The organism is Sphingopyxis sp., from assembly GCF_025869345.1.
Taxonomy (GTDB): domain Bacteria; phylum Pseudomonadota; class Alphaproteobacteria; order Sphingomonadales; family Sphingomonadaceae; genus Sphingopyxis.
Map to the genome: position 1 here is coordinate 1 of NZ_JAOZVW010000085.1, position 42669 is coordinate 42669.

The following is a 42669-nucleotide window of genomic DNA, read 5'->3' on the forward strand; positions in this document are numbered from 1 at the left end:
GGTTGGTCACGTCGTTGGCGCCGATCACGAAGGCGACGTCGGCCTGCGCGAACTCGCCGTTGATATCCTCCAGCTCGAACACCTCGTCATAGGGGACGTTCGCCTCGGCGAGCAGCACGTTCATATGGCCGGGCATGCGGCCCGCGACCGGGTGGATCGCATATTTGACGTTGACGCCTTCCTTCTTGAGCACGTCGGCCATTTCGCGCAGCGCGTGCTGCGCCTGCGCGACCGCCATGCCGTATCCGGGGACGATGATGACATTCTCCGCCTGGCTCATCAGGAAAGCGGCATCGTCGGCGCTGCCCGGTTTCCACGGGCGCTGTTCCTTGCTTCCGCCGGCCGCCGCGCTGGAATCGGCGCCGAAGCCGCCGGCGATCACACTGATGAAGCTGCGGTTCATCGCGCGGCACATGATGTAGGACAGGATCGCGCCCGACGAGCCGACGAGCGCGCCGGTGATGATCATCGCGGTATTATGCAGCGTGAAGCCCATCGCCGCCGCAGCCCAGCCCGAATAGCTGTTGAGCATCGACACGACCACCGGCATGTCGGCGCCGCCGATCGGAATGATCAGCAGGAAGCCGATCGCGAAGCTGAGCGCCGTGACCGTCCAGAACACCCACGGCGACTGGTCCTGCGTGAAATAGGCGACGAGCCCGATGATCGCGGCGAGCGTCGCGAGATTGATGACGTGGCGCCCCGGCAGCATGATCGGCGAACCCGACATATTGCCGTTGAGCTTGAGGAAGGCGATGACGCTCCCCGAAAAGGTGATCGCACCGATCGCGATGCCGAGCCCCATTTCGATGCGGCTGACGGTGAAAATCTGCCCCGCCGCGTCGGCGATACCAAAGGCGCCGGGGTTGAGATAGGCCGCCGCCGCCACCGCGACCGCGGCCAGGCCGACGAGGCTATGGAAGGCCGCGACGAGTTGCGGCATCGCGGTCATCGCGATGCGCCGCGCCGTGACGAGGCCGATGACGGCGCCGATGCCGATCGCGCCGAGCACTTCGGCGATCGCGACCGTATCGAGCGCGCCGCCGGCGCCGCGCGGAACATGGGTGAGCAGCGTGGTGACGACCGCGATCGTCATGCCGATCATGCCGAAACGATTGCCGCGCCGCGACGACGCCGGGCTCGACAGCCCGCGCAGCGCGAGGATGAAGAGGATGCCCGAGGCCAGATAGGCCAGTGCCACCCAGGGATTGATCGGTGCTACTTCGTGCATGCTAATTCCCCCGTCGGGCCATCCGTCCACGACCCGTCAAATCCATGGATCGCAGCGCCTCAGCGCTCCTTCTTCTTGTACATCGCCAGCATCCGCTCGGTGACCGCGAAGCCGCCGAAGATGTTGATGCTCGCCATCACCACCGCGGCGAGGCCCAGCCATTTCGACGAGGCCGATCCCGCCGCCGCGCTGGCGATCAGCGCGCCGACGATGATCACCGACGAGATCGCGTTGGTGACGCTCATCAGCGGCGTGTGCAGCGCCGGGGTCACCGACCAGACGACGAAATAGCCGACGAAGCAGGCCAGAAGAAAAATCGAAAAGATGGAAATGAAGTCCATTGCGTATCTCCCGCTAGCCGCCGATCAGGCGAGCAGCCGTTCGTTGACGACCTTGCCGCCCTGCGTCAGGCGCACCGCATTGCCGATTTCCTCGTCGAGGACGGGCTTGCCCTGCTCCTTGTCCCAGAAGGCCGAGAGGAAGTTGAACAGGTTGCGGCTGAACAGCGCGCTCGTGTCGGCGGGCATCAGCGCGGCGATATTTTTGGCGCCGATCACGGTGACGCCGTGAATCTTCTTCGCTTCGCCCGACACCGATCCTTCGACATTGCCGCCGCTTTCGGCCGCCATGTCGACGATCACGCTGCCGCTGCGCATCGTCGCAAGCTGCGCGTCGCTGATCAGTCGCGGCGCGGGGCGCCCGGGGATCAGCGCGGTGGTGATGACGATGTCCTGCTTGGCGATATGCGACGACACGAGCTCGGCCTGCGCCGCCTTATATTCGTCGGACATTTCGGTGGCATAGCCGCCCGTGCCTTCGCCCTCGATCCCCGCGACCGTCTCGACGAAGATCGGCTTCGCGCCGAGCGACAATATCTGTTCCTTGGTCGCCGCGCGCACGTCGGTCGCGCTGACCTGCGCGCCGAGGCGGCGCGCGGTCGCGATCGCCTGCAGACCCGCGACACCGACTCCCATGACGAACGCCTTGGCGGCGCTGACCGTGCCCGCCGCAGTCATCATCATCGGAAAAGCGCGGCCATAGGCGTTCGCCGCCATCAGCACCGCCTTGTAGCCCGCGAGGTTCGACTGGCTGGAGAGGATGTCCATCGACTGCGCGCGCGTGATGCGCGGCATGAATTCCATCGCCAGCGCTTCGAGGCCGAGCTTGGCATATTCATCAACCCGCGCACGCTCCCCGAACGGGCTGAGCCCGGCGGCGAGCCAGGCGCCGTCGGCAAAGCCCTTCAGCCCCGCGGGATCGGGCCCCTGAACCGCGAGGATGATGTTCGCACCCTTGAGCACTTCGGCGCGGCTGCCGACCGATGCGCCCGCGGCGGCATAGTCGGCGTCGGCGATCGAGGCGGTTTCCCCTGCCCCTTTCTCGACGGCGAGTTCGGCGCCCAGCCCGATGAATTTCTTCACGGTTTCGGGAGTCGCGGCGACGCGAGTCTCGCCAGCGGCGAGCTCCTTCAGGACAGCAATGCGCATGTCAGGCCGGTCAGGAGATCAGAAGGACGACGATGACCGCCGCGACCGCGCTGGCGATCGCGCCGACCTTGAACAGGCTCAGGAAACCCGCATAGGTTTCGTTCGCTGCCTTCATTTCCTGCTCTGCCATGACCTGTCCCCTTTGCCTTTCTGCCCGAAAGGCACGCGCCCGCGCGCCCAGAATCGGAATATCGCGCCGGTCTTAGCCACGCCGCCCGCGATGCTCAAGGGCGCTTTGTCCAAATCGGCGCGCGGCAAAAGCCGAACGGCCTTAATGCCCCTTTTACCCCTTGCGGCTACATCTGGACGCGAACGCGGAATCCGGCATGGCAAATGTCGCCAAAAGGGGGCAGAATCAGAACGATGGCGAATGCGCGCGACACGCGAATGGTGATGATCGTCGATAGCGAGCCTGCCCAGCAGCGCTTTCTGTCGGCCCTGGTCTCGCGCGGCGGCTGGCGGAGCGTCGTCGCGGGCGATACCGACACCGCACTCGCCAAGCTCGGCACGCAGGAGGGTATGGCGCTCGACGCGGTGCTCGTCGATCAGGGCACGCCCGGGATGCCGATCGCCGAGTTTGTCGCCGAACTGCGCCGCTGGCGCCCCGCGCTGCCGCTGATCGTCATCACGATGCGCAACGGGGTCGAGATCGCGGTCGCGTCGATGCGCGCGGGCGCGAGCGATTTCGTGCAAAAGCCGATCGCCCCCGACCGGTTGCTCGGCGCGCTCGACCGCATCGTCGCGCCGAACGGCCCGCAGGGCGAGCTTCGCCCGCTCACCGAGAAGCTCCGCGCGCCGCTGGCGTTCGAGGAGATCATCGGGTCGAGCCCCAATTTCCGCAGCGCTCTCGCCATCGCCGCCAAGGCCGCGCGCGCCCGCGTGCCAGTGATGATCAACGGCAAGCCCGGCACCGGCAAGGAAGTCTTCGCCCGCGCGATCCACAGCGCATCCCCGCGCGCCCGCGGCCAGCTCGTCATGGTCGACTGCTCGGCGGTGTCGCCGGGGCTGATCGGATCGGGGCTGTTCGGCCACGAGCGCGGCGCCTTCCCCGGCGCCTTCGACCGTCAGGTCGGGCGACTGGTGCAAGCCGACGGCGGCAGCATCATCATCGACCATGTCGAATGCATCCCGCTGGAAACGCAGGCGAAGCTCGTCGAATTTCTGAACAGCGGCGAGGTCCAGATGATCGGCGGCTCGATCCGCCAGAGCGTCGATGTCCGCATCATCGCGACGAGCGCGAGCCCGCTCGACAAGCTGATCGAGGCGGGACATTTCCGCGAAGACCTCTTCTACGCGCTGTCGACCGCGCAATTCACTTTGCCCTCGCTCTCCGAACGCCGCGGCGATGTCGGCCCGCTCGCGCGCCACCTGCTCGCGCGCATCGGCGGCCTGCCCGGCATGGGGCCGATCGGCGTCACCGACGACGCGCTGCGCCTGCTCGCCGCCTATGCCTGGCCGGGCAATGTCCGCCAGCTTCAGGACGTACTGTTCCGCGCCGCGACGTCGAGCAAGACCGACGTCCTCACCAGCGCCGATTTCAAGGCGATCGAGGCTGCGCTCGGCGGCGGCACGCCGGGGGGCGAAGGCGATGTCGCGATCAACGGCGAAGCGATCGGCATCACCCTTTACCTTCCCGACGGCAATCTGCGCCCGCTGGAAGAGATCGAAGCCGACGTCATCCGCCTCGCCATCGGCCATTACCGCGGCCGCATGAGCGAAGTCGCCCGGCGGCTGGGGATCGGCCGCTCGACCTTGTATCGCAAGCTGAGCGATCTGGGGATCGATACGGCGGCGTGAGCCCGCGTCATTGCCGATAAATCATGCCGTTCCCCCGCGAAGGCGGGGGTCCATCTTCTGGCGGCGCCCTGTAGCACGGATCGGAGATGGGTCCCCGCCTTCGCGGGGACGCGCTGGTTTTTGGATTTGGAACGGGAATCACCCCGTCAGCGCCGCATCCCTGAGCCCGCGCCACACGCGCAGCGCCTGTCGGTTTTCCGCCACATCATGCACCCGCAACAACTGCGTGCCCTGCGTCGCCGCCTGATAATGCAGCGCCACGCTGCCGCCCAGCCGCGCGTCGGCGGGCGCCTCATTATCGAGCGCGCCGATCATCCGCTTGCGGCTCGCGCCGAACAGCAGCGGGCAGCCGAGCGTATGGAACAGCGCCAGCGCGTTCACCAGCGCCAGATTGTCGCCGACCCCCTTGCCGAAGCCGATGCCCGGATCGACGATGATCTTCGCCGGATCGATCCCCGCCGCCTTGCAGGTCGCGACGCGCTCGGCGAGCAGGTCGTAGACGTCGAAAACGGGGTGCGCATAGGTTCCGCCCTCGTGCGGATCGCTCTTTGCGGAGGGGGCGTGCATCAGCACGACCGGGCAGCCGGCCCTGGCGACGACCTCCATCGCGCGCTCGTCGTACCGCAGCGCCGAGATGTCGTTGACGATCGTCGCGCCCGCGGCGAGCGCCGCTTCCATCACCGCGGCCTTGCGCGTGTCGATCGACACCGCGACGCCGCCCTTCGCGAGCGCCGAAACGACACCCTCGATGCGCTGAATCTCGTCGCCTTCCCAGACCAGCGGCGCGCCCGGCCGGGTCGATTCGCCGCCGACGTCGACGATCGCCGCACCCGCCGACGCCATGGAGAAACCGGCGTCGATCGCCGCGGCGGTATCGACATGCTTGCCGCCGTCCGAGAAGCTGTCGGGGGTGGCGTTGATTATGCCCATGAGCTGCGGCTCGCCCAGCCGCACGATGCGCTCGTCGAGTTGAAGATTGCCGCGCGGACGCGCCACCGCGGCGCGCTGCGCCGTTGCGGTCGCGGCCAGCCGGTCGGGCATCGCCGCGATCCACGCGTCGAGTTCGGGCACCGGAACGATCGCCGATTTGACGCTGCCGTCGTCGCGCAGGCTGACGTGCCACGCCGCGAACCAGATCATCGTATCGGCAAGGCGCAGGCAGGCATCGTCCAGCTCGTGCGGCCGATCGACGAAGCAGGCCGGGCGGAGGTAGACGCGCGCGTCTTCCCACGTCGTTCCAAGGTCGGGCCTGGTCAAAGGTTGGAACATCTGTTTTCCTTACCCCTCCGCCGAACTTAAAACCGCGTGTCCCCGCGAAGGCGGGGACCCATCTCCGGTCGGCTCCATCTTGCACCGGCCGGAGATGGGCTCCCGCCTTCGCGGGAGCACACGGCTCTTTTATTCAACCCTATCGAATATCCCTACGCCTCGTTCGCGAGCAGCCAGTCCTGCCGCACCGCGTCGATCACCCGCAATTGCTTGCCGTCGTCGATGTGCCAGAAGGTCCAGCCGTTGCAGCTCGGCGCGCCCTGCACGCCGGCGCCAACCTTGTGGATCGATCCCGCGTCCTGCCCCGCGCAATCGAGCGAACCGTCGACGCGCACCACCGCTTTCCAGCGGCGTTTGGCGTCGGTCAGCACCGATCCCGGCGCGATCATTCCGCCTTCCACCAGCGTCCCGAAAGCGACGCGCGTCGCGGCTTTCGGCGCCATCATCGTCTTCACCGTGCTTTCGTCGAGCGGCAGCGCCATTTCGATGCGCTCTTTCGCCGCCGCGATATAGTCATCCTCGCGCTCGATGCCGATGAAATGGCGGCCGAGGCGTTTCGCGACTGCGCCGGTGGTGCCGGTGCCGAAAAAGGGGTCGAGGATCACGTCACCGGGGTTCGAGCAGGCGAGCAGGATGCGATAGAGCAAGGCCTCGGGCTTCTGCGTCGGGTGGACCTTATGTCCGCCCTTCTTCAGCCGTTCCTGCCCGCCGCAGATCGGGATCAGCCAGTCGCTGCGCATCTGCAATTCGTCGTTGAGCGTCTTCATCGCGCGATAGTTGAAGGTGTAGCGCGCCTTCTCGCCCATCGACGCCCAGATCAAGGTTTCGTGCGCGTTGGTGAAGCGTGTGCCCTTGAAATTGGGCATCGGGTTCGCCTTGCGCCAGACGATGTCATTGAGGATCCAATAGCCTTGATCCTGCAAGGCAGCACCGACGCGGAAGATATTGTGATAGCTGCCGATGACCCAGATGCTGCCGCCGGGTTTCAGGATGCGCTTCGCTTCCTTCAGCCACGCATGGGTGAAGCGGTCATAGGTCGCGAGGCTGTCGAACTTGTCCCATTCGTCGTCGACCGCATCGACCTGGCTGCCGTCGGGGCGATGCAGGTCGCCGCCGAGTTGCAGATTATAGGGCGGATCGGCGAAGATCATGTCGATCGACGCGGCGGGTAAGCTGCGCATCATCGCGATGCAGTCGCCCTGCAGGATGCTGTCGAGCGGCAGGTCGGCCGGGACCGCCTTTGGTGCCCGCTGCTTCGCCGCCGGGGCCTTGACCCGTTCCATCACACCCATGCCGCTTGCCCCTGTTTCCATTGCAAAGAAGGCCTTGATGAGTCCGGCGGAGTCCGCCGTCAAGCCCGGGACTCTAGGGATTCCGCGTGTCCAAATGGTTAAGCGGAGGAGAACGAAAGGAGTCTGCCACGACATATGGAGTCTGTTGCGACTCGGGGACTCAACCACTGGTGGTGTGACGATCGGGACTCACTCACGGAAAAAATTTCGCGCAGCGATGGCTACCAGCGGTTCGCGACCTTCTCGGCAAAGCCCGGCAGGCCCCGCACCGTCAACGCGGTGCCGTCGTCGAGGATCGCCCGGCCGGAGAAATAACCGAAGACCTGATCCTGCTCGGTCTGGACCATCCCCGCATCGACCTTCGCCCAGCGATTGACCGCGGGCGCAAAATCCATCTCGAAGCGGCCGTCGTTGCTCGTGAAGCGCCACGGCGCGCCGTCGGGCACGCCATCGGGCATATGGAAGGTCACCTGATCGAGCTTGTGCGCGCGTCCGTCGACGAACAGCATATTCTCGCTCGCCGCCGACGTGTCGCCAAAACCGTAGCCGATATTGAAACCGAACCGGCGTCCGTCGACCAGCCCCGACGCCGATCCCCAATACCAGACATTGTCATAGGTCCAGACGCCGCGCCCCCAGTCGAGCACCGCAAAGGCCGTTTCCGGCACGAAATCATGCGCCTCCGTCCCGATCTTCACACGCCCTTGCGCTGCCATGCAGTTGATCTTCTGGTTGTAGTAGAAAGCGTGCGGATCGTCGGCGAAAGGCGTTGCGATCACCATCCGGTCCATCGCCGGCTGATCGAGCCAGATCTCGCCCGACAGCCCGCGGCCCTCGTCGAAGCCCGGTGCATGGACGGTCAGCCGCCGTCCGCCGGGCTCGTGCCGGAAAGCGAGTTCGAGCCCGTCCCGCGCCTGAACGATATCACCGCGATCGGCGCTCGGCGGCAGCGCCATGCCTCCCATCGGCTCGGCGACCAGCGCGCCGTGATTGACGAAGCGCGCCCCCCGCAAATCCATCCACGACACGCCGAGAAAGCCGACATAGCCATTGTCGGCGACGGTCAGCGCGAGCCCGAAATCAGCATCGAGCACGCAATAATAATCCCATTCCTTGATCCGCGCCGGATCGGCGGCGATCGCCGCGCGGTCATAGCGGCGCAACTCGCGCGTCGCATAGCCGGGGTCGATCAGATGCCCGGCGGCATCGTGCAGCGGCCCCTCGTCCATCACATGCTGCGCCATCCCCCGCGTCCCTTTCACAGCCCCGGATCGACGCCGGTAAGGTCGATCGAGCGATCCCACAGTTCGCGCGCCGGCTTCGGGTCGCGCGCCTTGCCGCTGGCGCGCGCCGGGCCCGAACGCCCCGATATTTCGCCCAGCCCCTGCGGCCCCAGATAATCCCCGCCCTGCACATTCGCGCCGGTCGCCGCCTGCAAGGTCGGCCAGGCGCCCTGCGCGGCGCTGTTGAAGAAGGGCGTCGCGAGCGGCGTCATGCCGCGCAGCGGGAACGGCAGGTGCCGCGTGAGCTCGGTCAGCGCGACGCCCGGATGACAGCCGATCGCCTGCGTCGCCCGGCCCGCGGCGCTGAGCCGCCGGTCGAGCTCGAACATGAACAGCAGGTTCGCGAGCTTGCTTGTCTGGTAGCGCTGCCAGTGATGATAGCTGCGCTGTGCGCCGAGGTCGCTGTAATCCATCGCACCGCCCTTGTGCGCGAGGCTGGCGGTGACGACGATGCGGTCGTCGACATGGCCGTGAATCAGCCCGGTGAAGGCAAAGGTGCCGAGGTGATTGACTCCGAATTGCAGCTCATACCCCTGCTTGGTCAGCGTCCGCGGCGGGATCATCACCCCGGCGTTGTTGATCAGCCCATCGATGCGCGGCCCTGCCAGCACCGCCTGCGCGGCCTCCTTCACCTGATCGAGATCGGCGAGGTCGAGCGGCTGGAACGACAGGTCGGCGGCGGGCGTATCGGCGCCGATGCGATCCATCGCCGCCTCTGCGCGGCCCGCGTCGCGGCAGGCAAGCACGACATGCGCGCCGCGCGCCGCCAGCAGCTTTGCCACCTCGAAACCGATCCCGGCGTTGGCGCCGGTGATCAGGAAGCGCCGTCCGGTCTGGGTCGCAACGTCATCGGCCGTGAATCCGCTGCGCATCGCCCTCTCCCGTCCGTCAGATCAGCATGAGCTGCGCGACCGGCGCAAAGCTCGCGCGGTGGTGCGGCGTCGGCCCATGCTTGCGCAGCGCCGTCATATGTTCGGGCGTGCCATAGCCCATATTCCGGTCCCAGCCAAAGCCCGGATAGTCGCGCGCCGCGGCGACCATGAAGCGGTCGTGATGCTCCTTGGCGATGATGCTCGCCGCCGAAATGCACGGATGGAGCGCGTCGCCGCCGACGATCGCGCGCGCGCTGTAGCGCCATTTGGGCAGGCGGTTGCCGTCGACCAGCACCTCGTGCGGGTCGAAGCCCAGCGCCTCGACCGCGCGCGTCATCGCGAGGAAGGTCGCCTGCAATATGTTGATGCGGTCGATCTCCGCAACGCTCGCCTCGCCGACGCCCCAGCGGCAGCGCGCCTTGATCAGGACCTCCAGCTCGCCGCGGCGTTTCGCGGTGAGTTTCTTGCTGTCGTCGAGCCCGTCGATGCCGCCCTCGCACAGCAGCACCGCCGCCGCGACGACAGGCCCCGCAAGCGGCCCGCGCCCGGCTTCGTCGACGCCAACGATCAGCACGGTCCCCCCTCCCCTTTAGGGGAGGGGCTGGGGGTGGGGGCTGTCGGGATGGCGCAAGGCCGATGGCCCCCACCCCAACCCCTCCCCTGAAGGGGAGGGGCTTTCAGATCCGCCACGGCGGATACCTCCGATATTCGCCTGCCTGATACAGGCATAACCGATTGCCGGCGGGGTCGATCAGCCGCGCCTCGCGCCAGCCCCATTGCTCGTCCTTGGGCATCTGCTCGAACGGCACCCCGCGCCGCGCGAGATAGGCAACCCAGGCGTCGAGGGCGCCGCTTTCCAGATAGGTCGTCGTGCCGCCCACCGCGCCATCGCCGACATGAATCGACAGGGTCACGCCATTCGCGGCCTCGAACCTTGCGTATCCATTTTCAGGGCTGTCGACGATCTGCGTCAGGCCGAGTTGCCTGTAGAAAGCGACCGACGCCGCATAATCGTTCGCCGGCAGCGTGATCTGGTTGAGCGCCGGTCCGGTGAACAGTCCGTCGTTGCGCACCGCCTGCTGTCCCATCGGGCCATGCCCGCTCCCCAGCCCCGGCGCGTCGAGCAGAGACAGCCGCACGAAATCGCGCGCGCGGGCAATCGCGGGTTCAAGCGGCATCCCCTGCGCCAGCCCGGTCGCGATCGCGCTCGCCAGCGTGCAGCCGGTGCCGTGGCTGTGCGGCGTGTCGATGCGCGGCGCCTCCCAGCGCGCGACTTCGCCCTCGCCCGTCTCGAAGAGCCGGTCGATCACCGTTTCGCCCTCGGCATGGCCGCCCTTCACCAGCAGCGAGCAGCCATGCGCGAGCACCGCCTCCTCGCCGCCGAGCGCTTCGAGCTCGGGCAGGTTCGGCGTCGCGACCATCGCGCGATTCAGCAGCGCGCGAAACGCCGCGATCGTCGCGGCATCGGCAAGCACCGATCCGCTCGTCGCGATCATCACCGGATCGAACACCACCGCGGCCTCGGCCAGATCGGGCCGCGTCAGCCGTTCGGCGACCGCCGCCGCGGTCTCCGCGCTGCCGATCATGCCGATCTTCACCGCATCGACGCCGATGTCCGACGCGACGCTGTCGATCTGCGCGAGCACCATCTCGGCCGGGACCGGATGGACACCCTGCACGCCCAGCGTATTCTGCGCGGTGATCGCGGTGATCGCGGTCATCGCATGGCCGCCGAGCATCGTCACCGTCTTGATATCGGCCTGGATGCCCGCACCGCCGCCGCTGTCGGAACCGGCGATGATGAGAATGCGTGCGGTCAACGCTTGAACTTTCGCTCCGTCGAAGCCGGGAATTTGGCGAGCGCCGCGCCTTCGCGCAGCGGCCGGTCGAGCAGGTCGCCGCCGCAATTGGGGCAACGCTCGTCGAGCTTGTCGGCGCAGGTCGCGCAGAAGGTGCATTCGAACGAGCAGATAAACGCGCCGTGGATATCGGCGGGCAGATCGCGGCCGCAGCGTTCGCAATCGGGTCGCATTTCAAGCATTCCAAATTTCCTTCAAATCGTTCGTATCGAAAGAGCTATTCAATTCGCCGCCGCGACGCGCACCGCGTCGCAGATCATGTCGACCACCTGTTCGACCTGTCCGGCATCGTCGCCCTCGGCCATCACCCGGATCACGGGTTCGGTGCCCGACGCCCGGATGACGAGGCGGCCGCGGCCGTTCAGCGCCGCTTCGCCTTCGGCGATCGCCGCCTGGACATCGCCATTCTCGAGCGGCTTGCCGCCCGCGAAGCGGACATTCTTCAAAAGCTGCGGCACCGGATCGAACTGATGCAAAAGCTCGCTTGCGGGCTTTTCCGAGCGGACCAGTTCGGCGAGCACCTGCAACGCCGCAAGCGTGCCGTCGCCGGTCGTCGCATGGTCCGACAGGATCATATGCCCCGACTGTTCGCCGCCGACGTTGAAGCCGCCGCTTTTCATCCGTTCGAGGACATAGCGGTCGCCGACCTTGGTGCGTTCGAGCCGCAGCCCCTCGCCCTCCAGAAAGCGTTCGAGCCCCAGGTTCGACATCACCGTCGCGACGACCCCGCCGCCTTTCAACAGTCCCTGCCGCGCCCAACTCGCGCCGATCAGCCCCATGATCTGGTCGCCGTCGACGATCGCGCCTTTTTCATCGACGACGATCAGCCGGTCGGCATCGCCGTCGAGCGCGATGCCGATGTCGGCGCCGCTCGCGACCACGGTTTCCTGCAGCAGGCCGGGCGCGGTCGAGCCGCAGCGGTCGTTGATGTTGATGCCGTTCGGGGTGACCCCGACCGCGATCACATCGGCGCCCAATTCCCAGAACACCGTCGGCGCGCTGTTATAGGCGGCGCCGTTGGCGCAATCGAGCACGATCTTGAGCCCGTCGAGCCGGACCGATTCGGGCAGGCTCAGCTTGACGGCGTGGATATAGCGGCCGCGCGCGTCCTCGATGCGTTTGGCGCGCCCGATCAGCGCCGGGTCGGCCAGCCGCGGCTCCTCGGTCAGCCGCTGCTCGATCTGCGCCTCATCCTCGTCGGACAATTTATAGCCGTCGGGGCCGAATAATTTGATGCCGTTGTCGGCATAGGGATTGTGGCTGGCCGAGATCATCACGCCCAGGTCGGCGCGCATCGACCGCGTCAGCATCGCGACCGCCGGGGTCGGCATCGGTCCGACCTGGACCACGTCCATGCCGACGCTGGTGAAGCCCGCGACCAGCGCATTTTCGAGCATATAGCCCGACAGGCGGGTGTCCTTGCCGATCACGACGCGGTGCTTGTGGGTGCCGCGCAGAAAATGCGCGCCCGCCGCCATGCCGACGCGCATCGCGACCTCGGCGGTCATCGGGACCCGGTTGGTCAGTCCGCGAATCCCGTCGGTTCCGAAAAACTTGCGCATGGCACCTCTGCTACTTAATCCGGGTCGCAGGACAAGAGCCGACCCCGGCACATAGGGAGGCCCTAGGTCACCCGTTTTTGCTTGGCAAGCTGGGCTCTCTTCCTTTGGGGGATTTGAACTTGAAATCGGCATGGATTATCCTTTCGGCGCTGGTCGCCGGCATGTTGCTGGGGATCGGGATCGAGATGGCGTCCCCCGACACCGGCACCGCTTCGCTGCCCTTTGTCGAGCCGATCGGCACTTTGTGGCTGAACGCGCTCAAGATGACGATCGTGCCGCTCGTCGTCGCGCTGCTCGTCACCGGCATCACCGCCACCGCCGACGCCGCGCGCGCGGGCAAGCTGGCGGCGCGCGCCGTCGCGACCTTCATCGGCGCCAACCTGATCGTCGGGATGATGACGCTGCTCGTCCTGCCGCTTCTGCTGCGGCTGTTTCCGTTGTCGGCGGCGGCGGCAAACGGGCTCCGCCACGGGCTCGGCGGTTCGGTCGAGGGGACCGCCTCGCCGAGCTTCGCCGACTTCCTGCTGTCGCTCATCCCGACGAACCCGATCGCCGCCGCCGCCGATACCGCGATCCTGCCGCTGATCGTCTTTACCGCCATCTTCGCCTTTGCAATCACGCGCGTCGGCGCGGCCGAGCGCGCGATCCTGTCGGGCCTGTTCAAGGCGCTCGGCGACGCGATGCTCGTCGTCATCGGCTGGGTTCTCGCGCTCGCGCCGATCGGCGTCTTTGCCCTGGGCTATGCGCTTGCGGTCAAGGCCGGGGTCTCGGCCTTCGGCGGGCTGCTCCATTATGTCCTGATGCTCTCGGCGATCGGCGCCGCGACGATCCTGCTCGGCCTGTTGCTCGCCGTGCTCGCCGCGCGCATTCCCCTGCCACGCTTCCTCCGCGCGATGGTGCCGACCTTCGCGGTGGCGCTCAGCACGCAAAGCTCGCTCGCCAGCCTGCCCGCGATGCTGCGCGCGACCGAGGATCTCGGCGTCGATCCCAAGAAAGCCGATGTCGTGCTGCCGCTGGCGGTCGCGCTGTTCCGCTTCACCAGCCCGGCGATGAACCTCGCGGTCGTCGTCTATGTCGCCTGGCTGTTCGGGGTCGAGCTGACGCCGTGGGAGATGGCAGTCGGCCTCGCGGTCGCGCTGGCCGCCGCGCTCTCTTCGGTCAGCCTGCCCGGATCGATCAGCTTCGTCACCTCGATCGCGCCGATCGCGATTGCGATGGGGGTGCCCGTCGCACCGCTGGGGCTGCTCGTCGCGGTCGAGACTTTTCCGGACATCTTCCGCACGATCGGCAATGTTATCGCCGACGTCGCCGCCACCAAATTCGCCGCCGACGGAGTCGACAGCGACAGCAGAGGAGAAACGCCATGAAATATCGCAAGCTCGGCCAGGGCCTCACCGTGTCCGCCATCGGCGTCGGCTGTATGCCGATGATCAAGGGCGGCAACATCCTCTATGGCGAGGCCGCCGACATGGACGAGGCGACGCGGACGATCCACCGCGCGATCGACCTCGGCGTCACTTTCTTCGACACCGCCGAAATCTATGGCCCGTTCAGCAACGAGGAACTGCTCGGCGAAGCGATCCGCGGCAAGCGCGAGGGGCTCGTCATCGCCACCAAATTCGGCTTCAAATTCGACGGCAAGCAGATCGTCGGGGTCGACGGCTCGCCCGAAAATGCGCGGCGCGCCTGCGAAGGTTCGCTCCGGCGGCTCGGCATCGACACGATCGACCTCTTCTACCAGCACCGCGTCGATCCCTCGGTGCCGATCGAGGACACGGTCGGCGCGATGATGGAGCTCGTCAGCGAAGGCAAGGTCCGCCACATCGCGCTGTCCGAAGCCGGTCCCGAAACGCTGCGCCGCGCCGCCAAGGCTGCGCCGATCGCCGCCTTGCAGAGCGAATATTCGATCTGGGAGCGCGACGTCGAGGCCGAAATCCTGCCCGTCTGCCGCGAATATAGCATCGGCTTCGTCCCCTATTCGCCGCTCGGCCGCGGCTTTCTCGCGGGCGCCGTGCGCAGCCGCGACGAGCTGCCCGAGAATGACTGGCGCCGCAACGATCCACGCTATTCCGAGGAGAATTTTCCCGCCAACCTCGCGATCGTCGATGCGATTGCCGGGGTCGCGGCGAAGCATGGCGTGTCGAACGCGCAGGTCGCGCTCGCCTGGCTGCTCGCGCAGGGGGACGACATCGTGCCGATCCCCGGCACCAAGCGCCGCGCGACGATGGAGGACAGCGTCGGAGCGGCCGACGTCACCCTGACCGCCGCCGACCTCGCCGCGATCGAAGCCGCCGCGCCGGTGGGCGGGACGAGCGGCCCGCGCTATGGCGAGATGGGGATGCGGATGGTACGGTTGTAGGACTTCGGCTTTCGACCGATAACGCGGGAATAGGTAAGGATCATATTCTCTCCCCTTGAGGGAGAGATACGAAGGCTTGGCAGCTTGCTGCCTAGCCGAAGTTGAGAGGGGGTTTTGCCTCCGCTGGCCTCGCACCCCGCCTACCGCCCGATCTGCGCCGCCTTGTCGCGCAAATCCTGCGCTGCCTGCCGCTCACCCCGCCGTTCGAGCAGATCGGCATAGAAGAGCATGATCTCACCGTTCAGCGGCTGCAATCGATACGCCGTGGCGATCAGCGGCAAGGCGCGATCGCGGTCGCCCTCAGCGGCATAGGCGCGCGCCAGATCGCGCAGGATCACGACATCGCGATTGCCGACACGGCGCCGCACCCGTTCGAAATGCGCGGCGGCCTGATCCCAATGCTGAAGGTCCATCGCCAGATGCCCCGCCAGCCGGTCGGCGGCGATGCTCGACGGCTGGCTGTTGCGCAGCCGCAGGATCGCGGCGCCCGATCCGGCGGGGTCGCCGGCGCGGAACAGCGCGTTGGCGAGCCGCAGCGTCGTGCGCTCGCCCGCATCGAGCGCCTGCGCGGCGCGATAGGATTCGACCGCCAGCCCGAAACGTCCGCCCGCGAGCGCCGCGTCACCGAGCAGGATATGCGCGTCGGCGACCCCGCGGTTCGCATCGCGCAGCCGCGTCGCCCGGGCGATCGCGCTGGCGAAATTGCCCGCCGTCATATCAGCCGAAATCGCCGGAATCGCCGCGGCGGGGTCGAGCGGCGCGGCATTGCCCGCCGCCGCGACCAGCCCATAGCTGTCGTTCGTCGCGAACGGCTCCGCATCGCCGGGCGCCAGCGCCGCCGCGCGTGCGATATCGGCGGCCGCTTCGCCCTTGCGCCCCAGTTCCGACGCCACGCGCGCCGCCAGAAGCAGCGACCAGCTGTCGGCATCCGCGCGATCGACCAGCGGCGCCAGCGCCTCGGCGGCGGCATCGGCGTCGCCGTCGGCCCAATTGGCGGCGGCCAGGATGCGGCGGGCCGTGACATTATGCGGCTGTTCGGCCAGCAGCCGCTCGGCCCAGTTCACCGCCACCGCCTGGCCCCCCAGTTCGAGTTCGACGACCGCGCTGAGCAGCATGACCCCGGGCTGATCGTCGAGTTCGCCGCGCGTGCGCTGAAGCAGGCTGCGCGCGAGCGCATAGCGCTCCGCGCGCGCGGCGAGAACGGCCTGGAGGTAATAAAGCCGGGGGTCGCGCGGGACGAGCGTCGCGGCATGGCGCAGCGCCGCGAGCATGTCCTTGTAGCGGCCCAGATCACCCAGCGTCGCCGCCTGATCGATCAGCGCATCTTCATTGTCGGGATCGGCGGCGAGCGCCTTTTCATACCAGTCGAGCGAAGCGTTGAGTCCGCCCTGCGTGCGCACCAGATTGGCCTTGTACGCCAGCGCCGCGCTATTCCGGCCATCGAGTTCGATCGCGAAATCGACCGCGTCGTGCGCGCCCTGTGCATCGGCGTTGGCGTCGCGAAAGCGCGCGATATCGACCCACAGCGCCGAATCGCGCGGCCGTTCGCGCACCGCCCGGTCATAGGCGTCGCGCGCCGCACCCAGATCGCCGTCGGCGAGGTGGACGTCGCCCGCGACCCACGCCGCTTCGCCGATCATCTCGGGCGCGATCGGCCCGGAATCGAGCGCGGCAAGCGCGCGTTTGCCGTCGCCCTGCAAGGCATAGGCCCGCGCGAGCAGCGGGCGCAGATAATCGCCGTTCGCTCCCGCCGCGAGCGCCGCCTTGACCGACGCCTCGGCACCCAGGCCATCGCTCAGCCGCAGTTGCGCGCGCGCCAGTTCGACGCGCGGCCGGATCGCGGCCGGATCGCCGGCGACCGCGCGCTGCAATTCGGCGCGGCGTTCCAGCCATTGCTGGCGCGGCCCGTCAGGGCGCGCGCCGCCGCAGCCGGCCAAGGCCGCCGCCGCGATCAACGCAACCAGCCAGGGCCGGACCCGCACCATTCAGGCCTGCATCCGATATTGCTTGAGCAGGTCATAGAGCGTCGGGCGGCTGATCCCGAGCAGCTTGGCCGCCGAGGAAATATTGCCTTCGCTCTGCATCATCGCGCGGCGGATCGCGACGCGGTCGGCCGCCTCGCGCGCGGCGCGCAGGTTCAGCCAGCTTTCGTCGCTGTCACCTTCGTTCCCCGAAAGGTCGAGGTCCTCGCGCATCACCAGCTTGCCGTCGGCCATGATCACCGCGCGCTTGATGCGATTCTCCAGCTCGCGGACATTGCCCGGCCAGCGCCCCTCGTCGATCGCCTGCAGCGCATCGAGCGCGAAGCCGCGGACCGAGGGATTCATCGCGGGCGCATATTGATGGAGGAAATGGCGCGCGAGCAGCACCGCATCGCCCGGCCGCTCGGCAAGCGCCGGGATCTTCACCACCATCTCGGCGAGCCGGTAGTAAAGGTCGTCGCGAAAACTGCCCTCGGCGATCATCGCGTCGAGGTCGCGGTGGGTCGCGCAGACGATGCGCGTATCGACCGCGATCGCCTTGCGCCCGCCGATCCGCTCGATCGTCCGCTCCTGCAGGAAACGCAGCAGCTTGACTTGAAGCGGCAGCGGAATGTCGCCGACCTCGTCGAGGAACAATGTGCCGCCGTGCGCCAGTTCGATCTTGCCCTCGGTCGTCTTCACCGCGCCGGTGAACGCCCCCTTTTCATGCCCGAACAATTCGCTTTCGAGCAGATTCTCGGGGATGGCGGCGCAGTTGATTGCGACGAAAGCACCGTCGCGCCGCCCGCTCGCCTCGTGCAGCCCGCGCGCCAGCAATTCCTTGCCGGTGCCGCTCGCACCGAGCAGCATCACCGACACGTCGAGGCCCGCGACCCGCTCGATCGTCCGCGCGACCTTCACCATTTCGGGCGCGCCAGTGATCATTCCGCCGAGCACGCGATGGTCGCCCGCCCCCTGGCTCGCGAGCCGGGCATTCTCAACCTCGAGCTCGCGCACATGAAAGGCGCGGCGGACGATCAGGCCCAGTTCCTCGATGTCGATCGGCTTCTGATAGAAATCCCATGCGCCGCTCGCGATCGCCGCGAGCGCGCTCGCGCGTTCGCCATGCCCCGACACGACGATGACCTTGGTATCGGGCTTGTTCGCCAATATCGCCTGGAGCACGCGAAACCCCTCGCGCGTGCCGTCGGGATCGGGCGGCAGGCCAAGGTCGAGCGTCACCACCGCCGGTTCCTCGGCGCGCAGCAATTCGATCGCGCTGTCATGATCGCCCGCGATCAGCACGCGATAATCGTCATAGGCCCATTTGAGCTGCGCCTGCAGCCCCGGGTCGTCCTCGACGATCAGCAATGTCTCTTTGGTCCCCGCGTCCGTCATCCTAGGCCACTTTCCCTATGGGCTCCCCTGTTCCGGCGTCCTCGCGCGTGTCGGCGAGCGGCAGCCACAGCGTGAAATCGCTGCCCTTCCCCGGCTCGCTCGCGACCTCGATCGATCCGCCCATCGCCTGCGCGAGCCCCAGCGCCTCGAACGCGCCCAGCCCGAAGCCGCCGTCCTTGGTCGATACGAAGGGCTTGAACAATTCGTCGCGGATGAAGGCGCGCGTCATTCCGGCACCCTGGTCGATCACGTCGATCCGCGCGCGGCCCTGCTGGGCGACCGCGACGACCTGCACCGGCGTGCCGGCGGGCGAGGCGTCGATCGCATTGGCGGCCAGATGCTGGACGATCTGGCGGATCGACGCCGCATCGCCCCACGCCGCGAGCCCCGCCTGACAGCCGACGAACAGCGCACGGCGCGGCCGCATCTCGGCCGCGACGTCGCGCAGCAGCGGCTCGACCAGCGCCCGTCCCGCCTCCACCGCGCGCCGTTCGCGCGGCGACAGGCGGACGAGCAGGTCGGACAATCGCCCCGCCGAAATCTTCAGCGTCCCGATCATATCGGCGCGAAATTCGGGCTTGTCGGCATGGCGCTCGGCGTTGCGCGCGAGCAGCGAAAGCTGGCTCGCCAGATTCTTGATGTCGTGCATGATGAAGGCGAAGCGGCGGTTGAACTCGTCGAAGCGCTTCGCCTCCGACAGCGCCTCCAGGCTCTGCGATTCGGCAAGGTAGCTCGCCGCCTGCTGCCCCGCGATGCGCAGCACGTCGAGATCCTCCCAATCGAGCGGGCGCGATACCGGCGGGCGGTGCAGCACCGCCACCGCGATCATCCGCTGGAAATGCAGCACCGGCACCACGACCCAGGCGCGCGTGTCGGCGAGCAGCCAGCCGGGAATCGCCAGGCCCTCGCCATCGGGCGCGGCCCCGCGGCGTTCGGCGTCGAGGTCGACGATATGCCGGCTTTCCTGCAACATGAAGCTCGATCGCAGCGGCAGCGTCGCGCCTTCCTCCAGCCCCGCAGGCCAATGCCATTGTTCGGCGACGCGGAACGCCCCTTGCGCGTCGGGCAGCAACAGCAGCGCGCCGGGACTGCCGGTCAGCTCCGCGAGCGCCTTCGCGACGCGGCGGTGCAGGTTGCGGTCGTCCTCGCTCCCGTCCTCCTTGGCGCCCTGCGCCAGCGTCGCGGTGAAACGCATCCATTCGGCGCGGTAATCATAGCGATGCTCGAAGAAATGTTTCGAGATCATCACCGCCAGCCACGCGCGCGTCCGCGCCGACAGCAGCAGCAGCCCGCCCGCGCCGAGCGCGACGATCAGGAAAACGCCCTGCGCCAGCTCGCCATAGTCGCCGCCGACCAGCCGCGCGACCGCACCGGCGAGCCCGATCAGGATCAGATAGGCCGCGGCACCGAGCAGGACCAGCGTCCGCGTCGCGACGCTACGCGACAGGCGGATGCGCTCGCGCCCGATGTCCATCGCCGCAAGCACGAAGGTTGGCACGATCATCAGCGCGACCGCGGGGATCAGGTGGATCAGCGTCGACGCGGGCTTGCCGGTCAGTGCGCCGATGAGCTGGACGTTCAGCTCATAGGCCCAGAGCATCGCAAAGCCGCCCGCGACCGCCATTACCGGCATCCGCAGCCCCGCGCTCGCGCGGCGCGCGGCGCCGTCGATGATCAGCAACCCGCCGATCGCGACGATCATCCCCGATACGCCCAGGGCCGGGCTCAGCCACACGCCGGCTGTCGCGCTCTGCACATGCGCCGCGATTCCGCCGGCCAGTGCGATCGTGCAAATGGTGACGAGCAGGCGCAGGATCAGGCGCGGCGGCCCCGGCATCGGCGCCCGCGCCGGCCAGAAGGTCGCGCCCAGCCAGCCGAGCATCGCCAGATCGCGCAGCGACCGCGCCACCATCGCCTCTGACGATCCGGGTGCGAAACGATAGAGCGCCGCGCACCAGATGGCGCTCGCGATTGCGGCGACGATCAGCCAGCGCGGCGACGGCATCAGCGCCGCCATGCGCGCGCGCGGCCGCGACAGCAGCCACAACGCGACGCCGCCGAAACCCGCGAACGCCAGCGCCGACAAAAGCTGCGACAGGGCGCCGAGCGTCGCCACCGTCAGCGCGCGCCCTCGGGCCACAGCACGACGCGCACCGTCTGGAGCAGGATCAGCAGGTCGAGGAAGGGCGAATAATTCTTGGCGTAATAAAGATCATATTCCAGCTTCACCCGGGCATCCTCGATCGACGCGCCATAAGGGTAATTGATCTGCGCCCAGCCGGTCAGCCCGGGCTTCACCATGTGCCGCTCGGCATAATAGGGCAACTCGCGAGTCAGTTCCTCGACGAAGCTCGGCCGTTCGGGGCGCGGGCCGACGATGCTCATTTCGCCCTTCAGGACGCACCAGAGCTGCGGCAGCTCGTCGATGCGAAGCTTGCGGATGACATGGCCGACGCGGGTGATGCGCGGGTCGTTCTCGCTCGCCCACACCGCCTTGCCCGCCGCCTCGGCATCGGTGCGCATCGAGCGGATCTTCACGATGTCATAGGGTTCGCCATACAGGCCGACGCGCGACTGGCGATAGAAGATCGGGCCGCGGCTGTCGCACAGCACCGCTAGCCCGCCGATCAGGATCAGCGGCAATCCGACGACGAGCACCAGCAGGCTCGCGACGATGTCGAACAATCGCTTGCCGACGCGCGAGATGCGCTGCCCTGCCGAAAAGCCATCCGAAAAGATCAGCGCGCTGGGGTTGGTCGTCGCCAGATCGACGCGCCCCGTCTCGCGCTCGATGAAGCTCGCGATGTCGTTGACATGCACCCCGGTCGTCTTGACGCGCAGCAGGTCGGCCAGCGGCAGCGCGCCGCGGCGTTCCTCCATCGCCAGCACCACCTCGCCCGCGCCGAGCGCGACGGCATGATCCGACAGGCTGGGAATCGCCTCGCGCGCGACGGCGCCCGGCACAGCGCGTTCGCTGCCCGACATGGCGACGAACCCCGCGACGGCGAGCCCGCTGCCCGGCGCGTCGGCGAGCGCCTTCAGCCGCGCCGCACGCTTGCCCGCGCCGAGCACCAGGATGCGCCGCTTGAACGCTTCGGCGCCCGCAACCTGGGTCAGCGCCAGCCGGATCACGAACAGCGCCGCGATCGCCAGCCCCATCGCATACAGGCTGTTGACGCGCCACAATGTCGCGGAGGGCAGCAGAAAGCCGACGACCGAGATGAAGATCACACCGAGCGAGATCGCGGCGAGCAGGCGCGCGGTTGCGAATTTCATCGATCGCAGCGCCTCGCTGCCGTACATTCCGGTCGCCATCATCGCGAGCGAATTGGACAGCGCAAAGGTCGCGATCCGCGCCCAGCGCGCCGCGAACGTCCCGGCGTCGAAACCGGAAAGATGGGCATAGATATGCCAGGCCGCCTCCGCCGAACCGAGCAGCGCGATGAACTCGACGAGCGCCAGCCAGACCACGGCGTGCGGCACATAATGTTTGAACAGACGGAACATCGAAAAAACCTGGCCCTTTCGGGTGCCGACCCTAGCGTGGAGGTCTCAACTGTCGGTTAATTTTACACTCACTTCGTCCCTATCGGGCAACGGCCGACGGTCAAGCCGGAGGGGGTGAAGCAGGCCACTCCGCGCCGACGAATCTTCCGGGCGCCGGTCTGTTCGGGGATGACCTCCGTTATGCCGGACGATAAGACTGGGACAATGGTCGCATCTCCTTCTTCCGCCCCTGCCTTTGCTGATGCGCCTTTGGGCCTGCTGGCCCATGCACCGAATGAACTCAGGGGCCGTCATTGCCACGATACGGCTTATGTCGCGATCATCCTCGAAGGCGGGTATCAGGAAGCCGGCGACGAAGGGCGTTTCGACGTCGGGCCGGGCGATGCATTGATCCATCATGCCTTCGAATCGCATCTGGACCGGGTCGAGGCGCGCGGCGCGCGGGTGCTGATCCTCGACCTGCCGCCCGCGCTGGCCCGCACGCCGCATGTCCGCGGACGGGTGCGCGATCCCGAGGCGCTGGTGCGGGTCGCCAGCCGCGACGCCGTCGATGCCGCCGCCCTGCTCGCCCAGGATTTTGCGATCACGCCCGTTGCCGCAAACGATTGGCCCGATCTGCTCGCCCACGACCTTCGGACATTCGCGCCCTTCGCACTCCGCGATTGGGCAGAGACGCACGGCGTGCGTGCCGAGACGTTGAGCCGGGGTTTCCGCACCGCTTATGGCTGCACGCCGAAGGCCTATCGCGCCGACATCCGCGCCCGCGCCGCTCTCGCCGCGGTCCGGACGAGCCCAGAGCCGCTCGCCGCCATCGCGCATCGCCTGCATTTCACCGACCAGGCGCATATGACCAGGGCCGTCGCGCGCATCAGCGGCGTCACGCCCGGCCGCTGGCGCGAACATCAACTGGATACAATACGGCGCTGACCGGGCGGGCTAGAACCACTGCCGAAACATAATTTTCCGGAGATTTCCATGCTCGATCGCCGCACTCTTCTGGCCGCACTCGCCGCCGCATCCGCCGCCGCCGCTGCGCGGCCCGCCCGCGCGATGCTCGCCGATCCGGCGGCAAGCGAAGGCGGCAGGCTGAACGCGCTCTATGAACATCTGTTCGACATGCTGGTCGAAACCAACCCCGAATTCGCGACGTCCCTGGGGCTCGACAAGGGCCCCGGCGCCGCGGCCAAATCGCGCCTCACCGACCGATCGCCCGCGGGCATCGAACGCGGCCACGATCTTTATCGCGTCGGTCTGGAGGGGCTCAAAAAGATCGACGCGTCGAAACTGTCGGGGATGGATCTCGTCAACTACGAAACCTTCCGCGGCCCGTGGGAGCATTTTGTCAAAGCCTATGATAGGTTCACTTACGGCCTGCACAGCTGGCCCGAACCGCATCCGGTCACCCAGCTCGGCGGAACCTATCAATCGATTCCCGATTTCCTCGTCAACCAGCATAGTATCGCCGATGCCGCCGATGCCGAGGCCTATCTGTCGCGCTGCGAGGATTTCGCGGTTCAACTCGACAATGAAACGGGCCGGATGAAGACCGATCATGCGGCCGGCGTCATCCCGCCCGATTTCATCATCGACCGCACCCTCGGCCTCTATGAAAAGGTCATGGCGCCCGCCGCCGACGCCAATCGCCTCACCACCAATCTCAACACCAGGACCGAAGCCAAAGGCATCGCGGGCGACTGGGCGCGCCGCTGCGCCGGACTCGTCGAGGGTAACATCTACCCGGCGATGCGCCGCCAGGCCGCCGAACTCGCGCGCATCCGTCCCAAGGCCACCCACGACGCCGGGGTCTGGCGCCTACCGAAGGGCGACGAATATTATGCCTATGCCCTGAATTTCGCGACGACGACCGAGATGTCGGCCGAGGAGATTCATCAGCTCGGGCTCGAACGCATGGCCGACCTTTCGGCACGCGCCGACGCGATCTTCCGCGAACAGGGCATGACCGGCGGGACGGTCGCCGAGCGGATGCTCGCGCTGGGCGCCGACAAGCGCTTCATCTATCCGAACACAGACGCCGGCAAGGCGAAGCTGATCGCCAAGCTCAACGAACAGATCGAGGAAATGCAGCGCCGGCTGCCCGAGATGTTCGGCCGCCTGCCCAAGGCGAAGGTCGAAATCCGCCGCGTCCCGGCCGAGATCGAGGACGGCGCGACCGGCGGCTATTATCAGATCCCGGCGCTCGACGGCTCGCGCCCCGGCGCCTATTACATCAATCTGCGCGACACGGCCGAAAATCCGTCGTGGACGCTGCCGACGCTGACCTATCACGAAGCGACGCCCGGCCATCATCACCAGATCGCGCTCGCGCAGGAGGCGACGGGAATCCCGCGGCTGCGGCGCCTGCCCACCTATTCGGTCTATAGCGAGGGCTGGGGCCTTTATGCCGAACAGCTCGCCGACGAAATGGGGGTCTATGACGGCGATCCCTTCGGCCGCCTCGGCTATCTGCGATCCTATATGTTCCGCGCCGCGCGGCTCGTCGTCGATACCGGCCTTCATCATTATCGCTGGAGCCGGGAGAAGGCGATCGCCTATTATAACGAGACGCTCGGCACGCCCGAGCCGTCGAATGTCACCGAGATCGAGCGCTATTGCGTCTGGCCCGGGCAGGCGACGAGCTACATGGTCGGGCAGACGCGCTGGGTCGCGACGCGCGAGCGCGCGCGGGCGGCGCTGGGCGACCGATTCGACATCCGCGCTTTCCACGACACCGCGCTGGCCGCAGGCGCGATGCCGATCGACGTGCTCGGATCGATGATCGACCGCTGGGTCGCGGCGCAGAAGGCCTGACCTTAATCGCCCGCAAAATCGAACGCGCTGACCCCGCGCTCGCCTTCCCTGAATCGCAGCGGGCGGCCGAGCGGCGGCGTCGAGCGCTGGACGCAGCCGGTGCGGGTGCAGCGGCGGCAGCCGAGCCCGACCGGCGTCGCGGGCGATCGCATCAGGTCGATGCCGCGCGCCGCGATCAACGGCGCGGCGACCTTGGCGTCGACGCCCACGCAGACGGCGAAGCGCGCGGGGGTGCCGCTGCCCGTCGCGCCGGGCGCCGCGACCGAGCGGCTTTGCGTGAACCAGCGCGATCCGTCCTCGAGCTCGACGAGATCGGCGACGACCTCCCCCGGCCGCGCGAACGCCTCGTGGATGCCCCACAAGGGGCAGCGCGCGTCGCCGTCGACGAGCGGCGACTGGCTCGCCCCGGCATAGCGTTTGCTCCCCTGCCCAGCACGGTCGATCCGCAGCATGAAGAAGGGCAGCCCGCGCGCGCCGACGCGCTGGAGCGTCGTCAGCCGGTGCGCGACCTGCTCATAACCCGCGCCGAAACGGCGCTGGAGCAGCAGCAGGTCATAGCCGGTCGCGTCGCAGGCGCGCAGGAAGCGGCTGTAAGGCATCATCAGCGCGGCGGCGAAATATTGGATCAGGTGGCGCTCGAACAATCGCGCCGCGGCGCTCTCGGCAAACTCCGCCCCTGCGACGAGCGCGTCGATCTCGCCCTTCGCCTCGATCTGCGCGAGCGTCGCGGCGGCCTGAAAGGTGCGCGAGGCGGGGCGCAGAAGTTCGTTCAGCATCAATTGCCGCGCGTGCCAGTCGAGCCAGCGCAGCCGGTCGGGCATCACGTCGGCGGGCAGGATGCGGATGCCAAGCTGGTGGCGCGTGCGCAGGCGCTCCGAAACCGTTCCGTAAAGGTCGCCGCCGGCGAGGCGCAGTTCGTCCGCCAGTTCCTCGGCGCGCGTGTCGAGATCGGGGAAATGGTTGCGCCATTTCTCGATCGCGCGGCGCACCGCGGCGACTTCGGGAGCGTCGCCCTGACCTTCCGCGCGCTCCTCGGGCGCCGTGTCGAACAATCGCGCAAAGGCCGCGGCGGTCGCGGGCGCAGTCTGCAGCCATTCCTCGATATCCTGCGCGCCGATGCCGAGATCGGCAAAGCGCGGATCGGCCAGCCGCCGCCGGAGACCCGCGATCCCGCCCGGCACGTCCTCCCCGCCCAATCTGGCGGCGTCGAAGCCGAAGCGTTCCGCCAGCCGCACGATCACGGTGGCGCTGAGCGGCCGCTGCCCATGCTCGATCAGGTTGAGATAGCTCGGCGAAATGGCGAGCGCCTCGGCCATCGCCGCCTGCGTCATCCCCGCCTCGCGCCGCACCTTGCGCACTGCCGGCCCCGCGAACACGCGCCGTTCCGCCATGGATTGTAACTTTCTTTACTAATTTACACGCTCATTTACACCTATCTGACCTATTTCACAAATTTTATTGACAAATCTTTTCCCTTTGCGCGGCGCTTTCGCCAATTTCCACCCATCACCTCATTCCACAAGGAACCGAACGATGGGCTATCAGGAAGACATGGCGCAGGCAGGCCGCCTCATCCGCGATTACGACGGCACGTGGGACGGCATCAGCGGCGAAAGCATCGCCCGGATGCGCGCCCAGAACAAGTTCCGCACCGGCCTCGATATCGCGCGCTACACCGCGCGCATCATGCGCGCCGACATGGCCGCCTATGACGCCGATCCCGCGAACTACACCCAGTCGCTCGGCTGCTGGCACGGCTTCATCGCGCAGCAGAAGATGATCTCGATCAAGAAGCATTTCGGCACCGTCAAGGGCCGCTACATCTATCTCTCGGGCTGGATGGTCGCAGCGCTGCGCAGCGAGTTCGGCCCGCTGCCCGACCAGTCGATGCACGAAAAGACCAGCGTCCCGGCGCTGATCGAGGAAATCTACACCTTCCTGCGCCAAGCCGACGCGCGTGAACTGGGCGGCCTGTTCCGCGAACTCGACGCCGCGCGCGCTGCGGGCGACGAGGTGAAGGCGAAGCAGATCCAGCACGCGATCGATCATCACGAAACCCACGTCGTGCCGATCATCGCCGACATCGACGCAGGCTTCGGCAATGCCGAGGCGACCTATCTGCTCGCCAAGAAGATGATCGAGGCCGGCGCCTGCGCGCTGCAGATCGAGAATCAGGTCTCGGACGAGAAACAGTGCGGCCACCAGGACGGCAAGGTCACCGTGCCGCACGAGGATTTCATCGCGAAGATCCGTGCCTGCCGTTACGCCTTCATGGAACTCGGCGTCGAGGACGGCATCATCGTCACGCGCACCGACAGCCTCGGCGCGGGCCTGACCAAGCAGATCGCCGTCTCAAAGGAACCCGGCGACCTTGGCGACCAGTATAACGGCTTCCTCGACTGCGAAGAGGTCGAGGGCGCGGGCAACCCCGGCGACGTGCTGATCAACCGCGACGGCAAGCTGATGCGCCCGAAGCGCCTGCCCTCGAACCTCTATCAGTTCCGTCCCGGAACCGGCGAGGATCGCTGCGTCATGGACTGTATCGCATCCTTGCAGAACGGCGCCGACCTGCTGTGGATCGAGACCGAAAAGCCGCACATCGAACAGATCGCCGGCATGGTCGACCGCATCCGCGAAGTCGTCCCCAACGCGAAGCTCGCCTATAATAATTCGCCGAGCTTCAACTGGACGCTCAACTTCCGCCAGCAGGTGTTCGACGCCTGGGAAAAGGTAGGCAAGGATGTCAGCGCCTATGACCGCGCGAAGCTGATGAGCGTCGATTATGACGGGACCGCGCTGTCGGACGAAGCCGACAACCGCATCCGCACCTTCCAACGCGACGCGGCGAAGCGGGCGGGCATCTTCCACCACCTGATCACGCTGCCGACATACCACACCGCGGCGCTGTCGACCGACAATCTGGCGAAGGAATATTTCGGCGAAGAAGCGATGCTCGGCTACGTCAAGAACGTCCAGCGCGCCGAAATTCGCCAGGGCATCGCCTGCGTGAAGCACCAGAATATGTCGGGCAGCGACATCGGCGACGATCACAAGGAATATTTTGCTGGTGAAGCGGCCCTGAAGGCCGCGGGCAAGGACAATACCATGAACCAGTTTGCGGCCTGATGGCCGCGGGGAATTAGTTCGCCGCTTAAGCGAGTTCGGCGCGAGGGGACCCGTTGCACCCCCTCGTGCCACCCGGTTCGGCGCGGGGCGCCTTGCACGAAACCCCGCGCCTCCCGAGCTTTCCTGGGGAGGAAAGCCTGTCCGTCGGAAGCCGCAAGGCCTCCGGCGGACATTTTTATTCGGCCGGTGAAAAGGAAAAGCGTTTCCCATGAAAACGATTTCTCTTGCCCCACTCCGTGCGGCGATGCATTATGCTGCAACGCACAAAATTCCCCCAGACCCTCCCCGAGGCTATTTCGCGATGAATGACAACCGGCTGACGCTGATGGAAGCGATCGCCCGCCGCCGCCGGATCACGGCGCTCTATAACGGGACGCGCATGACGCTTGCCCCCCACCAATTGTTCGAACGCCACGGCGCGCTGTTCGTCAGCGCCCTCAATCTCGATAAGAACTGGCGGTCCGACGACGAGCGCCGGCTCGGCCATTTCAAGCTCGACGGCCTCGGCGCGGCCGCGCTCGAGGAAGAGGTGTTCGAACCGCTCCCCTCCTTCGAGGCCGCCGCGCCGCGCGATGACGATATCCTGCTGATGGCGGTCTAGGGCCGATCGACATTCAGATGATGGCGAGTCGAAAATGGTGGTTTTCGTGACCCGGAGCGCAGCGTGCTGATGGCACGTGAGCACCGGAAGCACGAAAATCCGCCATTTGCAGGCCGCCAGCGCTGAATGTCGATCAGCCCTAGGCGGGTTCCTCGGCCTTCGTCTTCACCAGCGACCAGATCACCCCGCCCGCGATCAGCGCGACGGTCACGCCCAGGCTGACGAGCGGCGGGAATTTACCGCCGCCGAGCAGGAAATCGGCGACGAAGATCTTCGACCCGATGAAGACGAGCACCAGCGCCAGCGCATATTTGAGATAGTGAAAGCGATGCACCATCGCCGCGAGCGCGAAATAAAGCGCGCGCAGGCCGAGGATCGCCATGATGTTCGACGTATAGACGATGAAGGTGTCGGTCGTGATCGCGAAGATCGCGGGCACGCTGTCGACCGCGAACACCAGGTCGGCGAGGTTGATCACGACGAGCGCGAGGAACAGCGGCGTCGCGGCGAACGCCAGCTTGCCGGTCTTCGTATCGGGCACGCGCACGAAGAATTTCTCGCCATGCAGTTCGTGCGTGATCGGGATATGGCGCGAGAGCCATTTGACCACCGGATTGCCTGCGACGTCCATCGGCTTGTCGCCAGCGAACAGCATCTTCACGCCCGTAAAGATCAGAAAAGCCGCGAAGACATAGAGCAGCCAGCCATATTCGGTGACCAGCGCCGCGCCGCCCGCGATCATGATTCCGCGCAGCACGATCACCGCGACGATGCCCCAGAGCAGAGCGCGATACTGGTAGCGCGGCGGGATCGCGAAGGTCGCGAAGATCAGCGAGATGACGAAGATATTGTCGATCGACAGCGCCTTCTCGATGAAGAAGCCGGTATAATATTGCAGGCCGGCCTCGCCGCCCTTCTCGGCCCATATCCACGCGCCGAAGGCGAGCGCGATGCCGATGTAGAGCAGCGAGAGCTTCAGACTCTCGCCGATCCCCATCTCCTTGCTTTCCCGGTTGAGGATGCCGAGATCGAAGGCCGTGAGCGCGGTAACGAGGGCGAGAAAGGCCAGCCAGAACCAGGCCGGGGTTCCCAGCCAGTCGGCGAACAGAAATTCCATGATGATCATCCCTGGCACACGCCGAGGACGCCGCCCCGGAGGGGCAGCGCCATCGGTCACTTATCCCGTTGAATTAAAGCGCGAGCGCAGGCCGGCGCGACAGGCTCGCGAGCCGTTTGCGTATCGCGAGCTTCGCGGTCTTCAGCCGCAGCAGCCGGAATGGATCGGCGCCGCGCCGGCGGTTCTCGCGGCGAAGTGCGTCGTCGATCCGGCGATGCCATTCGGTCAGCCGGTAGAATCGGGAATTGAGCGTCATAAGGGCCTCCTGATTGATGAAATCAAGCAGGTGACGCCGACCCCACGACCCGGATTTGAGGGGAGAGATGGGCCGCAAGCATCGGTGTCACCCGATGCGGTCCGACATCACGTGGCGGAAAATACTTCCGCCGACGCCAGAGGGGCCCGGCCCGCATGTCGACGATCTAGGGTGCGGTGCGGCGCGTTTCAACCCTTTGCCCTCGCCCCGCCTGTCATGTTAGCCCGGAAAGGCATCGAGTGGTCGAGGGGAGAGAATGCGCATGACAGTGTTGGTCGACCGCGACGGCCCGGTGACGATCGTCACCATCGACCGCCCCGAAAAGCGCGGTGCCGTCGATCCCGCGACCGCAATTGCCTTGCGCGAGGCCTTCACCGCCTTCGCGAACGATGCAGAGGCGCGCGTCGCGATCCTGACCGGCAGCACAGGCCATTTCTGCGCGGGTTTCGACCTCGGCGCGGTCGGCACGACGCGCTACGACCCCGACGGTCCCGGCCCGATGGGCCCGACGCGGATGCTGCTCGACAAGCCGGTGATCGCAGCGGTCGAGGGTCATGCGGTCGCGGGCGGGCTCGAACTCGCGCTGTGGTGCGACATGCGCGTCGCCGCGGCGAGCGCCATATTCGGCGTCTATTGCCGCCGCTGGGGCGTGCCGCTGATCGACGGCGGCACCGTCCGCCTGCCGCGCATCGTCGGACAGGGCCGCGCGATGGACATGATCTTGACCGGCCGCCCGGTCGCCGCCGACGAGGCGCTGCGCATCGGCCTCGCCGACCGGGTCGTTCCCGACGGAACCGCGCTGTCCGCCGCGATCGAGCTCGCGAAGCAGATCGCCGCCTTCCCGCAAATCTGCATGAACAGCGACCGCCTCAGCGCCTATCGCCAGTGGGATTTCGACATCGAGGGCGCGCTGGCGCACGAAGCCCATGCCGGGGTCGCGCCGCTGCGCGAAGGCGCGGCGGCGGGCGCCAGACGCTTCACCGAAGGCGCCGGGCGCGGCGGCAGCTTCGCCGCTTTCAAGGGAGAATAGGATGCGACATCTGCTTGCCGCGGCCGCGCTGGCCGCCCTGCCCTTCGCCGCGCAGGCACAGGCGCCGGACATTCCGGCCGCGATCTACACCGACCCCGCGCGCGATAAGGACCATCCCGCGGCGATGGAGGTCGTCCATATCCCGACCGGCGGGGTGGAGATCAACGGCGTCGTCTATGTCGCCGCGGGCGCCGGGCCGCACCCCACCGTCGTCCTCTGCCACGGGCTGCCGGGGCTCGAGAAGAATCTCGACCTCGCGCAGGCGATCCGCCGCGCGGGGTGGACGGTGATCACGTTCAACTATCGCGGCGCATGGGGCAGTCCGGGCGATTACCGCCTTGCGGGCAACCTCGACGACACCGACGCGGTGCTCGCCTTCGCGCGCGATCCCGCCAACGCCGCGAGGCTCCGGGTCGACCCCGCGCGCCTCGTCGTCATCGGTCACAGCATGGGCGGCTGGGTGACCGCGCTGACCGCGGCGCACGACAAGGCGCTGCTCGGCGCCGCGATGATCTCGTCGGGCAATATGGGCGCGCTCGCGGGGGTGCCGCGCGCGTCGGCCGCGGCGCTGCTCCGCGCCAACGGCCTCGAAGCGCTCGCGGGCACCAGCCCCGACATCATGGCGGACGAGATCATCGCCAACAAGGATCGCTTCGACTTCGTCAAGGCCGCGCCGCGGCTCCGCGACACCCATTTGTTCGTGCTGACCTCCGACGACGGCTTCGCATCGATGAGCGACGCGCTGAGCGGCGCGATCAGGGCGGAGGGCGGCACGAAGCTCCAGACGCTGCACGTCGCGACCGACCATAGCTGGTCCGACGCACGCATCCGGCTGGAAAGCGAAATCGTGCGGTGGTTGGCGACGTTGAGACCTGCTGCCTAGAACGCCGTCTCCCCACCCCCAGGCGCCTTTGATGTTCGACCAGCACCACGAACGGGGTTGAACGCACGCTCTGCACGGCTAAACCCTTTTCATGCGTAACCATATCCTCACCAGCGCCATCGCGCTTGCCGCCGCCCTTTCCTCTTGCCCCGCCCTTGCCCGGCCGATGACCGAGGTCGACCTCGCAACGCTGAAGCGCGTCGGCGCCCCGGCCGCGTCGCCCGACGGGCGCTGGATCGCGTTCCAGATGACCGAGACCGCGCCCGACAGCTACAAGCGCGCGACCGGCCTCTGGCTCGTCGACCGCAAGACAAAGGACGCCAAGCCCGTCCAGATCGCCGATACGCCCGGCAAGAACGAGACATCGCCCGCCTTCGCGCCCGACGGCAGCCTCTATTTCCTCTCGAATGCCTCGGGCAGCGATCAGGTCTGGCGGATCGACGTCAAGACGGGCGGCGCGGCGACGCAGGTCACCGACACCAAGGCCGAGGTCGCGGGCTTCAAGATTTCGCCCAATGGCGAGCGGCTACTCGCGTGGGGCGACATTCCGATGGAATGCACCGACTTCGGCTGCGACGCCAAGGACAAGGGCGCGCTCGTCGGCCCCGGCAGCGGCCGCCTCTACAAGGACGGCGCCGGTTTCGTGCGGCACTGGGACCAATGGGAAACGCCCGGCACCCACAGCCGCCCCTTCGTTTTCAACCTCGCCGACGGCAAGGCGAGCGTGGCGCGCCCGATCGCCGCGGGGCTGGTCGGCGATACCCCGTCGAAGCCGTTCGGCGACGGCAGCGAACTCGCCTGGGGGCCCGACAGCCGCACCGTCTATTTCACGATGCGCAAGGCCGACCGCGACGAGCCGCGCTCGACCAACCTCGATATCTATAGCTGGCTGGTCGACAGCCGGATGATGCCGGTCAACCTGACCGAGAGCAATCAGGCGACCGACACCCTGCCCGCCCCGTCGCCCGACGGCAAATGGCTCGCTTACGCCGCGATGGCGCGGCCGGGCTATGAAGCCGACCGGCAGGTGCTGATGCTGCGCAACCTCGAAAATGGCGAGACGAAGAAGCTGACCGACGCGTGGGACCGCTCGGTCGCCTCGATCGCGTGGGCACCCGACGGCAAGTCGCTCTATGTCACCGCCGACGATGTCCTCGATCATCCGGTATTTCGCGTCGATGCCGCGAGCGGCAAGGTCGAAAAGCTGAAGGCATCGGCCGAAGCCTTCGACGGCAACATCGGCGACGTCACGCCGCTGCCCGATGGCACGCTCCTCTACTCGCGCAACACCGCGCTACTTCCGACCGACGTCTATGTCCGCGACGCGAAGGGCAAGGTGACGCAGCTCAGCGCGGTCAATGCCGCCACGCTCGCCAGCTTCGATCCGGTCAGGATCGACCGGATGCAATTCGCGGGCGCGAACGGCGACAAGGTGTGGGGCATGATCCTGAAACCCGCGAACGCCGCCGCAAAGCTGCCGGTCGCCTTCATCGTCCACGGCGGCCCGCAGGGCAGCTTCGGCAACAGCTGGTCGACGCGCTGGAACCCGCGCCTGTTCGCCGAACAGGGTTATGGCGTCGTCACCGTCGATTTCCACGGCTCGACCGGCTACGGTCAGGCCTTCACCGACAGCATCAACAAGGATTGGGGCGGCAAGCCGCTGCAGGACCTGAAACTCGGCCTCGCCGCGGCGGGCAGGCAGGATGCGCAGCTCGACATCGCCAACGCCTGCGCGCTCGGCGCCTCCTACGGCGGTTACATGATGAACTGGATTGCGGGACAGTGGACCGACGGCTTCAAATGCCTCGTCCAGCACGACGGCGTCTTCGACGCGCGCGCCATGGCCTATGAGACCGAGGAGCTGTGGTTCGACGAGTGGGAGCATGGCGGCGCCTATTTCGAGGTTCCCGAGGAGTTCGAGAAATGGAACCCGGTGAACCATGTCGACAAGTGGAAGACCCCGATGCTGGTGATCACCAGCGAAAAGGATTTCCGCATCCCCTATACGCAGGGGATCGCCGCCTTCACCGCGCTTCAGCGCCGCGGCGTTCCGTCGCAATTGCTCGTCTTCCCCGACGAGAACCATTGGGTGCTGAAGGGCGCGAACAGCGTCCAGTGGCACCGCACCGTCTTCGACTGGCTGGGGACATATCTCAAGAAATAGCCCCGGCTTCCTTTTCCTCGTCACCCCGGACTTGATCCGGGGTCCCGCTTTTCCCTTCCAACGCACAAAGCGGGATGCCGGATCAAGTCCGGCATGGCGAAGAGCAGGTTGGTTCCCCCTTGCCGCGCCGCAGCATGGCTGGCAAAGGCGCCCGCTATGCCGATGGAAAAAACCTTCGATCCCGCCGCCATCGAGGCGAAATGGGCCCAGACATGGGAAAGCCGCGGGCTGTTCCGCCCCGCGCGCCCGAATGCGCAGCCGTTCACGATCGTCAACCCGCCGCCGAACGTCACCGGCGCGCTGCACATCGGCCATGCGCTCGACAATACGTTGCAGGACGTGCTCGTCCGCTACGAACGGCTGCGCGGCAAGGATGCGCTGTGGGTCGTCGGCATGGACCATGCCGGCATCGCGACGCAGATGGTCGTCGAACGCCAGCTCGAGGAGCGGCAGGACAAACGCACCAACTACACGCGCGAGGAGTTCGTCGAAAAGGTGTGGCAATGGAAGGCGGAAAGCGGCGGCCAGATCACCGGCCAGCTCCGCCGCCTCGGCTGTTCGATGGACTGGTCGCGCGAGCAGTTCACGATGGACCCGCATTTCACGCGCGCGGTGGTCAAGGTGTTCGTCGATCTGCACAAGAAGGGCCTGATCTACCGCGACAAAAGGCTGGTGAACTGGGATCCGAAGCTCAAGACCGCGATCTCGGACCTGGAGGTCGAGACGCACGAGGTTCAGGGCGGCTTCTGGCACTTCAAATATCCGCTCGCCGACGGCGTCACCCTCGACGACGGGCGCGATTATATCGAGGTCGCGACGACGCGCCCCGAAACGATGCTCGCCGACATGGCGGTCGCGGTGCACCCGGGCGATGAACGCTACCAGAGCGTGATCGGCAAGGACATCCTCCAGCCGATCACCGGACGCCGCTTCAAGGTCGTCGCCGACGAACATGCCGATCCCGAACTGGGATCGGGCGCGGTGAAGATCACGCCCGGACATGATTTCAACGACTTCGAAGTCGGCAAGCGCGCGGGGTTCAAGCCCGGCGAGATGCTCAACATGCTCGACGGCGACGCGAACGTGATCCAGACGACCGACGGGCTGATCCCGGACGAATATCTCGGCCTCCATCGCTTCAAGCGCGACGGCGTCGACGGCGCGCGCGAACTCGTCGTGCGGCGGATGAAGGCGCTTGGCTTCCTGATCCCGCACGTCGACAAGGACGGCGCCGAGCACGACGCCGAGCCGCGTACGATCCAGACCCCCTTCGGCGACCGCGGCGGCGTGGTGATCGAGCCGTGGTTGACCGACCAATGGTATGTCGACGCCGAAACGCTGGCGCAGCCGCCGATGGCGGCGGTGCGCGACGGGCGTATCAACATCGTCCCCAAGACGTGGGAAAAGACCTTCTTCAACTGGATGGAGAATATCCAGCCGTGGTGCGTGTCGCGCCAGCTCTGGTGGGGACACCGGATTCCGGCGTGGTATGCCGACGATGGCCGCATCTTCGTCGCCGAGACCGAAGAGGAAGCGCAGGCCGAGGCCGGGGCGGGCGTCGCCCTCACCCGCGACCCCGATGTGCTCGACACCTGGTTCTCCTCGGCGCTCTGGCCCTTCGCGACGCTCGGCTGGCCCGACGATACCGAGATGCTGCGCCGCCATTATCCCAACGACGTGCTCGTCTCGGGCTTCGACATTCTCTTCTTCTGGGATGCGCGCATGGCGATGCAGGGGATGGAGTTCATGGGCGATGTCCCGTGGAAGACGCTCTATCTCCACGGCCTCGTCCGCGCCCCCGACGGCGCGAAGATGTCGAAGTCGAAGGGCAATGTCGTCGACCCGCTCGGCCTGATCGACCAATATGGCGCCGACGCCCTCCGCTTCTTCATGTCCGCGATGGAAAGCCAGGGCCGCGACATCAAGATGGATGACGCGCGCCTCGCCGGCTATCGCAACTTCGCGACCAAGCTCTGGAACGCCGCGCGCTTCTGCGAAGCCAACGGCATTTCGGCCTCGACCAGCCTCGCAGCGCCCGCGGCGAGCCTGCCGGTCAACCGCTGGATCATCGGCGAGGTCGCCGACACCGTCGCCGCGATCGACAAGGCTTTCGCCGCCTATCGCTTCGACGATGCCGCGAACGCGATCTACAGCTTCGCCTGGGATCGCTTCTGCGACTGGTATCTCGAACTGATCAAGCCCGTTCTTTCTCCCCTCCCGCTTGCGGGAGGGGTCGGGGGAGGGCCTGTTTCAGGCGAAGGGATGGCGGATGACATGCCCTCCCCTAGCCCCTCCCGCAAGCGGGAGGGGGACGAGGCTGTCGAAACCCGCGCGGTCGCGGGCTGGGTGCTCGACCAGATCCTCGTCATGCTCCATCCCTTCATGCCCTTCATCACCGAAGAGCTGTGGACCGGGCTCGGCGACCGCGAGGCCTATCCTCTGATCACCGCCAAATGGCCCGAGCCGCAGGCGGAGCGCGACGCGGACGCGAGCGCCGACATCGACTGGCTGATCAAGCTGGTCAGCGAACTCCGCGGTGCCAAGGCCGAACTCGGGCTGCCGCCGGGCGCGCGGCTGACCGCGCATTTCCCGGCCTCGCTGAAGGACCGTGCCGGCAAGCTCGCGGCGCAGCTCGACCGTCTCGCGCGGCTCGACGCGATCAGCTTCGATCCCGCACCGGCGGGCGCGTCGGCGCAGCTTGTCGTCGAGGGCGAGACGATCACCGTCCCGCTCGACGGCGTGATCGACATCGCCGCCGAGCGCGACCGCCTGACCAAGGCGCTCGCCGCCGCGGCCAAGGAGCGCGATGGCCTTGCCGGCCGCCTGAACAACCCCTCGTTCGTCGAGCGCGCCAAGCCCGAAGCGGTCGAAAAGGCGCGCGCCGACCATGCCGCCAAGGCGGCCGAGGCCGAGCGCCTGAGCGCCGCATTGGCCCGCCTGGGGTGACCGACGGCGAAACGCCCGTCACGCCGATGCCCGTCGCGACGGCGGCCGACCCCGCGGCGGGGCCAGTTCCGCCGCGCCAGACGGTGCGCGGCGGCCGGCGGATGGACCTGACCAGCGGGCCGATCACCAAGACGCTGATCCTCTTCGCGCTGCCGACGCTCGCGTCGAACATATTGCAGACGCTGTCGAGTTCGGTGAACTCGATCTGGGTCGGCCAATTCCTCGGCGAAAGCGCACTCGCCGCGACCGCCAACGCCAACATCATCATGTTCCTGATGTTCGGTGCCTTTTTCGGCTTCGGCATGGCGGCGACGGTGCTGATCGGCCAGTCGATCGGACGCGGCGACATAGATGCGGCGCGCCGCGCGGCGGGCGGCGTCATCGGGCTTGCGCTGATCTTTTCGATCGCGATCGCAGTCGTCGGCTGGTTCGCGTCCGACAGGATATTGCATTGGCTGAAAACCCCGCCCGAGGCGTTCGGACTGGCGCACGACTATCTGCGCGTCACCTTCCTCGCGGTGCCCGCCAGCATGTTGTCGGTGACGCTGATGATGGCGTCGCGCGGTGCGGGCGATGCCGTGACGCCGCTGCGCTTCATGATGCTGACGGTCGTGCTCGACATCGTTTTCAACCCGGTGCTGATCCTCGGCCTCGGCCCCTTCCCGCGCCTTGGCATCGCGGGCAGCGCGCTCGCCACCGCGACCGCGGGGACGATCAGCCTCGTGGGGATGATCGCCTGGTTCTATGCCCGAAACCATGTGCTGCGCCTTCGCAGCCGCGAACTCGCCTATCTGTTGCCCAAGGGGAGCGAGCTTCGCTTCATCGTCGGGCGCGGCCTGCCGATGGGCGCGCAGATGCTCGTCATCTCGGGCGCCGGGCTCGTGATGGTCGGGCTCGTCAACCGCGAGGGGCTCGTCACCGCCGCCGCCTATGGCGCGACGTTGCAGCTGTGGAATTATGTCCAGATGCCCGCGCTCGCGATCGGCGCGGCGGTCAGCGCGATGGTGGCGCAGAATATCGGCGCGGCGCGCTGGGACCGGGTGGCGTCGGTGACGAACAGCGGCATGGCGATCAACCTCGTCATGACCGGCATCCTGATCGTGCTGCTCCTGCTCGGCGACCGCGCTGCGCTCGCGCTGTTTCTCGGCAGCGGCAGCCCGGCAATCGAGGTGTCGCGCCACATCCAGCTGATCGCGACCTGGACCTTCCTGCCCTTCGGCACGACGATCGTGCTGATCGGCACGCTGCGCGCCAACGGCTCGGTCGTCCCGCCACTGATCATCCTGTTCCTCTCGATGTTCCCGATCCGCCTCGGCATCTATTATTTCGGCTATGCGGCGATCGGCAGCGACATTTTGTGGTGGAGCTTTCCGCTGTCTTCGCTCGCCTCGCTGGCGATGGCATGGGCGGTCTACAAGCACGGGGGCTGGCGCCGCACCATGCCGCGGCCCGACCTCGGATAGCAGCTTTCGACCAAAGTCCGCGCCGCTTCGACTGGCGTCCCGAAGCCTGCTGGCGTTGCGGCGCTGTTTGACGCTAAGGCAGCTTCGATGACCATGAATATCCGCAAAGAGACCCTGCGCGACCAACGGGCGAAGATGCTGGCGGCGGCGCCCGACTGGCGCGCCTCCGACGCGCGCGTCAATCCGCGGGTCGCGATCGGATCGATCATCGCGATGTGGCTGCTCTATTTCCTGATCACCACCGGCCTCGGCATCCTCGCGGGCGCCGAGCAATGGGAATATGCCGGCCGCCGCGCCGTGGTCGTCGTCGCGGGCATCCTCTGCACCTTCGTCCTCTATCAGCTCATCCAGCGCGTCCAGCCGCGCGGCTTCGGCGCCCGCCTCGCCGTCGCGATGGGGGCGGCGATCCCGCTGGTCATCGTCTATGCGTGCATCAACCTGCTCGTCTTCTATTACTGGCTGCCGCTTCCGGACTCGGCGAAGATCATCGCCGACATCCAGGCGAAATTCCCCGTCGCGTGGGAAATCGTGCTGATCCTCGACAGCTCGATCCGCTGGTATTTCTTCTTCGCGGTCTGGGCCGCGCTCTATGTCGCCTTCGGCTATGCCAACGAGATGCGCGCGGTGGAGCGGCGCGCGAACCATTTCCGCATCGAGGCGCAGACCGCGCAGCTTCGCGCGCTTCACTATCAGGTCAATCCGCACTTTCTGTTCAATACGCTCAATTCGCTGTCGACGCTGGTCCTGCGCGGGTCGAAGAGCGAGGCCGAGACGATGATCATGAACCTGTCGTCCTTCCTGCGGTCGAGCCTCGCGATCGATCCCGAACAGCTCGTCAGCCTGGACGAGGAAATCGCGCTCCAGCGGCTCTATCTCGACATCGAGCAGGTTCGTTTCCCCGACCGGCTGCAGGTCGAGGTCGCGGTGCCGAAGGAACTGGAAAACGCCTGCGTTCCGGTGCTGATCCTGCAACCGATCATCGAGAATGCGATCAAATATGGCGTCGCGCCCAGCAAGGGCCGGATCGCGATTCGGCTGACCGCGAGCAGCGAGCACGGCCTGCTCGTCGTCCGCATCGAAAACGACATCGATCCCAGGGCACCGGCTCCCGCGCCGGGAACGGGCCTTGGCCTCGGTAACGTCCGCGAACGGCTGCTGACCCGCTATGGCCCCGCGGCGGGCTGCGAATGGGGGCCTTCGGACAGCGGCGGCTTCTTCGTTTCCTTATGGCTGCCACTGGCACGGGAGGGATGTTGAGATGATGCGGACGCTGCGCACCCTGATCGTCGACGACGAGCCGCTGGCGATCGAGCGGCTCCAGATTCTCGCCGGGCAGCAGGACGGCATTTCGCTCGTCGGAACCGCCAGCGACGGCGCCTCGGCGCTGCGCATGGTCGACGCACTCGCGCCCGACCTCGTTCTCTGCGACATCGCGATGCCCGATCTCGACGGGCTGGCGGTCGCCGCGGCGCTCGACGGGATCGACAATCCGCCCGCGGTCGTCTTCGTCACCGCCTTCGATCGCTATGCGGTGGCGGCGTTCGATGTCGCCGCGGTCGATTATCTGCTCAAGCCGGTATCGCCCGACCGCCTCGCCCGCGCGCTGGCCCGCGTGCGCGAGTGGAGCGCGACCGACCGCGCGCCCAAGCAGAAGAGCAAGTGGATCAACGAATTCTGGGTCCAGAACCGGGGCGAGATGCTGCGCATCGATGCCGACCAAGTCGACCTGATCGAGGCCGAGCGCGATTATATGCGCCTGCATGTCGGCGGCCGAAGCTGGCTGATCCACCAGACGATCAAGTCGCTGGAGGCGCGCATGAACCCCGACCAGTTCATGCGTATCCATCGGTCGAAGATGATCCGCCGCGACGGCATCGTCGGGCTCAAGCACCATGGCGACGGCGCGTGGAGCGTCGATCTGGGCGAAGGCGGCGTCCACCGCATCGGCCGCACCTATCTGCACGACGTAAAGGCGATCACGCACGGAGCATGATCGCCTTCGTCGCGGCCGCCCCCTGCTGATAGGCGGCCCCGATAGCAACGGCCGTCAGGGAGCGGCGACGACCGGCGGTTTCTCGCTCGCGAACCGGGCGCTGCTGCCTTTCAGCAAGGCCGCGAGCTGCGGTTCGACACTGCTTCGCGCGCGTGCCTGGCACCTCTGCCCGAGCATTCGCTGCTGCAGCGAAGGGCGGGGATCGACGCGGCACATCGAACGGATCGCGCTGCGAATGCGAACATCGAGCCGCTCGCGCCCATCGGCCGTCTGAAGATCGAGATCGCCGTAACGCACCATGACGCGCGGTGCTTCATCGTCCCGCGCCATCGCGGGCGCGGCTGTGCCGGTGGCCGCCATCGTCAGCGACATCAGGGCCAGGGCCGGCTTGAACATCGGTTTGAACGTCGGTTTGAACATGGGGGGAGTCCTCTCAATCCGGGGTTATGATGCGGGATACGGCCTGATGGTAACCGGGGAAGATTGCACCAGCCCGCATCCCGCATGGATGGAATGCGCCATTCCCGGCCGGCCCGCACGAGCGGTTCGACCGGCCCGGAAACCCCGTCGATCAGGCGGACGAAGCGCATTGGGGCATCGACCAATGGCCGGGAGCTTGCATCCGCTGCCGACAATGGCTTTCTTCGCGTCATGAGGAGGAAACCCCGCCCCTCTTCGAGTCGCGACCGAGCCGCGCGTCGGCTGGCCTGGGCGCTCGGGCTCGCTCTTGCCGGGGTCGCGGTCGGCGGGCTGCTGGGCGTCGCGGTCGTCGATAAGGGGCTCGATGGCGCGGCCGAGGGCAAAGCCTCCTTCGCCGGGCTCAGCGCCAATCCCGACGCGCTCGTCACCGGGCAGGCGGACGCTCCACCCTGCCCCGACTGCGCCGACAGCTATGGCGTCGCTGCGCGGCTGAACGCCCGGCGTGATCGCCCGATGAGCGATGCCTTTCGGGAGTTGGGCCAGGTCGACGGCGATTCCCTGCCGTCGCCCGAACTGGCGCCCGAGCCGGCAGACGATTATCGCTATGGCGGCCGCTTTCCCGATCCCGCGCCGCGCCCGGAAGCTCAACCGCGCCCCGAACCGCGAGACGGGCCGGCGATGGTCATCCCCATCGCGCCGCCGCCGCCCCCAGTTACTTTACCGGAGCCCGCCGGAAAACCGCAGCAAAAAGGCCCCGGCGAACCGCCGGAGCCTCCCGCCGTTCCCCAATAGCTATCGTCAGCGCGTCAATTTTTGGGCTGCGGCGCGCAGCGCGACGTATCACCGGCCTTGCACGCCGCGACATCGGCTTCCCACTGAATCCGCTCCTCGGCCGACAGCGCGGCCACGCGCGCCTTCTCGGCTTCATAGGCCTCGGTTTCTTTGGCGAATTCGGATTGTGCGGCGGCCTCCTGCTGATCGCGCGCCGCGACCTGCGCCTCATAAGCCTGCGTTTCCGCATTGGCTTTCGCCAGCTGGTCGGCGTTGAGCCGCGCCGTATTGGACCGCTCCTCCGCCGTCGTCCCATCGGGATTTTTCTGCATCGCGCCGGCCTGTCCCGCCGCGAACAGTGCCATCACCGCACTGGCCGTCAAAATCGCCCTGATCATCGAAGCGCTCCTTCCCATTCAGGCACCTGCCCGTCCAACGTTTTGCTCGGCTCGTCGTTCCCGGCAGCGCAAGCCCGATCGCATGGATTTGACGATGCACCGCACAGCCGTCATTCTGACCCCGCCCTCCATGTCCGAACGGCGGTTCCTTTGCCAGCAGCTTCTCGCCACCCGCTCAACCGGCCGGTCTTTTTCATTCCGCTGGCGATCCTGTCGATCGCGCTGCTGCTCAGCGTCTGGCAGGGCGCGGCGTTCGTCGCGGCGGAGACCGCCGTCAACGACTGGATATTGCGCAAACTCGGCCCGCTGTTCGCGGGCGCCGGACTCGCGTTCCTCGCGCTGCTCGGCGCGGTTGCTTTGTCACCGCTCGGCCGGACGGTGATCGGCGGCGCGGGCGCCGAGCCGCTGCTGAACCGCTGGCGCTGGTTCGCGGTGATGCTCTGCACGACGATCGCGACCGGAATCCTCTTCTGGGGCGCCGCCGAACCCCTGTTCCACCTCAACGCGCCGCCGCCGATGCTGGGGCTCGAGCCCGGCAGCGACGCCGCGGCGGCCTTCGCCATGTCGACGATGTTCCTGCACTGGACGCTCACGCCCTATGGCATCTACACCGTCGCCGCGCTCGCTTTTGCGCTCGTCTACTACAATCGCGGCGAGCCCTTCAGCCTGTCGTCGCTCTTCGTGCCCCTGCTCGGGCACCGCGCGCGGGGGCCGGTCGGCACCGGCATCGACATCGTCTGCCTCTATGCGCTCGTCGCGGGGATGGCGGCGTCGATGGGCGCGGGCATATTGGCGATTGCGGGCGGCATCGAAACG

General features: G+C 67.1%; 37 protein-coding genes. 16 read left to right on the forward strand and 21 right to left on the reverse strand.

Annotated features, from left to right (window positions below):
* The 4 genes from OJI97_RS09305 to OJI97_RS09320 all read right to left on the reverse strand — a co-directional run.
* A partial coding sequence (locus OJI97_RS09305) for an NAD(P)(+) transhydrogenase (Re/Si-specific) subunit beta (RefSeq protein WP_297662874.1) occupies positions 1-1231 on the reverse strand: 1231 nt, incomplete at its 3' end.
* Between the two features lie 59 nt (positions 1232-1290).
* On the reverse strand, positions 1291-1572 hold the full coding sequence (locus tag OJI97_RS09310) for a proton-translocating transhydrogenase family protein (protein WP_257550601.1): 282 nt from the start codon (positions 1570-1572) through the stop codon (positions 1291-1293).
* A gap of 24 nt (positions 1573-1596) precedes the next feature.
* Positions 1597-2718, reverse strand: coding sequence for an NAD(P) transhydrogenase subunit alpha (locus OJI97_RS09315; RefSeq protein WP_297662877.1), 1122 nt, complete (start codon positions 2716-2718; stop codon positions 1597-1599).
* 10 nt (positions 2719-2728) lie between these two features.
* Positions 2729-2848 carry an aa3-type cytochrome c oxidase subunit IV gene (locus OJI97_RS09320; RefSeq protein ID WP_297662879.1) on the reverse strand — a complete coding sequence of 40 codons (120 nt, stop codon included), beginning with the start codon at positions 2846-2848 and terminating at the stop codon, positions 2729-2731.
* A 233-nt stretch (positions 2849-3081) separates the two neighbouring features.
* Here OJI97_RS09320 and OJI97_RS09325 point away from each other — a divergent pair, with 233 nt between their 5' ends.
* Positions 3082-4515: a sigma-54 dependent transcriptional regulator gene (locus tag OJI97_RS09325; RefSeq protein ID WP_297662881.1), complete on the forward strand. Its 1434-nt coding sequence runs from the start codon at positions 3082-3084 to the stop codon at positions 4513-4515.
* Between the two features lie 138 nt (positions 4516-4653).
* Here OJI97_RS09325 and folP read toward each other — a convergent pair whose 3' ends face one another.
* The 8 genes from folP to glmM form a co-directional block, all read right to left on the reverse strand.
* Positions 4654-5784 carry a dihydropteroate synthase gene (gene folP / locus OJI97_RS09330; RefSeq protein WP_297662883.1) on the reverse strand — a complete coding sequence of 377 codons (1131 nt, stop codon included), beginning with the start codon at positions 5782-5784 and terminating at the stop codon, positions 4654-4656.
* A gap of 152 nt (positions 5785-5936) precedes the next feature.
* Entirely contained in the window at positions 5937-7076 is a 1140-nt protein-coding gene (locus OJI97_RS09335; protein WP_297662885.1) for a site-specific DNA-methyltransferase, read from the reverse strand.
* Positions 7077-7297: 221 nt separating this feature from the next.
* Positions 7298-8320 carry a DUF2804 domain-containing protein gene (locus OJI97_RS09340; protein ID WP_297662887.1) on the reverse strand — a complete coding sequence of 341 codons (1023 nt, stop codon included), beginning with the start codon at positions 8318-8320 and terminating at the stop codon, positions 7298-7300.
* 14 nt (positions 8321-8334) lie between these two features.
* The gene (locus OJI97_RS09345; RefSeq protein WP_297662889.1) at positions 8335-9231 is read right to left on the reverse strand and encodes an oxidoreductase; all 897 of its coding nucleotides are present in this window, start codon (positions 9229-9231) and stop codon (positions 8335-8337) included.
* A gap of 16 nt (positions 9232-9247) precedes the next feature.
* Entirely contained in the window at positions 9248-9805 is a 558-nt protein-coding gene (locus OJI97_RS09350) for a ribonuclease HII (protein WP_297662890.1), read from the reverse strand.
* Between the two features lie 103 nt (positions 9806-9908).
* Positions 9909-11051, reverse strand: a complete 1143-nt coding sequence (thiD, locus tag OJI97_RS09355) for a bifunctional hydroxymethylpyrimidine kinase/phosphomethylpyrimidine kinase (protein ID WP_297662892.1) — start codon at positions 11049-11051, stop codon at positions 9909-9911.
* A complete protein-coding gene (locus OJI97_RS09360) occupies positions 11048-11272 on the reverse strand; it encodes a DUF1272 domain-containing protein (protein WP_003051183.1) in 225 nt (74 codons plus the stop codon). Before OJI97_RS09360 ends, thiD begins: the two co-directional genes overlap by 4 nt.
* A gap of 39 nt (positions 11273-11311) precedes the next feature.
* Complete coding sequence (glmM, locus tag OJI97_RS09365; RefSeq protein ID WP_297662897.1) at positions 11312-12652, reverse strand: phosphoglucosamine mutase; 1341 nt, start codon at positions 12650-12652, stop codon at positions 11312-11314.
* 119 nt (positions 12653-12771) lie between these two features.
* Here glmM and OJI97_RS09370 point away from each other — a divergent pair, with 119 nt between their 5' ends.
* Positions 12772-14019 (forward strand): cation:dicarboxylase symporter family transporter, encoded by a 1248-nt coding sequence (locus OJI97_RS09370; RefSeq protein WP_297662899.1) that lies wholly within the window; start codon positions 12772-12774, stop codon positions 14017-14019.
* Positions 14016-15011 (forward strand): aldo/keto reductase, encoded by a 996-nt coding sequence (locus OJI97_RS09375; RefSeq protein WP_297662901.1) that lies wholly within the window; start codon positions 14016-14018, stop codon positions 15009-15011. Before OJI97_RS09370 ends, OJI97_RS09375 begins: the two co-directional genes overlap by 4 nt.
* A 140-nt stretch (positions 15012-15151) precedes the next feature.
* On the opposite strand, the gene OJI97_RS09380 is transcribed toward OJI97_RS09375, so the two are convergent.
* The 4 genes from OJI97_RS09380 to OJI97_RS09395 are packed head-to-tail and all read right to left on the reverse strand — an operon-like array spanning position 15152 to position 21877.
* The gene (locus tag OJI97_RS09380; protein ID WP_297662903.1) at positions 15152-16996 is read right to left on the reverse strand and encodes a tetratricopeptide repeat protein; all 1845 of its coding nucleotides are present in this window, start codon (positions 16994-16996) and stop codon (positions 15152-15154) included.
* Positions 16997-18370, reverse strand: coding sequence for a PEP-CTERM-box response regulator transcription factor (gene prsR, locus OJI97_RS09385; RefSeq protein ID WP_297662905.1), 1374 nt, complete (start codon positions 18368-18370; stop codon positions 16997-16999). It abuts the gene before it with no gap.
* 1 nt (position 18371) lies between these two features.
* On the reverse strand, positions 18372-20510 hold the full coding sequence (prsK, locus tag OJI97_RS09390; protein WP_297662907.1) for an XrtA/PEP-CTERM system histidine kinase PrsK: 2139 nt from the start codon (positions 20508-20510) through the stop codon (positions 18372-18374).
* Complete coding sequence (locus OJI97_RS09395) at positions 20489-21877, reverse strand: TIGR03013 family XrtA/PEP-CTERM system glycosyltransferase (protein ID WP_297662909.1); 1389 nt, start codon at positions 21875-21877, stop codon at positions 20489-20491. The genes prsK and OJI97_RS09395 overlap by 22 nt, the downstream gene beginning before the upstream one ends.
* 249 nt (positions 21878-22126) lie before the next feature.
* Between OJI97_RS09395 and OJI97_RS09400 the strand changes: the two genes are divergently transcribed.
* Positions 22127-22804 (forward strand): helix-turn-helix domain-containing protein, encoded by a 678-nt coding sequence (locus OJI97_RS09400; RefSeq protein ID WP_297662912.1) that lies wholly within the window; start codon positions 22127-22129, stop codon positions 22802-22804.
* 48 nt (positions 22805-22852) lie between these two features.
* The gene (locus tag OJI97_RS09405; protein ID WP_297662914.1) at positions 22853-24685 is read left to right on the forward strand and encodes a DUF885 family protein; all 1833 of its coding nucleotides are present in this window, start codon (positions 22853-22855) and stop codon (positions 24683-24685) included.
* A 2-nt stretch (positions 24686-24687) separates the two neighbouring features.
* On the opposite strand, the gene OJI97_RS09410 is transcribed toward OJI97_RS09405, so the two are convergent.
* The gene (locus OJI97_RS09410; protein ID WP_297662917.1) at positions 24688-26076 is read right to left on the reverse strand and encodes a short-chain fatty acyl-CoA regulator family protein; all 1389 of its coding nucleotides are present in this window, start codon (positions 26074-26076) and stop codon (positions 24688-24690) included.
* Between the two features lie 142 nt (positions 26077-26218).
* Between OJI97_RS09410 and OJI97_RS09415 the strand changes: the two genes are divergently transcribed.
* Complete coding sequence (locus OJI97_RS09415) at positions 26219-27811, forward strand: isocitrate lyase (RefSeq protein ID WP_297662919.1); 1593 nt, start codon at positions 26219-26221, stop codon at positions 27809-27811.
* 301 nt (positions 27812-28112) lie between these two features.
* Complete coding sequence (locus OJI97_RS09420) at positions 28113-28412, forward strand: WYL domain-containing protein (protein ID WP_297662921.1); 300 nt, start codon at positions 28113-28115, stop codon at positions 28410-28412.
* A gap of 139 nt (positions 28413-28551) precedes the next feature.
* On the opposite strand, the gene OJI97_RS09425 is transcribed toward OJI97_RS09420, so the two are convergent.
* Positions 28552-29529 carry a TerC family protein gene (locus OJI97_RS09425; protein ID WP_297662923.1) on the reverse strand — a complete coding sequence of 326 codons (978 nt, stop codon included), beginning with the start codon at positions 29527-29529 and terminating at the stop codon, positions 28552-28554.
* A 73-nt stretch (positions 29530-29602) separates the two neighbouring features.
* Positions 29603-29785 (reverse strand): DUF465 domain-containing protein, encoded by a 183-nt coding sequence (locus tag OJI97_RS09430; protein WP_297662925.1) that lies wholly within the window; start codon positions 29783-29785, stop codon positions 29603-29605.
* Positions 29786-30047: 262 nt separating this feature from the next.
* Here OJI97_RS09430 and OJI97_RS09435 point away from each other — a divergent pair, with 262 nt between their 5' ends.
* The 7 genes from OJI97_RS09435 (at position 30048) to OJI97_RS09465 (ending at position 40264) form a co-directional block, all read left to right on the forward strand.
* Positions 30048-30815, forward strand: a complete 768-nt coding sequence (locus tag OJI97_RS09435) for a crotonase/enoyl-CoA hydratase family protein (RefSeq protein WP_297662927.1) — start codon at positions 30048-30050, stop codon at positions 30813-30815.
* Between the two features lies 1 nt (position 30816).
* Positions 30817-31698 (forward strand): alpha/beta fold hydrolase, encoded by an 882-nt coding sequence (locus OJI97_RS09440; RefSeq protein ID WP_297662928.1) that lies wholly within the window; start codon positions 30817-30819, stop codon positions 31696-31698.
* Between the two features lie 91 nt (positions 31699-31789).
* Complete coding sequence (locus tag OJI97_RS09445) at positions 31790-33862, forward strand: S9 family peptidase (RefSeq protein WP_297662930.1); 2073 nt, start codon at positions 31790-31792, stop codon at positions 33860-33862.
* A gap of 156 nt (positions 33863-34018) precedes the next feature.
* Positions 34019-36808, forward strand: coding sequence for a valine--tRNA ligase (locus OJI97_RS09450; RefSeq protein ID WP_297662931.1), 2790 nt, complete (start codon positions 34019-34021; stop codon positions 36806-36808).
* Positions 36805-38271 carry an MATE family efflux transporter gene (locus tag OJI97_RS09455; protein ID WP_297662932.1) on the forward strand — a complete coding sequence of 489 codons (1467 nt, stop codon included), beginning with the start codon at positions 36805-36807 and terminating at the stop codon, positions 38269-38271. Before OJI97_RS09450 ends, OJI97_RS09455 begins: the two co-directional genes overlap by 4 nt.
* A gap of 87 nt (positions 38272-38358) precedes the next feature.
* The gene (locus OJI97_RS09460; RefSeq protein WP_297662933.1) at positions 38359-39528 is read left to right on the forward strand and encodes a sensor histidine kinase; all 1170 of its coding nucleotides are present in this window, start codon (positions 38359-38361) and stop codon (positions 39526-39528) included.
* A gap of 1 nt (position 39529) precedes the next feature.
* On the forward strand, positions 39530-40264 hold the full coding sequence (locus OJI97_RS09465; RefSeq protein WP_297662935.1) for a LytTR family DNA-binding domain-containing protein: 735 nt from the start codon (positions 39530-39532) through the stop codon (positions 40262-40264).
* Between the two features lie 54 nt (positions 40265-40318).
* Here the strand turns inward: OJI97_RS09465 and OJI97_RS09470 are convergent, their stop codons facing one another.
* Positions 40319-40684 carry a UrcA family protein gene (locus OJI97_RS09470; RefSeq protein WP_297662936.1) on the reverse strand — a complete coding sequence of 122 codons (366 nt, stop codon included), beginning with the start codon at positions 40682-40684 and terminating at the stop codon, positions 40319-40321.
* A 231-nt stretch (positions 40685-40915) separates the two neighbouring features.
* On the opposite strand from OJI97_RS09470, the gene OJI97_RS09475 reads away from it, so the two are divergent.
* Positions 40916-41476: a hypothetical protein gene (locus OJI97_RS09475; protein ID WP_297662938.1), complete on the forward strand. Its 561-nt coding sequence runs from the start codon at positions 40916-40918 to the stop codon at positions 41474-41476.
* 14 nt (positions 41477-41490) lie between these two features.
* Here the strand turns inward: OJI97_RS09475 and OJI97_RS09480 are convergent, their stop codons facing one another.
* Positions 41491-41853, reverse strand: a complete 363-nt coding sequence (locus OJI97_RS09480; RefSeq protein ID WP_297662939.1) for a hypothetical protein — start codon at positions 41851-41853, stop codon at positions 41491-41493.
* 150 nt (positions 41854-42003) lie between these two features.
* Here OJI97_RS09480 and OJI97_RS09485 point away from each other — a divergent pair.
* Positions 42004-42669 (forward strand): BCCT family transporter (locus tag OJI97_RS09485; RefSeq protein WP_297662940.1); only part of this gene is annotated, 666 nt, incomplete at its 3' end.

Coding starts and splice junctions, on each gene's coding strand:
- OJI97_RS09310 (WP_257550601.1), bottom strand. CDS start 1,572: ATGGACTTCATTTCCATCTTTTCGATTTTTCTTCTGGCCTGCTTCGTC.
- OJI97_RS09315 (WP_297662877.1), bottom strand. CDS start 2,718: ATGCGCATTGCTGTCCTGAAGGAGCTCGCCGCTGGCGAGACTCGCGTC.
- OJI97_RS09320 (WP_297662879.1), bottom strand. CDS start 2,848: ATGGCAGAGCAGGAAATGAAGGCAGCGAACGAAACCTATGCGGGTTTC.
- OJI97_RS09325 (WP_297662881.1), top strand. CDS start 3,082: ATGGCGAATGCGCGCGACACGCGAATGGTGATGATCGTCGATAGCGAG.
- folP (WP_297662883.1), bottom strand. CDS start 5,784: ATGTTCCAACCTTTGACCAGGCCCGACCTTGGAACGACGTGGGAAGAC.
- OJI97_RS09335 (WP_297662885.1), bottom strand. CDS start 7,076: ATGGGTGTGATGGAACGGGTCAAGGCCCCGGCGGCGAAGCAGCGGGCA.
- OJI97_RS09340 (WP_297662887.1), bottom strand. CDS start 8,320: ATGGCGCAGCATGTGATGGACGAGGGGCCGCTGCACGATGCCGCCGGG.
- OJI97_RS09345 (WP_297662889.1), bottom strand. CDS start 9,231: ATGCGCAGCGGATTCACGGCCGATGACGTTGCGACCCAGACCGGACGG.
- OJI97_RS09360 (WP_003051183.1), bottom strand. CDS start 11,272: ATGCTTGAAATGCGACCCGATTGCGAACGCTGCGGCCGCGATCTGCCC.
- glmM (WP_297662897.1), bottom strand. CDS start 12,652: ATGCGCAAGTTTTTCGGAACCGACGGGATTCGCGGACTGACCAACCGG.
- OJI97_RS09375 (WP_297662901.1), top strand. CDS start 14,016: ATGAAATATCGCAAGCTCGGCCAGGGCCTCACCGTGTCCGCCATCGGC.
- OJI97_RS09380 (WP_297662903.1), bottom strand. CDS start 16,996: ATGGTGCGGGTCCGGCCCTGGCTGGTTGCGTTGATCGCGGCGGCGGCC.
- prsR (WP_297662905.1), bottom strand. CDS start 18,370: ATGACGGACGCGGGGACCAAAGAGACATTGCTGATCGTCGAGGACGAC.
- OJI97_RS09395 (WP_297662909.1), bottom strand. CDS start 21,877: ATGTTCCGTCTGTTCAAACATTATGTGCCGCACGCCGTGGTCTGGCTG.
- OJI97_RS09405 (WP_297662914.1), top strand. CDS start 22,853: ATGCTCGATCGCCGCACTCTTCTGGCCGCACTCGCCGCCGCATCCGCC.
- OJI97_RS09410 (WP_297662917.1), bottom strand. CDS start 26,076: ATGGCGGAACGGCGCGTGTTCGCGGGGCCGGCAGTGCGCAAGGTGCGG.
- OJI97_RS09415 (WP_297662919.1), top strand. CDS start 26,219: ATGGGCTATCAGGAAGACATGGCGCAGGCAGGCCGCCTCATCCGCGAT.
- OJI97_RS09420 (WP_297662921.1), top strand. CDS start 28,113: ATGAATGACAACCGGCTGACGCTGATGGAAGCGATCGCCCGCCGCCGC.
- OJI97_RS09425 (WP_297662923.1), bottom strand. CDS start 29,529: ATGGAATTTCTGTTCGCCGACTGGCTGGGAACCCCGGCCTGGTTCTGG.
- OJI97_RS09430 (WP_297662925.1), bottom strand. CDS start 29,785: ATGACGCTCAATTCCCGATTCTACCGGCTGACCGAATGGCATCGCCGG.
- OJI97_RS09435 (WP_297662927.1), top strand. CDS start 30,048: ATGACAGTGTTGGTCGACCGCGACGGCCCGGTGACGATCGTCACCATC.
- OJI97_RS09440 (WP_297662928.1), top strand. CDS start 30,817: ATGCGACATCTGCTTGCCGCGGCCGCGCTGGCCGCCCTGCCCTTCGCC.
- OJI97_RS09445 (WP_297662930.1), top strand. CDS start 31,790: ATGCGTAACCATATCCTCACCAGCGCCATCGCGCTTGCCGCCGCCCTT.
- OJI97_RS09450 (WP_297662931.1), top strand. CDS start 34,019: ATGCCGATGGAAAAAACCTTCGATCCCGCCGCCATCGAGGCGAAATGG.
- OJI97_RS09460 (WP_297662933.1), top strand. CDS start 38,359: ATGACCATGAATATCCGCAAAGAGACCCTGCGCGACCAACGGGCGAAG.
- OJI97_RS09465 (WP_297662935.1), top strand. CDS start 39,530: ATGATGCGGACGCTGCGCACCCTGATCGTCGACGACGAGCCGCTGGCG.
- OJI97_RS09470 (WP_297662936.1), bottom strand. CDS start 40,684: ATGTTCAAACCGACGTTCAAACCGATGTTCAAGCCGGCCCTGGCCCTG.
- OJI97_RS09475 (WP_297662938.1), top strand. CDS start 40,916: ATGAGGAGGAAACCCCGCCCCTCTTCGAGTCGCGACCGAGCCGCGCGT.
- OJI97_RS09480 (WP_297662939.1), bottom strand. CDS start 41,853: ATGATCAGGGCGATTTTGACGGCCAGTGCGGTGATGGCACTGTTCGCG.